Source organism: Vibrio kasasachensis (assembly GCF_050337565.1).
Classification (GTDB): domain Bacteria; phylum Pseudomonadota; class Gammaproteobacteria; order Enterobacterales; family Vibrionaceae; genus Vibrio; species Vibrio kasasachensis.
Genome location: NZ_JAKJTB010000015.1, coordinates 57,672 through 115,342 on the forward strand (window position 1 = coordinate 57,672; position 57,671 = coordinate 115,342).

A 57,671-nucleotide genomic window follows, 5' to 3' on the forward strand; every position below is an offset into this window, starting at 1 on the left:
GCATAAGATATCCGAGCCGCAAGTCTTACCGTTAGACCATGCAGCCGCGCACAGAAAACGTGTCATGTTGGTCGATGACGACCCTATATTCCGTCGAATTACTGGCGCCTACCTAGAAGTGCAAGGCTATGAAGTTTTTGAAGCTGAAAATGGGCTCGAAGGACTGAAGTTCTTAAGGGAGTACGAACCCGATCTCGTTCTGTGTGATTTATCTATGCCTGTTTTAAATGGTGTGGAATTTGTAGAAGAAGTCAGCATTGCTTATCCTTCCATTCCGATGATCGTGGTCTCTGCGACTGAGAGTATTGCCGATGTGGCCAAAGTGGTTAAATGCGGGATAAAAGATTTTCTCACCAAGCCGATTTCAAACCCGAATAATTTACGTGACGCTATTGAAAGTACACTCGAGGATTCAGATAACCATTTGAGTGATCAGAGAGATTTCTCTAGTCAATGGTTCCGAGTTGATGGTGCTGAAATGCCAGAAGAGCAAGAATTACACTGGCATTTAGAGTACTTAGAGCAAAATCCAATAGCAGCAAAAGATTTTCTATTGGCTTTACTACCAGCGAAAGATACGACGCAAGGAGACTGGAAATGTAGCTATCGGTTGCTGCAGTCAACGGATGTTATGCCTTTAGTTTTTGATTACGCGTGGTTGATGAGTGGGCAATTTGTTTTTTATTTGATTGATTCAGACACTGCCCATGGTTCCGCGACTACTTTATTAGTACGCGCACTATTTCATGACTACTTACGTGGGCTTAAGTCACAAAGTGCGGACTTAAAAGACATCGCAGATATATTAGAAAAGGGGATTAATTGTGCGGAGTGCGCCGCTCCCATTGATGCTGTTTTCGGTATCGCAAATGTGGCTGAAGGTACGGTTAGTTTACTGCCTGCAGGATTAGAGGCGAGATTTTCGGGTAAAGATGGCTCGAGACAAGTGACCCCAAGTCGACGTTTAGGGGAGAGCTGTGCGAGCAATCATCAGATAGCCGATCTGATGATCCACAATCGATGTTCGGTTAGCTCTAGCCGATTAGGTACAAGCAGCTTTTCGTTGGATATCATTGATATTACGCGCAATTAATTTAAGTAAGCCTAGCTCGACTAAGATAAGCAGCTCATAGAAGCTGCTTTTTCAGCTAATAACCCTATTTCCTCTCCGTGTTTGTCGCTCCAGCATTAAGGTATAGTGCCAAGCTCAACAAAAACAAAACATATCGATAACATTATCGTGTCGATTTGAAAGTTTTTCTTTTCCTTACAGATTTGAGATTGAGCAATGGCAGACAAAGATTTTAAAGAACCTTATAATGTATTCTACTTTATTGGGTTTATCGCAGTACTATTAATCCCAACACTCCCAGCCACGTTGACTTGGATCCGTGTATTTAACGGCTACGCTGGATTCTAATTGATTTGGAGCTAAGCCATCGCAATTCGACGTTTTTTCTTAAACATGATAGGTGGCTTGAGTTTGTGTTTAGGTGTCATTGGCATCTTTCTTCCTGTACTTCCTACCACTCCATTTGTCCTACTTGCTAGTGCTTGCTTTATGCGCAGCAGTCCTCGTTTCCATCATTGGTTAAGTGCGCATCGTATATTTGGACCGATCATTTTCAACTGGCATCAACATCGAGCAGTATCGAAAAAAGTTAAGTGGCGTGGCGCAATGGTGATGGTGGCGAGTTTTACCTTATCTATCTATATTGTCCCGCATGATTGGCTAAAGATCATGCTACTAGTCATGTTGCTAGTGCTACTAAGCTGGTTTATTCGTTTGCCTGTGATAGAGCACCTTGCTGACCAAGAAGAAAATCACTAATATTGGCGAGAAGTGTGCCCACAATATAAAGTGGGCGTTTGTTTTTTCATCCTTGGCTTTTTGAGCCTAGTTAGATGGAAACAATTAGTATCCGCAAGTCGTGAGCTAAAATGATTACGACAGCGTAGCCAATCATTAAGAATGAATTATGACTACTGAAACAATCTCATTGATCAAAACTAGCATCAAAACTATCGCTGATTACCCAAAGCCGGGAATCCTATTTCGTGATGTGACTAGCCTTTTAGAAGACGCACCAGCATATCAAGCAACTATCCAACTATTAGTGGATAAGTATAAAGGAATGGGTTTTACTAAAGTTGTTGGTACCGAAGCTCGTGGTTTTCTATTTGGTGCACCACTGGCACTTGAGCTAGGTGTTGGCTTTGTACCAGTTCGCAAGCCTGGCAAATTGCCACGTGAAACTGTCGCTCAAAGCTACGATCTAGAGTACGGGACTGACATACTAGAAATCCATGTTGATGCTATCAACGAAGGCGATAAAGTATTAGTTGTTGATGACCTATTAGCAACTGGCGGCACGATTGAAGCAACAACAAAACTAATTCGCCAACTTGGTGGTGACGTTGAGCACGCAGCATTTGTAATCAATCTACCAGAAATTGGTGGTGACAAGCGCCTAGAAAAATTAGGCCTGAATGTTTACAGCATCTGCGAGTTTGATGGTCACTAATCGGAAGAGTTCATGAGTTATCTTGCCTTAGCGCGAAAATGGCGACCAACTAAATTTAACGAAGTGGTTGGTCAGGCCCATGTTTTAACTGCTCTAGAGAATGCTTTAGCGCAAAATCGCTTACACCATGCTTACTTGTTTAGTGGCACTCGTGGGGTAGGTAAAACCACCATTGGGCGCTTGTTTGCTAAAGGTTTGAACTGTGAGACCGGCATAACTGCGACACCATGTGGTGAGTGTGATACTTGCCGTGAAATCGACGAAGGTCGATTTGTAGATTTGCTCGAAATTGACGCGGCTTCGCGTACTAAAGTAGAAGATACTCGTGAACTACTGGATAACGTGCAGTACAAGCCTGCACGCGGCCGTTTTAAGGTTTACTTAATAGATGAAGTTCATATGCTATCTCGCCATAGTTTCAACGCATTGTTGAAAACCTTGGAAGAGCCGCCTGAGTATGTGAAGTTTTTACTTGCGACAACTGATCCACAAAAATTGCCAGTGACGATTTTGTCGCGTTGTCTTCAGTTCCATCTCAAACCCATTAGTGTTGATGATATTCATCAACAGTTAGAGTATGTCCTCAACCACGAACAAGTGAGTTATGAGCAGCGTGCTCTTGGCATGATGTCTCATGCTGCAGATGGCAGTATGCGTGATGCGCTGAGTTTGACTGATCAGGCGATAGCACTTGGTAACGGGCAAGTTCAAACCGGTCTAGTTAGCCATATGCTGGGTACACTTGATACCGATCAAGCGCTGCATTTGTTAGAGGCGATAGCTTCTAAGCAGCCGCAGACGGCTATGGATGCTATTTTACGCCTGGCACAAAATGGTGTTGAGTGGGATGGATTACTAAATCAATTAGCCGCCCAACTGCATCGGATAGCGATGTACCAAGCGTTACCATCAACGCTGGATAAAGCGGAGCCGGATGCAGAGAAAGTAGAACTGCTAAGCCGTTCGCTGTCGCCGGAAGATGTGCAGTTATACTACCAAATTGCCCTTAAAGGTCGCCAAGACTTACCGTTTGCTCCCTCTGAGCGAGTTGGCTTAGAAATGGTTGTATTGCGTATGATGGCATTTCGCCCTGCGCCAGCAACGAGCAATGTGATTTCAACTGTGGCTCAACCGCAAGTTACTGCTGTGAATCCAGTTCAGAATACGCAGCCAAAAGTAGAAAGCCAGCCGGTATCGTCTTATCAACCACAACAAGTTGCTCCGCAGCCGAGCGCGACATCGCATGCAGCGCCAACGAGCAGTGCTTCTAATTCACAACCGAGCATGCCAAGTGTGCAGCAATTAGCGCCACGCCCAATGGCTCCGGAATATGACTTAGCACCGCCACCGGAAGATTATTATGAGGATTACGATGTAGCGCCGATGCCAGCGCAGCATCCTGCTTCTGGTCAAGAAAGCCAGCCTCAGACACAAAGCCAGGCGGCATCGCCGTCAGAACCACGACCATCGATCGGTGGACTACGCCATCAGCTGCGCTCTCAGCGCTCGGGGCAAGCACCAGTCGGTAGTGGTTCGCCAAAAAAGGCTAATGCGACATCTGCAAATAAGAAAGAATCTGTGCTCGATCGTGTTGCTCAAAAACACGTTGGAGCCGCGCAGGTGTCGCCACTTAAGCATGGTTTGCCTCCCGTTCCGGTTGAGCGTGAGAAGGATGAAGCGTATCGCTGGAAACCAATCCTTCCGCAAACCAAGCAAGAGAAAAAAGAACTAACGCCAACTCTAATTAAACAAGCGTTAGAGCACGAAAAGACACCTGAAATGGTAGAGAAGCTCGCGGGTGAGTCGATAGTTCAAAACTCATGGGCAGCTTTGATAGACCAGTTGAATACGGCTAAGCTGGTAGAGCAATTAGCACTAAATTCATTCTATGAGAAGAATGCTTCTACGATTTCGTTGACACTAAGACCTCAACAAGCGCATTTGAATACAGATCGCGCGCAAGCTGAACTGTTGGCTGCGTTAAATGCTTGCCTAGGTGAAGAATGCCATTTAACCGTTGAGATTGGCGATAAGGGGCAAACCCCTCTTGAGCTGCGCGAAGCACTCTATCAAGGTAAATTACAACAAGCATTTGACAGTTTAGAACAAGATCCTCACGTACAATTCATAGAGCGACGCTTTGCAGCTGAGCTTGATAAAGAGAGTGTGAGACCAGTTTAGGGTTGAAAGCATCGCTTTTGACCCCAATCTAACATTACAACCACAAGCAATTAGCTGAACCTTATTATATTGGGGTTCTGTTAAGCACAACCAGAGAGATAAACATGTTTGGTAAAGGCGGTATGGGCAACATGATGAAGCAAGCCCAGCAAATGCAAGAACGTATGCAGAAGCTTCAAGAAGAAATCGCAAATATGGAAGTTATCGGCGAGTCTGGTGCTGGTCTCGTTAAAGTGACGATCACTGGCAGCCATAGCGTGCGTCGTGTAGAAATCGACGAAAGTCTGATGGAAGATGACAAAGAGATGCTTGAAGATCTTATTGCAGCGGCATTTAACGATGCGGCTCGTCGCGTAGAAGAAACGCAAAAAGAAAAAATGGCCCAAGTGACTGGCGGTATGCAGTTACCACCAGGCATGAAAATGCCATTCTAATCAACAAGGTTAGTTAATGCGCACCAGTCATATGCTGGAGCAATTGATGGAGGCTTTACGTTGTCTACCTGGGGTTGGACCCAAGTCGGCGCAACGTATGGCCTTTCACTTGTTACAGCGAGATAGAAAAGGCGGATTGCAACTTGCCGATGCATTAAGCCAAGCAATGACCGAAATCGGTCATTGTAGTGAATGTCGAACTTTTACGGAAGAAGATATTTGCCACATTTGTACCAACCCTAAGCGCCAGCAAAACGGCTTAATATGTGTTGTTGAAAGCCCAGCAGATATTGCTGCGGTTGAAGCGACTGGTCAGTTTTCCGGGCGTTACTTTGTATTGATGGGGCATCTTTCTCCGTTAGATGGGATCGGTCCAAGTGATATTGGTTTAGATGTGCTTGATTATCGTCTGCGCCGTGATGATGTGACAGAAGTGATTCTTGCCACTAATCCAACAGTAGAAGGTGAGGCTACTGCCCATTACATCGCTGAACTTTGCCGTGCACATCAGGTTGACGCGAGCCGTATTGCTCATGGTGTACCTGTCGGTGGTGAGCTAGAGTTGGTCGATGGTACGACTTTATCCCACTCTTTACTCGGGCGTCACAAAATCTAGTTTATTGTTAATAAAGCCGCTTTCTAGCGGCTTTATTTTTAGTTATGCCTGCTTATCACTACCAGCTACAACTTTGTACAGCAAAGCACCAATCACGGCACCTACAATGGGGGCAAGCCAAAATAACCAAAGTTGACTTACGGCCCAATCGCCAACATAAATAGCCACGCCAGTACTCCGCGCTGGGTTTACCGAGGTATTGGTGACCGGGATAGAAATAAGGTGGATTAGCGTTAAGCAAAGCCCAATGGCTAATGGTGCGAACCCTTTTGGTGCCCGTGAATCCGTGGCTCCCATAATCACCATTAGAAACATCATTGTCATGACGACTTCACACACTAAGGCGGCAGTCAGTGAGTATTGGCCTGGGGAGTGCTCACCGTAACCATTGGATGCAAATCCGGAAGCCACAACATCAAAGCCTGCTTGTCCTGTAGCGATAATGTATAAAATACCGCCAGCAATAATCCCCCCAATAACCTGAGCAACAATATAAGGGAGCACATCTTTAATATCAAAACGTCCGCCAACCCAAAGCCCAATGGTGATCGCTGGGTTTAAGTGGCAACCGGAAATATGCCCAATGGCATAAGCCATAGTCACAACGGTTAAACCAAACGCGAGTGCGACGCCGAGTAATCCAATACCTACATTGGGAAAACCAGCGGCGAGTACAGCACTACCACATCCGCCTAATACTAACCAAAATGTGCCAAAAGTTTCTGCTAATAACCTATTCATATCGACGATATCCTCTTTAAGAGTACCTGCTGAACATAGTCAATAATCCTGGTTTTTGCTTATTTTTACATGAATGAGGATTAAAACTGGACAGTTTTGATGGCGGAGGAGTAGATAAAACATCAACTAAATTTTAGTTTTTCTCTGCAAAATAAGTGCTAAATCACTAAGAAATAGTTGAGTAAATGGGTTTTTATACGCAATTTGTACCAATTATGTGATCTGTGCTGATTGTATTAATCATATTTTGTTGAGAGTATTACGCGGTAATAAGTTGTTGCTCAAACAATTTAAATTGAAATATAAAATATATATGAGGAATATCATGAAAAAAGTGATCAGTGCAGAACAAGCTCCTGTAGCAATCGGTCCATACTCTCACGGTGCATCTTTTGGTGACTTTATCTTCACTTCTGGTCAATTACCGGTAGATGGCGCAACAGGCAAAGTAGTTGAAGGTGGTATCACTGAGCAGAGCGTTCAGTCACTAACTAACCTTAAGCTTGTTCTTGAAGCTGGCGGCGGTAGCATTGACTCAGTGCTAAAAACTACTTGCTACCTAGCAAACATTTCTGACTTCGCTGAATTCAACAAAGTTTACGCGGATTTCTTTAAAACAGATTGCCCAGCGCGCAGCTGTTTTGCAGTAAAAGATCTACCTCTTGGTGTTCTTATCGAAGTTGAAGCAATTGCTCACAAACTGTAGTTAAGTCAGTTTTTGCTTTTAGATTAAGTAACTGAACAACTAGAAGGGTAATTGTGCAGCAATTGAATGATTCCCCTATACATAGATACGCCTATGTATTGCTGGATAAGTTTTCAAGGAAGGAGAGTGTCCAGCTTTGTTGCAACTTCTAGTGAAAAAGTTAGATGAATCAATTACCTTGGTTAAATAATCAAGGTATATTAAGCAAAGAGACAAAACTATGGTGAGCTTGGGCTTGATTGTATGTTCAATACAGCAATTTGCTGATGACTTTTTTCAGGCCCTACCTAACATCGTAACAAGCTAAGGTAAGTAGGTTGGAAATAAAGAAACTGACTAAAAGTGATCTTGATATCCTTTACTCAATGAAGAATGTGGTTGATGGTATTGCTCGCATGTATGGCGAATATACCGAAGTCGTGCTCCACAGCCTTGATGCTGAGTCTCCTGCAATTATTAAAATCGCGAACGGTCATGTTACTGAACGAGGTGAAGGTGCTCCAATCACCAACTTAGCTTTGATGAAACTAAAAGAGGGTAAGGATGTTTCTGACTCGTATTTGACTAAAACCTCATGCGGCAAGACCTTACACTCTATTACAACCATCGTAAGAAACCCAAAAAATAAACCAATCGGTTTGTTGTGTATTAACGTTGATATGGATGCACCTATACAGTCATTCTTAAAAACGTTATTACCGCCACGCACTGATAACGAACCAGAAGTCGCGTCACCTGAAACGTTTGCTAGAAATATTGATGAGACGATAGAAAGTACCATTGATACGGTGCAAACCGAAGTATGGCAAAACGAGATGATTCCGCCTTCTAAACGTAATCGAGAAGTGGTTACACGTCTATATGGATTGGGCATATTTAAGATAAAAGATGCGGTTTTGATGGTTGCAAATCAGTTAGGTATTTCGAGAGATACGATATACCTATATTTACGAGAATTGGGTAACAATTGATGCATCATTTGATGGCATCAAATTAAACCAACTTTTTTGAAGTTGGTAAAATAAGCACAAAAGGTCGCTCTTAGGAGCGACTTTTTGTGTTTCTGGGGGGCGAGCGTTTTATGGTGAATAGGCTAAGTGCTAAAGCCAATGACAAAGCCTCGTAACTGTACTCGTTGCCATCGAAATGAATTGCGATAGTAGATCTAATCCGTTACGTGTTCTAAATCGTGCAGTATTTCCAACGCTCGCTCTGGTCCATTGTGACAAATCGTCTCATCGCTATTGAAGACTGAGCACACGTTAGGACGGTCTGGCTGTCCAAATATCTTGCACAGATTGTATTCGTTTAACTGAATACAGCGGATACCTGCTGGCTTTCCGTTTGGCATTCCAGGGATAGGGGAGCTAATCGATGGGGCAATACAACACGCGCCACAACCTCTGTTTAGTTTGCTAGAGATGCAAGGGGACCAATCGGAGGTTTCGATATTGGAAACTTCGATACTAATCGCGGTCATGATTTTTCCCTCAAAGGTAGTTGAGTGCGCAGGCAACAAATTTAGACAATGACATTTAAGAGGGGCGATTCTAGAGGATTGTTTCTTTTGTTACTAGTATTGAAGTTACTTGGGTATAAAAACAAAGCCCCATGTAAGGGGCTCAGAAGTTAAGTTGTTCTATGGTTGTTTTTGAGTCAGCTGCGAATAAATCGATTGTATAAGAAGAGGAGAACAAATGCCCCCAAAGTCGCAGTTACAATACTTCCGATGTTGACACCGTCAGCATTGCCAAAGCCAAGCAAGCCACCTAAAAAGCCACCGACAAATGCGCCAGCAATACCCAGTACCATTGTAGCGATCCATCCGCCGCCGTCTTCACCAGGCATTAACCATTTCGCAAGTGCTCCGGCTATCAAGCCAAGAATAATCCACGAAATTACGCCCATGTATACTCCTTAGTTGAAGTGTCAATGACGTATTAAGAATAGAACATTCAGAGAAAAGCGCTTATTTCAGTATGAGACTTGCACTTCTTAGTTGAGAGCGGTATAAATCGCTCCCTGTTTTGAATCGAAGTATGAGTCTATGAGCGAACAATTTTGGCAAACGAAATCCCTAGAACAAATGAGCGACCAAGAATGGGAAGCGCTTTGTGATGGTTGTGGCAAGTGTTGCCTGCATAAACTCATGGATGAAGATAGCGATGAAATCTACTACACCAATGTTGCCTGTAGTTGGTTAAATACCAAAACATGTTCATGTAAAGATTACGCAAATCGTTTTACCTCGGATGAGGATTGCACCAAGCTAACTCGCGAAGATATTGAAGACTTCGAGTGGCTGCCGCATACCTGTGCATATCGTTTACTAGCGAGAAATGAACCGTTACCTGAATGGCACCCATTGATCACGGGCTCAAAATCAGCCATGCACAAAGCCGGCGAAAGCGTACGCAATAAAGTGGTGTACGAAATTGAAGTGGTGGATTGGCAAAATCATATTCAAAACTTACCAGACTGGGCGAAAAAGGCTTAAAAATTCTCCTCGTAATGTACAGGAGAAAAAGTTATTGGGTATAAATCATCAATGACTCAATTCGATGCTAGAAAGGCTTACTAGGTAAGCCTTTTGTGTTTCTGTTACCCCTGCCAATAATGAATCACTACTTCAAGCTGAGTCGCTTGAGTAAGCGATGTAAATTGGCAGGGTAAACCCCAAGCTTTTTAGCGGTAACAGAAAGCTTTTGATCGTTCTCAAAGTAAGCTTGCTGAACAAATTCTAACTTGAACTTCTCCGTGGCTTCTTTTAGCGTCAAATCATCAAAACCAATCAGCTCAGGGCTATCTTTATACTTCGGCGCGGTCATATCCGTGATTAGGCTATTGTTAAATTGGAAATGATGTTTGCGTAGTACTAAGTGTGGTTGGTTCGTTTCGGCTTTAGCAATCACAGCGGCGCGATTAATAGCGTGCTCTAACTCACGCACATTACCATCCCACGCATATTGCAACAGTTGAGTATGAATGCCACTGTCTAACTGTATGCTCGATACGTTGAGCTTGTGTTGGCAAAGTTCAGCAAAGAATCCAGCCAACAGAATAACGTCTCGACCGCGCTCTCTTAAAGGTGGGACAAAAATCGGGAAGACACTGAGCCGATGATAAAGGTCGGCGCGGAATTGTCCGGTTTTTACTTCTTGGTGTAATTCTCGGTTAGTAGCGGCAATAATCCTTACATCGACCTTGATCTGTCGATCATCCCCCACGCGTTGAATGTCACCATACTGCAGAGCACGCAACAGTTTTGCTTGTAGAGCAAGTGACAACTCTCCGACCTCGTCAAGAAATAGAGTGCCTTTATCAGCCAGTTCAAATTTGCCTTTTCGGTTACTTATCGCACCAGTAAATGCTCCCTTGATATGCCCAAATAACTCACTTTCTGCAACCGACTCAGGAAGCGCAGCACAGTTTAAATAAACAAATGGGGTGTCATGGCGTTTAGATTGGCTGTAGATAGAGTGGGCGACTAACTCTTTACCGACCCCAGTTTCTCCCATCACTAATACCGACAGGTCAGTTTGAGCGACGGCTTCAATATGAGACTTTAATTCAAGCATGCTTGTCGACTCGCCGATGATGCCATGTTTGTCTGAACTAAATCTTTTGCTTTTAGTTGAAGTTGGGCTGAATTCAGATCCTTTTTCCAATTTCTCAACCAGCAAAGCGGTATGCAAGCTATTAGAAGCCAACGCACTGATCAGCCTTAGGTTATTGTCATCGAATTGTTCAAACTGCTTAGGGTCAAAGGCATCAATGGTCACCGCACCAATTAAGCGCTCATTGTGTAGCAGAGGAAGACCAATACAAGCGTGCACTTCTAAGTTGTCACTATGATTAGGAATTAAACCATCGTAAGGATCGGGCAGATCACTGTCGGTTGGGAATCGCACAATATCGCCTGCGCGAGCGATGGCTTCAAATCTAGGGTGTTGCTCTACGGCAAAACGCCTTCCGAGCACATCTTGGCTTAAGCCATTGATTGCGAGCGGAATGAAATTCTGTTCTTTATAAAGCAGTAATGCTGAAGCATCACATTGAAGCATGTTGCGTACTGTTGCCAGTAGTCGCTCAAACCTATCTTGCTCTGAAATGCCAGATGTAATGTCCAGCGCAACTTGTAGCCACTCGTTACGGTAGTGTTCCATCCTTTGTCCTTCACTAATCATCGTTCATTATCAAAATGATAATTTATTATCTCAATAACACAAATGTTTTATTATCGTTACGATAATTAATAAAGGGTGATTTTTCTTATCTATTTGAATATTAAGTAATTATATTTCTGGCACGTTCTTAGCAATATAGGAAAAAGAATCTTTAGTCACACAGACATCAAATTGCAAAGAATAGTAGGTAGTACGATGACAATTCATGTAAAAAACAACATTCACTGGGTAGGACAACGCGACTGGGAAGTTCAAGACTTCCATGGCACTGAATATAAAATTACTAAAGGTACCAGTTACAACAGCTATCTCATCCGCGAAGAGAAAACTGTGTTGATCGACACGGTAGATCATCGTTTTAGCCATCAGTTTATTCAAAATCTAGAGATGGAAATCGATCTCAATTCGATTGATTACATTGTTATTAATCACGCCGAAGAAGATCACTCAGGCGCTTTATCTGATTTAATGGCTCGTATTCCCAATACGCCAATTTATTGCACGGAAGCGGCAATTGATTCTATTGTTGGGCACCACCATCATCCTGAATGGAACTTTAAAACCGTTAAAACTGGGGACTCGTTAGATATTGGTAACGGCAAGCAACTCGTGTTTGTTGAAGCGCCTATGCTGCATTGGCCTGACAGCATGATGACCTACCTAACTGGGGATGCGGTTCTGTTTAGTAACGATGCGTTTGGTCAGCACTACTGTGATGAACGCTTGTTCAATGATGAGGTAGACCAAACTGAGTTGATGGACCAATGTCTACGTTATTACTCAAATATCCTAACCCCATTTAGTAGTCTAGTTACGGCGAAAATTCATGAAGTACTGAGCTTTAATCTTCCTGTTGATATGATCGCGACTTCACACGGTATTGTTTGGCGAGATAACCCAGCACAAATTATTGAAAAATATTTAGAGTGGGCGGATAGCTACCAAGAAGACCGCATTACGATTTTCTATGATTCAATGTCTAATAATACTCGCATGATGGCTGACGCGATTGCTCAGGGTATTCATGACGTTGATCCTGGCGTGGCGGTGAAAGTCTTTAATGTTTCTCGTCATGATAAAAATGAGATTTTGGCGAATGTCTTTCGTTCGAAAGGTGTATTAGTTGGCTCATCAACTATGAATAACGTCATGATGCCAAAAGTGGCCGGCATGCTAGAAGAGATCACTGGTTTACGTTTTAAAGAGAAAAAAGCGGGTGCATTTGGTAGTTATGGCTGGAACGGTGGTGCGGTGGACCGTATTCATTCACGCTTAACCGATGCGGGCTTTCAAATGGTTGAAGGGCTGAAAGCGAAATGGAAACCGGATGGTAAAGCACTAAGAGTTTGTCGTGAACATGGTCAACGTGTCGCTAAACTTTGGGCGCTTGGCGAGCTAAATGTAGAGCCTATGAAGGGGTTAATTACCCAGCCAAAATCAGAGCCCAAAGCTATAGATATTGAAGTAACAAAGAGTGTGGGGTCGGAGCATGGACCTGATTGCCAATGCATGATTTGTACTGTTTGCAACTGGGTTTACGACCCTCAAGTAGGCGAGCCAAATCAAGGCGTAGAAGTAGGTACGCCTTGGTCCGAAGTACCGGACTACTTCTTATGCCCTGAGTGTAATTTAGGTAAGGATGTTTTTGTTCCTCACAATAAACAGGATGTGGCGTAATGTCTGATCCGATTGTTATCGTAGGCAGTGGATTTGCTGCCTATCAACTGGTCAAAGCGATCCGTCGCCTAGATAGTGATACAAATATCTGTGTGATTACCGCAGATGATGGGCATGACTATAACAAGCCTGATTTAAGCCATGTATTTTCCAAAGCTCAAAATAAAAATGATCTGATTGTGGCAACCGGTGATGAGTTTGCTCAACAGCAGAAATTCACACTGCTGAGTCGTTCGAAGGTAGAAAGCATCGATGCACAGGCTCGCTGCGTGGTGGTGAATGGTGAGCCCATTCATTATGCCAAGCTAGTATTGGCTACTGGTGCTAGCGCGTTCATTCCACCGATTAAGGGCAACGGTGTTGAATGTATGCGTACACTTAACAGCTTGGAAGAATTTGCGAATCATCATGATTCACTTAATGATGCGCAGCGAGTGATGGTGTTAGGTGGTGGCTTGATCGGGGTTGAAATTGCTTTAGATTTGGCTAATGCGGGTAAAAGTGTTGCATTGATTGAGCCCGCTTCGACTTTGATGGCAAATCAATTGCCTGATTTGATTGGATTTAAGCTACAGCAGCATTTACTTATTAAGGGTATTGATATTCAGACAGGCGTGATAGTCGAGCAAATAAACCAGCTCAACAATAAACATCATGTTGAGTTGAGTAATGGTCAACTACTTGAAGTGGATGAAGTTGTCGTGTGTGCTGGCTTGAGAGCCAATACTGACTTAGCTCAGTCTGCGGGGGTATTGGTCAACAAAGGTATTGTGGTAGACCAAACCCTGCAAACATCAGTGGCGGATATTTATGCGTTAGGCGATTGCGCTGAGTTGATGGGCGAAGTGCGCTCTTATCTTCAACCCATCTTGTTGAGCGCTAATGCGTTGGCAAAAACCCTATTAGGTACAACAACCAAGGTGGTATTACCGACCATGATGGTGAAAGTTAAAACGCCTAGCTACCCAATCCAATTGGCGGGTGTAACCTCAGGTCACGCCATTGCGCATTGGCAGATAGAGACACAACCACAGGGTATGGTGGCAAAAGCCTACGATAGTGGAAACAAACCGATTGGTTTTGTCGCAACCGATCAAATGGCTAGCCAGGCATTTACCTTGTTGAGAGAGCTTGCGACGGCTTAATTCAGTTTGGTAAAGACCTGATTATACTCACGTGATAAAAAAGCTTACTTCGGTAAGCTTTTTTATCTGGTCGATTTTAAATATTAATCCGCAGTTTTCACGATTGGCGTACTGTTCACATTCCACATCAGCACTACACTTACCTTTAACGGTTTTCTGATGCAGCAAGCGATATTTGCTGCTAGGCTCGCATTGTTAGCTTTGTAAGTGAGGTTTGTATGTCGTTCATATTCAGCAAGAATTTCTATCTTGCTCTTGTCATTAGCTTATTTTGTTTCGCCGTAGCCGCTCAAGCGGAAAATGTCGCTCCACAATCCTCTAAAGCTGAATTGGCGATCGAATTAATCAATCAAGATATTGTCGATCTTTCTCAGAGCTTGGTTTCCGCAACCGGCGATGATCGCGATGCGATTCAGTTGCAACTTTTTCAAAAAAACGAAGATTTACGTAGTCAGTTGGCTGTTGCTGTTAATCATGAAAGTTTAAGTAAATCGGTATTGCTTAAACAGATACAGCAGCAAATCAAGTACTCTCAAGGTGCGAGGAAGTATCTTGATGACAAAATAAAGCAGCTTAATGAGCAAATTAATGAGGCAAAAACCGAAGATAAGTTATCCTTGCTCAATCAATACAGAGAGCTGCAACATTATCTCGATACCACTTATCAAGCGAGCTGGCAAAACCTCAATTGGTTAAAAGAGCTTGATAAGACAGATCCGAAGCTTGAAGAATCTTTACGTGATGCCACCAATACCCGTTTGCGATTGCTCTCAGCGTCGGTAGAGTACTTTAGCCAACAGGGTGAATTTGCCGCCACTCAACTTGCGAGTAGCCCTGAATCGGAAAAAGCGAGCATACAACTCAACCAACTGATTATTAAACAGCGTTTAGATAGCGCCACCCAGAGCATGCGGGATTTGATCACCATTGGTGATCACCTTGGTTTGGAAACCTCTGAATATAAACGCTTGGCATTTGAAGTGACAGGCAACATCACCCATGACTTACTCAATACGCAGGTTATCTTAGCCATTATCACTAATTGGTCGACGAACGCGTTTGACTGGCTGGTGGATAACGCGCCGCAGCACCTTTTTGAGCTGATGATCTTTGTGATTATTCTACTCATAGCCAAAGGGTTAGCGAGTATTGCGCGTAAGATAGTGACGAAAACTGTCTCGTCGAAAAATCTTAAGATGTCTCAGTTGATGCAGGATTTCTTTGTCTCAATGTCGGGCAAAGCGGTTTGGGTTGTCGGTATCATGGTGGGTTTGTCGCAGATAGGTTTGAATCTTGCGCCAATCCTAACCGGTTTCGGTATTGCTGGTGTCATCATCGGTTTTGCCTTGCAAGATACATTATCTAATTTTGCTGCAGGTATGATGCTACTGATTTATCGCCCGTTTGATGTGGGGGATTTTGTTTATGCCGGTGGAGTTGATGGCAAGGTGAGTCATATGAGCTTAGTTAACACCACGATTCGTACCTTTGATAACCAGATCATTATTGTGCCAAACAGTAAGATTTGGGGAGACGTGATTAAGAACGTGACTCATGAGCGTATTCGTCGTGTTGATATGGTGTTTGGTATTGGCTATAACGATGATCTATTACATGCTGAGTCGGTATTATTAGACATAATTACGTCACATTCAGCGGTACTGCGGGCGCCTGAACCGATGATCAAAGTGCATACATTGAATACGTCTTCTATCGACTTTATTGTTCGTCCTTGGGTAAAAACTGAAGACTATTGGGATGTGTATTGGGATGTGACCAAAGAAGTAAAGCTGCGCTTTGATCGAGAGGGTATTTCGATTCCTTTCCCACAGCAAGACGTACATTTGCATATGGTGGATAAGAAGGAAGCATAAAGTCTGCAAATCGTGTGACAAAAAAAGCGCCCTGCTCAGGTATCAGAGGCGCTTTGGTCTTTCTATGGTGGTGAATTACTTCACTTGCGTCATTAGATAATCACCCAATTCGGAGTGATGCATGATTTTTGAAACGGGTAAGATTTCTTCTGCTGGTCCCCATGCAAAAACGTTAACTGGCGTATGGGTGTGAGTACCTGTACCCCAGACGGTATTTTGTAGGGTTGCTTGTTCACGAGCGAGAAGGTTACCGCGATCGTTGTATGGGAAGAATGCATCGAAGTCGTTGATAGCCGGAACTTCTTTTTCGTCCAAATATTTATGCTTAGCTAGACGATAAGGGTTTGGTTTGCTTTTCAGCACGTTGCTAGCTTGTTCGGCAGTAATAGGAAATGCACTGTTTGCATTGACGATTTCCGCAAGTTTTTGTGGCGTTTGCTCAGCTTTATCCAGTTTCTGGAACTCACTGATCATACCGTAGTAGCTCTTTTTCTGATTGTAGAGTCCATCAAGAATCGCGAACTGACCAAAATTAAAGTTCGGCGCATATGCGCGATCTTTAAACGCTTCGCCTGAACGCTTCTGTGGTTTTGGCAGTTCAGAAGAAGAGTAACTAAAACCAAATGATCCAGTTTCATGGTCCGCAGTGACGATGATCAGCGTGTCATCACGACCTTTTGCCCATTCATAAACAGAGTTGACTGTTTGGTCGAATTTGATCATTTCGTGCAACATGGTTCCCGCATCATTGCTATGCGCAGCCCAATCAATTTGACCGCCTTCAACCATTAAGAAGAAACCATCTTTATCTTTGGAAAGGATCTCTAATGCTTTCACTGTCATCTCTTCAAGGGAAGGTTGAGAGCGCTCTGGATTTTTTTTATTAGCGCTATAGGCGATTCCGTCATCCATACCCGAATAGGCAAACAATCCAAGTAGCTTGTCACCTTGGGCGCTTTCTAGCATTTGACGGTTGAAGGCAAGACCATAGCCCGCATCCTTCGCTTCCAGTACTAAATTGCGCTCATCTTTACGTTTCGACTTTAAGTACACGTCGCCTTGGGTAAGAGTCTGTAAAGCGTTATAGGTATCGCCTTTGTCATTGGTCGATTTCGGGATCCAGTGACGAAGCCCGCCCGATAGCATCACGTCAACATTATTCGCCAACATGTCGGAAGCGATGTCGTTTTCCAATGAGCGATGCGGTTGGTGGGCAGCAAAAGCTGCAGGGGTGGCGTGAGTTAAACGAGTGTCAGAAACCAAACCTGTGGCTTTACCAAGCTTCTTGGCTTTTTCAAGTACGGTTTCTACATGGTTACCTTGAGCATCAATACCAATCACTTCTGATGCGGTGTATTGACCGGTTGCTAGCATGGTTGCTGAGCAGGCAGAATCAACCACAATCGCATCTTCAGGATGAGTAAGCGATGAGCCGATCACGCCTTCATCAGCAAGCTTAAATAGCGCGGTGGTGCGTCCTTGGTAAATAGAGTTAGGAGCTTGGTTTGCGTAGGTTTCTAATAGACCGACTTGTTGAGGTCCCATACCATCGCCAATCATTAAGATCACGTTTTTTATTTCAGCAGACGCGGCACTGAAAGTGAAAGAACTAGCTGCGGCAGCAACCGCAACAGAGGTAAGTAAGCGCTTCATTGTATTGTCCTTTATTTGAAAAGCGGGCTTAGTACATCAGCTCACCATGACAGATAAGTTACAGTAACAAATAATTCACAATTCATTGATTTTAATTATCATTTATATGCGGTGAATGATAAAAAGCCCACAAGAGTGGGCTTTGACTTAGGGATGGAGAAGAAGGTTTCAATCTATTTATGTGCTTGGAATAATGCTATTGAAATCAATCCTAGCTTGTTGAGAAAGATCAGAGGCTTGTTGTTTGTATTCTTGAGCCTTGGTTAAATTATCCAACGCTTTTTGCAGCGCATCTTGAAGTTCTTGTGGTAAATGATGATCAGAATAGTTTTCATCAAGACTGTGCTCAAGCGCGAATGCGCGAATACGCTTACGAACTTGCATTAGTTCGCTCATTGAAAGACGCTCAGCTTCAGCTGCTTCTTGTGCGGTATCGCGAGCTTTTTCAAAGCGAGCAAGTGCCATGCCTTCTGATGACCAAGGATCGACATCTGGTAATTCTTCAATGTTAATGGTTGGTTCCACGTAGGCATCTTGATGGCGTAAGTCGAGTGAGGTCGCGCGTACCGCTGAAATCATCAGCATCACAGCAATAACCAATAATGGTAGACCACCAACGATAGCTGCGGTTTGTAAAGTGCTCAAACCGCCCATAAACATCAACACAGTTGGCAAGAATGACAGTGTGAACGCCCAGAACATACGGTTCCAACGCATTGGCTCTTCAGTTACATTGTTTTGTACTACTGAAGCTAATATGTATGAGATCGAGTCGAAGGTTGTTGCCGTAAAAATAATACAAAGAATGGTAAATACAGCGATAACCAAAGTGCCCATTGGTAATGTTTCAAGCATTGAGAAAATGGCTTTGGTTGCGCCGTCACTATTTAAAATTCCCACCACATCGAGCTCACCAGAAAGCTGCAAGGAAAGACCGTAGTTACCAAGGATCATAAAGAATAGGAAACAGCCCAATGATCCAAAGAAAATCGAACCGGCCACCATTTGTTTGATAGTACGCCCACGAGAAATACGCGCAACAAATAAACCCATACTAGGCGCAAATACTAACCACCAAGCCCAGTAAAAAATCGTCCAATCTTGAGGGAAGTGGGTGTTTTCAAATGAGCCGTATCCGCCAAATGGTTCCGCCCAAGTCGCCATTACAAAGAAGTTCGATAGCATGCGTCCGATGGAATCCAGACCGGTTTCAAGCATGAATATGGTTGGGCCGGCGATCAATACAAATGCCAGTAGGCCCATTGCGCCCCAGAAGTTAATGTTACTGAGGATCTTGATGCCTTTCTCAAGACCAGCATAAGAGGAGTAGGCAAATATGGCAGTACAGACTAACAGTACAAGTACTTGGCTCATGGTATTTTTGGGCATACCAAACAAGTAATGTAAGCCTTCACCAATCAGTGGTGCAGCCAAACCTAAGCTGGTTGCTGCGCCGCCAAGTAGACCAAAAATAAATAACACATCAATAATTTTACCTACGGTTCCTTTACTGCGCTCTTCACCTAATACCGGCATCAGCGCACTGGAAACCTTTAATACTGGTTGTTTACGAACATAGAAGAAATAAGCAATCGGCAGCGCTGGAATAAGATAGATTGACCAAGCTATCGGACCCCAGTGGAAAAGACCGTAAGTTGCTGCCCAGCGGACCGCCTCTTCACTACCTGGTTCTAGCTGAAATGGTGGTGATTGGTAGTAATATGCCCATTCAATGCAGCCCCAGTAAAGAATACTTGCGCCGATACCGCCACAAAATAGCATGGCAGCCCAAGACATTGTCGAGAACTCTGGCTTCTCATCTGCTTCACCTAGCTTGATTTGCCCCATGTCACTGAAGATGACGTAAATCATAAAGAATAAAGCGCTAATGCCGAGTGCGAGATAAAGGAAACCGAGTTTGTCGGTCATAAAGGTTTTTGCTATGGCAATCCACTCAGCCCCTTCAACAGGGAAAAGTATTAAAGGAATTACGATAGAAAGGAGTAGCGCGATAGCGCCAAAAAAGGTGGGTTTATCTATTAGTGAGAAAGATTTTTTCACGGTGCATTTCATCCATAAAGACCATTATATTGTCATTATGTGTGCTGATGCATCAGTGTGACAAACAGCAGATTTTACCGTGAGGATTAAAGTTTTTTCGAGATGATAATTTGCCTGACCACAAGGATCAGACAAGCATTAATAATAGACCGCCAACCGTTGCCGCTGCGGAAACAAATTGCCCTGCAGAGTACGAGTCGTCTTCTTCTTCTTTAATCGTATCAGGGTGATCCATTCCAAGAGCACCGTGGGCAAAAGATTCCACTTTGTCACTGACTGTTTTACCTTGTGCACTTTCTTTTTCGATTTCTTGCAGTGCGGCAAGGAGCGCTTTGCCTTCCTCAGAAAGTGTAACTGTATTTTGCTCTACCTTAAGAGGAGCAGGGCTTGTTGCCGCTTCTGCAGGTTTGGCTTGAGGTTTGACCTGCTGGGTTGGCGTCAGTTTCGCTGGCTCCATTCCTACTGGTGTCATAAAAGTCTCCTCTAATATTCCTCAGTCATTGTATCGACCGGAGAGTAAAAAACTTGTGTGAAATATTCGCTCAATTAATGAATGTTTTAAGAGCAAAAATTGAGCCAACTTCGAGCTTAGATGAAATTTAGTTCAAATTGATATTATGTTCGTGGAATAACGGGCGCAAATAAGGACTTCATTCACACTCAATAGCGCTGGTTTGATGGATAAGAGATTGGTAGGCTTTGATTCGATTCTCTTGGGTAACGTATTGAATTGGCGGAGGTAGAACATGTAACTGATAATCACTGCCGCTAGAGTTTAATTCCGATTTTGGTGTCACGACGATGACATTAAGGTTCGATGCTCGGCGCAATATTGATGCTTTAATTCCCAAGCCATCTTGTACATGAAACTTACCGGCTATGTGTATTACCTGATGTTCAGGATGACTTGTGAGATAGCTAACGATACTTTCAGCCATGGTCTCATCCCAAGTCACTTGTGCGACAAATTGCTTTTCAGTTTGCTCAGCTTCTCCATGATGCATTGAAGCCATAAAACGTGTTTTGTAGGGAGAATTTTGTGTATAGATGTCTTTCGCTACCCAAGCGCGTTGCAATGGCGGTAATGTCTCTAAATAGGAGCTACCTTGGCGTGCAATGCAGCGTATGATTTTCCGTGGTGCATTGGCGGCGATAACATCAATGTGATTGCTTTTTGAATACTCGATCAGAGGTCGATAATCACTTTGGTAATTTTGCCACGCATTTCCTTGATCTATTAGTGGTTGTTCGCCAATTTCCGCAGCTAAGTATTGATCAACGACAGCCTGTTTATCGCGGGAAAACTGCTCCATGGATAGCGCAACAGTAGGGTTGTTTATATAGGTTTGCCGCAGGAAGTCGCTTTGAAATCGGTGGATACCTGTGTGGGTGTGCCACTCGCCAATAAGGATAACATCGGCTGAGGCGGTCAATTGGGTAAATTGCGCCAGTGAGATGGGCTTTGCTCTAGGAGTATAAAGCTGGTAATCGTAAAAACTGGTAGGCGTATTCTCTGTATCAGTTGATACGGAGGAGGCGCAGCCCAATAAAGGCAGCCCGATAACAAGAGTCAGTAGTCGATTTTTGAACATAAAAAAGCCCTATTTCTTTTCTAAAGAGTAAATAAGGCTCCCGTAAGTTTCAATTTTTCATTGGTTTTGATTACAACTTTCGATAGATACGGATCATAAAGTCTGCTTCGCAATCGAAATGGTCTGCTGTTTTAAGCGTGTCACGTAGCTCATCGCTTGCTTTCCATGCAAAAGGTGTCATTTGTAGCAGATCAAAACCATCATTCGGCGCCAATGCCATCATATAGTTAAGCTTTTTCTCATGCTCTAAAGTGAAACCCTCTAACTCTTCGGCATCTTCACTGTGGAGTCGTACATCTTGATAGATGTGTTCACGCAGTTGATATAAGTGACGACCAGCAGGCGTTACGGTAACGACAATTCCGCCGGTTTTTAAACAACGTGCGAGTTCTTCGGCTTTACATGGTGCGTAGATACGTAAAATGGCATCTAAACTTTGATCTGAAAATGGTAAGCGGTGGCTAGAGGCAACACTAAATTGACAGTTCAAGTAGCGTTTTGCTGCATAGCGAATTGCGATTTTGGAAATGTCTAACCCAAACACTTGCGCGCTAGGTAACTGTTGAGATAGATGAGTTGCGACTTCATCGGTGTAATAACCTTCGCCACAGCCAATATCAAGCAATTGATGACTCGTACCTAGCAGGTATTCGGTGCATATTTTCGCGACGGTTTGTTTCATCGGTAGATAGTAATCTTTCTCAAGGAAGCGACGACGAGCCTGCATCATCTCTTTATTGTCACCTGGATCTTTAGATCGCTTGTGTTGCACCGGCATCAAGTTAACGTAACCTTCTTTTGCAAGGTCGAAACTGTGGTTATTACTACAACGATAAGTGCGTTCAGTAAAAGAAAGCGATGAATGACAAAGAGGGCATTGATAAGACATAACAAGCTCAGCAGATGAATTTAGGCGGCAGAGTCTAACAAGAAACCGAAGGCTACAAAAGAGCCAGCATATTTAGCTGGCTCTTTGGTATTACTATTGGGCTGCAATCACGGTGACGAGTTCATAGTTCTCGCTGGGTTGCAATGTGATTCCTTGTTCAATAGTCGGCGCGTGAATCGTCGACTCTACGCAAAACATAGTTTGGTAGCCATCGTCTTGCATATCACCCATACTTTGCGCACCTTCGGACCACGGGTTCCACAATACAGCTGCATTGTGACCTTGGTTTTCCACAGTTAAGGTGCGATTAAGCACTTTATCTTCGATTTTAATTAGCGCTTCAGGTTGAGTGTACACGCGGTCAATCGTATCTGTTAATACCAGTGTATCGCCGCCTTGGCATACTTTGTCATCTTGAAGGCTATCGAGATATTGTGTCCCCATACCCGTGGTTTCAGTTTGCAGAATATCAGCCACGTTTAAGTATGTGTGTAGTGCGCCAGAGAAAGTCCATGCTTCATCATCAATGTTGATAACTTTCAGAGTAACTTTCAGTTCATCACCAACTTCAACTAATAAGCTTACGTCAAACATGTGTGGCCACAATTGGTGAGTATCTTTACTTGGAAGTAGGGCGAGTTCGACAATCACACCGTGTTCGTTTTCACGATGTTCAACCAGTTCCCATTGTGATGTACGGGCAAAACCATGTGCAGGAGCAGCAATACGACCGAACCATGGCCAACAGACTGGAATGCCACCACGTAGCGCTTTTTTACCATCAAAAATGGCTTGTTCACTCATCCAAATCAGATCTTGTTGTCCGGTTGGTTGATAGGAAACAAGGTGTCCGCCATGCAATGCTATACCCGCAGTTGCTTTGTCATGGATAATGCGAACAATTTTAACTTGGTCTTTTTGCACGATAGTAACGTTGTCGGATAAAACGGCTATCGCTGGAAGAGAGACTAAATTCATTAATCAAGTCCTTATGTAATAAATGATGTTAAAACGACGGAATTGCAGATACTAAAAAGGCGACTCAAGAGCCGCCTTTTTTCACGATTTTTCTCAAAGAAAAGTCTCGCTAAACGCTATCTAAGTAATGATTACTTAGAGATGTGTGCGATTAGGTCTAGAACTTTGTTTGAGTAGCCGATTTCGTTATCGTACCAAGATACAACTTTAACAAAGTTGTCAGTTAGTGCGATACCAGCTTTAGCATCGAATACTGAAGTTTGAACTTCGCCGATGAAATCTTGAGATACTACTGCATCTTCAGTGTAACCAAGAACGCCTTTTAGAGGACCTTCTGATGCTGCTTTCATTGCTGCACAGATAACTTCGTAAGAAGCGCCTTTTTCTAGGTTAACCGTTAGGTCAACTACAGAAACGTTTGCAGTTGGTACGCGGAAAGCCATACCAGTTAGTTTGCCGTTTAGCTCAGGAAGAACAACGCCTACTGCTTTAGCTGCACCAGTTGATGATGGGATGATGTTCTGAGAAGCACCACGACCACCGCGCCAGTCTTTAGCTGAAGGACCATCTACAGTTTTTTGAGTTGCTGTAGTAGCGTGAACTGTCGTCATAAGGCCTGAAACGATACCGAAGTTGTCGTTTAGTACTTTAGCGATAGGAGCTAGACAGTTAGTAGTACAAGAAGCGTTAGAAACGATGTCTTGACCTGCGTAAGTTGCGTCGTTAACGCCCATTACGAACATTGGAGTTGCGTCTTTCGAAGGACCAGTTAGAACAACTTTCTTCGCGCCAGCAGTGATGTGCTTACGTGCAGTTGCGTCGTCTAGGAATAGGCCTGTAGCTTCTGCTACTACGTCAACGCCGATTGCATCCCACTTAAGATCTTCAGGGTTGCGCTCTGCAGTTACACGTACAGTTTTACCGTTAACGATTAGGTTACCGCCTTCAACTTCAACAGTACCGTTGAAACGGCCGTGAGTTGAATCGTACTTTAGCATGTAAGCCATGTATTCTACGTCGATAAGGTCATTAATACCTACAACTTCGATGTCATTGCGCTCTTGCGCTGCACGGAATACGAATCGACCGATACGGCCAAAACCGTTAATACCAACTTTGATAGTCATTATAGCTGCTCCACAACTTAATTTCTGATTAAAGATAACTGGTAGTAAAATTACATAATCCAGTAACAATCTGCAAGTGATAATCGGACTTAACTTGTTTAATGTCAAAAAAAAGCGACGCTTTTCTTCACAATTAGTCTCAAATGACTATCTTTTGCACTGAATTTGAAATCTTATTCCCAACTATGTCGTAAAATAAGGGAAGGACAAAACTGAGCAAGTCAGTTTTTGTCACTCTATCATGGTGAGAAAGTATGTGCTACAAAGTCTATCGAACGCAAGTATTTAACGAAATTTAAGAAAATAATAACAAAAAAATACGTAGGGGGAAGAGAATGGAAATTGAACCAAAAAAACTAGTAAAACCTGATGATTACTGGCGTGAGTGCTTGTCGGAAGAGGCGTTTAGGGTATGCCGGACGCAAGGAACAGAGGCGCCATTTAGTGGTAAGTTGTTACATAATCGAGAGTCCGGAGTTTATCACTGTACGTGTTGCGAAGCACCCTTATTTCAATCAGAAAACAAATACGATTCTGGTTGTGGATGGCCAAGCTTTGATGCTCCTTTAAATAGCAAAGCGATCCGATTTATTGAGGATCTGAGTCACGGAATGACACGTACGGAGATCCGTTGTGCGGTTTGTGATAGCCATTTAGGTCACGTTTTTAACGATGGACCAGCAACAACAGGTGAAAGATTTTGTGTTAATTCGGTGTCGTTAATTTTCAACAATTTACAAAAAAGCGGTGATTGAATCACCGCAATTTGTTTTATCCTTTCAATTATTCTTGTACTTACCGACAGAATTAAGCAAATAATGCTAATTTTACCGTGTTATGGCATCTATACCCAAGCACCTTGAGGTTACTTGGGTAATAAGCGTCATTACATTCGAGGAATCATGGTTGTTTTGTATTCACCGTCTTCAATTGCGTCGTGAACATTCTCTGCAACATCATCGAGCTGGTGGTATTTGTCTTCAGTGAAACCGTAAAGAAGGATATTATTTTTCTTTGATGCGGTTTTAACACCAAATTCTTCAGCTACTTTTGTCCAGATGTAAGCGAGTTCTTTACGATTGATCTGCAAGTTGATACTTGCGAGGGATTTGATCGCGTCGATATTAGTGACTTTCCCATCGCTTAGTTCCAATGATCGATTCAGTAGTTTAAGTGTTTTACTGGCGTCGCGGCTAGTATAAAACGTGGCAAGGGCATATTGCATTTCAGCTGTCTCAAGAGCGGCACTGCCTTCAAGCTGCAAGAAATGACGGCGTGCAGTCTCATCACCCTCTTGGCTCCATAAAAAATACAGTGCCTTAGGCGTAGTTGATTGCTCTAATTCTGCAACGATACGTTCTCGTTCTTCTTTTACATGTACCACAGTTGTAAAACGTTTCGACTTTCGCTCAGATTGAGTTAGCGGCTGAATTTGAGCTGCCAGAGTTAAGCATTTTTCATACTCAGCGAGGATGTGGTATTCCTTGATTTTATTTTCGTCTGATGGATTCTTAACAATATCGTATCTATGCCAAATTAGGTCGGTGCGAGGCAGACGGCATTGTCCATCATCTATATTTAGTGACTCGCATTGTAAAACCGGGTTGGCTTCACAAAGCTGATCTGTGTTTTTTCTACTTTCGAAACACCCTAACAGGGGAAAACTAAGACCAATGATGGCCACCAACTTGAGTTTATTCATAATTCTCGATGCTTGTGATCAATTACACTTATTCGGAGGTCATTCCTTGACTCAAAATGCAAGCCAGTTATTTTCTCTGTTATAAATGATTATAAGGATAAGTCATGGATGCCGAGCAACTTGTTAATGCCATTACCCCAGAAGCCTACGAACGCCTACTGTATGCAGTAGAGACGGGTAAGTGGCCTGAGGGCACTATTTTAAGCCAAGAACAACGTGATTCTTGTATGCAAGCCGTTATGCTTTATCAGTCCAAGTACAATACGGAAGCTCAGCACATGACAGTTGCTCAAGGTGGTGAAGTAAGCTTTAAATCCAAAGCGGAGTTAAAGAAACAATTTCAATCAGCGCAGTCTGATATTTTGCGCGTTAATCCCAACCATAACGAGTAACGTCTATACCCCCTGATAATAAAAAGGTAGATGCCTTAACATCTACCTTTTTTATCTAATTATCCGCAACACTTCTTAAATTTTTTACCACTGCCACAAATACATGGGTCGTTCCGTCCAATTTTGAGACTTTTAACCGGTTGTGACAGTCTCTCATCCTGTTGTTTTTCTAGCGGGAACTCACCATCAATGTAGTACCAAAGCCCATCTTCTCTAACAAAACGCGAGCGCTCTTCTAAACAGTAAGGCTTTTCATCTTGATTAAAGAATGCTTTGAAAGTCACATACCCTTCATTCTCGTCAGCACTGCTCTCAAGTACTTCAAGTTCGGTCCATTCACTATCTACAGATTCCGCTATAGCATCACGTTGATCTGAGGCATTGCAGCTTGAATGGTAAGTTTCAACCACAAAATCCACTAGCCCCAGAACGTGCGCACTGTATCGTGCTCGCATTAGTTTCTCTGGAGTGTTTGCCTTTGAGTGGGTTTGATGAATCGGCTGGCAGCATGCTTCATATGGAGTTGCGTTCCCGCATGGACATTGGCTCATGAAATTATGTTCGTTGGGCTTGAATAAGGAAGGTTAAGTGTATTTAGCCTAACGTCATCAGTAAAGCCTTTAGTCGTGTACATCCATTAGTTCCGCTGTCCATTGTATGGATAAGTCATAGCAAGCGAAGATTTCCATTTCGGTTATGTTTAATTTTTGACCAATGGCATTAATGCTATCCCAACGCGCTCGTTCGATGGCTTTGGATAGCACTAATAAGCCACCTAGCTGTCCTCGTTTTTCAAGTAAAGCGAGTTGAATCGCTTTATCGATGGGCATCTCTTTTACCAACATCTCTAATGGTCTATCAAGTAAGCAGTCTAAGAGTGAAAACATACCAGTCAAAAAGGCGTGCCCTTGTTGAGGTTGAACTTGCAGTTTTTGCGCAAGTAATTCACAAAATTTGGCCCTTTGAATCGACAATGTATAAAGGTAATTGGGTTTGCGCTCGTCCGTGGAAGCGAGGGCAACAAGAGAGATAAACTTTCGTAAGCGATCTTCACCGAGATAAACCAGAGCTTGCCTAAAAGAGAGAATTTTATTGGTGACAATAGTCGAAGAGTTCACGTAGCTCAGTAGTTTATAAGATAGAGTGACATCCCTTGAAATTAGCTCTTCCAAAACGTCGAAATCAATGCTGTGCTTAGATACTTCGGTAAGCAGTTGAATGACGGTGAGCATTGAAGGTTCGAGAGATTTCTTTTGTATCAACTCTGGTTTACTAAAAAAGTAACCTTGAAAGTAGTCGAACCCAGCCTGTTTTGCTTGCTCAAATTCTTCGTTGGTCTCTACTTTTTCGGCTAAATAGCGAATGTTGCTGTTTGGGGTTCGTAAGATGAACTCTTGAGCTTCGAGAATAGAGATGGCGCGAATATCGAATTTTATAATCGTAATGTAAGGTAGAAAAGCAAGCCATTCCTTGCTTGGAACGAAGTCGTCAAGCGCTAGTGTGTAGCCGCGTTGGGCGAGGCTTTTTACCGCATTCAGCAGTTCTGGAGTAGGTGCGCAATCTTCAAGAATTTCAATGACTAAGTTTTGAGGCGGAAAAAGGCTAGGGAGGTCGTTTATTAAGCTTTGATAAGGGAAGTTAATAAACCCAAGCAGATCACCTATGGTGTCTTGCCGAGTTGCAAGTAAGTGATCAGATAACAAGCGGCTCGTCGCTAGGTTGGCATCGATATCAGGAAAACTGTTCTTGGGACCGTCGCGAAATAATAATTCATAACCGATGGTTTTTTTATCCACGTCCATGATTGGTTGCCGTGCGAAATAGGAATACTTCAAAATTTTTACATCAACTCCTTTTAACGTTGGGTTAATGATAAAGCGACATTAAGTATTTGCTATGAGTCAGTTCAAACTAACACGGTTCCGAGTTAAACGGACGGGCTTGTAAACTGTAATTTTTTGCGTCAAAGCACAAAATTGAGCCTTGCTCATACCAATCGCCAAGTACGATTCGAGTCATTGGTTCGCTATTAACAGAAAACGTATGCATATCAGGGCGATGGGTATGCCCATGAATCATTAAATCCACCTGGTGATCTCGCATCACTTTTTCTACTTCGCTTTGTGTCACGTCCATAATCATTAGTGATTTGGACTTTTTAGTATCACGAGCGTCTGTTTGAACTTTGCGTACGATCGGCGTTTTTACCGACATTGGTAGTCGGTTGAATACCCATTGTAACCAAGGTTGATTGACTTTGGCTCTAAATGCGAGGTACTGGGTATCTTCAGTACACAGAGTGTCGCCATGCAGAACTACGGCTTTTCGTCCATACAGGTCTATTACTGTCTCGTCACCAAGCAGTTCAATACCGGTTTGTTTCGCGAAGCGTTTACCGACTAAGAAGTCTCGATTGCCCTTGGTAAAGAAGCAAGGAACCCCACTGTCAGTTAGGCGTTTAAATTCAGTGCGAATCTGAGTTGCGAATTCACTCTTGTCGTCGTCACCTATCCAAAAATCAAACAAGTCACCCAGTACATACAGCGCATCGGCATTGATTGCCTCGTTACGCATGAAGTGTTCAAAGCAGCGGTTAATCTCAGGTGTGTTTGGTGATAAATGCAGGTCAGAAATAAATAGTGTGGTCATAATACTCGCTGAATAAAAAAGGGCGCAGAGCACCCTTTATTGAAGATTATTCTTCGATAGTAGTGCTAGTGATAATAACATCGTCTAGCGGTACGTCTTGATGCATGCCGTAAGAACCAGTGCTAACCACTTTGATTTGGTCAACAATGTCCATGCCTTCTACAACTTCTGCAAATACACAGTAACCCCAACCATCTAAGCTTTCTGAGCGAAAATCTAGGAATGTGTTGTTGTTTACGTTGATAAAGAACTGAGAGCTAGCTGAATGCGGTTCCATAGTACGCGCCATCGCAAGCGTACCTACTTTGTTGCTTAGACCGTTGCTTGCTTCATTTTTAATTGGTGCACGGCTCGCTTTTTCACGCAGACCTGACTCCATGCCACCGCCTTGAACCATGAAACCATCGATAACACGGTGGAATAATGTGTTGTCGTAAAAACCATCACGGCAGTACTGTAGGAAGTTTGCACATGTCTCTGGCGCTTGTTCTGTATGTAGCTGAACTTTAATGTCACCAAAATTAGTGTGAAGGGTGATCATGATTGTGTCCTTAACCTATGTTTCTGATTTGAGGGTAAGATTCTAACTTAACTTTTCAGACATTAATACGCGAAAAGCAGGGAATCAGACTTGAGTATAGGTGCTAATGATGTCTTTTTGAGCGATTGAGGGATTACTTAAACAGCAACGAGTTGGTATACTGGAGCACTATTTTATTTCACTCAAATGAAGCATAGAGATCATGTTAAAAATATATAACACACTCACAAGACAGAAAGAGGAATTCAAACCAATCAATGCCGGTAAAGTTGGCATGTATGTCTGTGGGGTAACCATATATGATCTCTGTCATATTGGTCACGGTCGCACCTTCGTTTCATTTGACGTTGTGTCTCGTTACTTGCGCTACTTGGGTTATGACTTAACGTTTGTGCGTAACATCACCGATATTGACGACAAGATCATTCAGCGTGCGAACGAAAATGGCGAAAGTTGTGATTCGCTGACAGAGCGTCTAATCGGCGAAATGCACGCAGACTTCGAAGCGTTGAATATGAAGGCCCCAGATGTTGAGCCGCGAGCCACTGAATTTATTGTAGAAATCATCGAATTGGTTGAAAAACTGATTGAGCGTGGTTTTGCTTACGTGGCTGACAACGGCGATGTCATGTTTGAAGTGGGCAGCTTTGATGAATACGGCAAGCTTTCTAAGCAAGACTTAGATCAATTGCAAGCGGGTGCGCGTGTCGATATCGAAACCGCCAAACGCAGCCCATTAGATTTCGTTCTTTGGAAAATGTCTAAACCTGGTGAGCCTACGTGGGAATCCCCATGGGGAGCTGGTCGTCCTGGCTGGCATATTGAGTGTTCAGCGATGAACTCATCCATTTTAGGTAACCATTTCGATATTCACGGTGGTGGCTCTGATCTTCAGTTCCCTCATCACGAGAATGAAATCGCGCAATCATGCTGTGCTCATGACACACAGTATGTAAATACTTGGATGCACAGTGGTATGGTAATGGTCGACAGAGAGAAGATGTCTAAGTCTCTTGGTAACTTCTTTACTATCCGCGATGTACTTGGTCATTACGATGCGGAAACCGTTCGTTACTTCCTAATGTCTGGACACTACCGCAGCCAGTTAAACTATAGCGAAGAGAACCTGAAGCAAGCTCGTGCTTCACTTGAACGCCTATACACGTCGTTACGTGGTCTAGATTTAACTGTGGCACCAGCTGGTGAGGCTTATGCTGCTCGCTTTGCTGAAGCGATGAACGACGATTTTAATACACCTGAAGCATATTCAGTGCTGTTTGATATGGCTCGTGAGATCAATCGCCTTAAAACAGAGGATTTAGAGCAAGCAAATGCTCTAGGGGCTTTAATGCGTGAACTCGCTGACGTGATTGGTATTCTTCATCAAGATCCTGAAGCCTTTTTGAAAGGAGATTCGGGTAGTGATGAGGAAGTAGCAGAGATTGAAGCTCTTATTAAGCTACGTAATGATTCTCGCGCTGCAAAAGATTGGGCAAATGCTGATATGGCTCGTGACAAGTTGAATGAGTTAGGTATCGAACTGGAAGATGGCGCGGAAGGCACCACTTGGCGTCGTAAGTAAGGATACTAATACAATCAACTGATTATTCATTCTTTCTGGTTAAAATCGCTGATAACGGCGTTACAGACTTTGAAGTTAGCACCACTAACTCGCTGTGGTCTGTGCCTTGTTCTAAGCGATTTTTCCTGAGAAATTTGATGAACACTCAGTCAATGGTATTAGTATAGACGTCCTTCTTGAAGTTGTAGCGTTGTTAACTGCAACATCAAGAAGTGAACATATAAAGCAATTTTTAAGGGCTGAGTTATCAGCCCTTTTTACTACCGAATATTAATTTTTTACGGGACTATTTCTTTGGCTCAGATGTACTTCTATTACTCGGCAATGAACGCGGGTAAATCTACGACACTTCTTCAATCTTCTTTTAATTATCAAGAACGCGGCATGAATCCGCTAATCTTCACTGCAGCGCTAGATAACCGCTACGGTGTAGGCAAGGTGAGCTCACGGATAGGGTTGCAGTCAGACGCGCATTTGTTCCAACCAGAAACAGAGTTATATCAAACCATCGCTGAATTGAATGCGCAAGAAAAGCGCCATTGCATTTTGATTGATGAGTGCCAATTTTTATCGAAACAGCAGGTTTACCAGTTAACTGAAGTGGTGGACAAACTGCATATTCCGGTACTTTGTTATGGTCTGCGTACGGATTTCTTAGGTGAACTGTTTGAAGGTAGTAAATATCTACTATCCTGGGCTGACAAGCTCGTAGAGCTGAAAACTATCTGCCATTGTGGTCGCAAGGCGAATATGGTTATCCGTACTGATGAGCATGGCAATGCAATCAAAGAGGGTGATCAAGTTGCGATTGGTGGTAACGATAGTTATGTATCAGCTTGCCGTCAGCACTACAAAGAAGCGCTAGGTAAATAACACCTTAAGTCGCTAGAAGTAATACAACAAAAAACGGAGCCGCTAGGCTCCGTTTTTTGTTGTATTCGGTAATCAGAGATTAACGAGCACGGAAGACGATGCGGCCTTTAGAAAGGTCGTATGGAGTCATCTCTACAGTTACTTTGTCACCAGTAAGAATACGGATGTAGTTCTTACGCATTTTACCAGAGATGTGAGCAGTAACTACGTGACCGTTTTCAAGTTCAACACGGAACATTGTGTTTGGAAGAGTATCAAGGACTGTGCCTTGTAACTCAATAACGTCTTCTTTAGCCATCTAATCCTCTTTATAAATGGGCGCTTTTATCAGGTGTTCTCAGCTGACAAAAATCAATTTAGCGAAGTTGGGGCGTATTCTACCCTCGCCACGTTTGATTTACTAGCCTTTGATGAGGATGAAAGCGGACTTTGTAGTTCATAGCAGGGCACTCATCTATCTGATAGCCGAGATATATCCACTGTTTTCCTTGCTCTCGGCAGTATTCAATTTGTATTAGTACCCCAAGCGTACCAAGAGATAACGAGTAATCGGGGTCATAGAAAGTATAGAACGCACTGGCACTGTTTGACATCATGTCAGTCACTGCAATCGCAATTAGTTTTTCATTGTCATACAGGTGGAGATATTGAGTATTGAGCCAGTTACAGTGTGAAAATTGTTCAAAACTTTGCCGATTTGGAGGGTACATTGTGCCTAAGTGGTGGCGAGCTTCGATATAGCGCGCATATAAATCGTACCAATTATCATCCATATTCTCTTTCAAGTGCCAAGTAATGCCCGATGCTTTGCTTAGGAGACGTTTTTGACTGCGTGAAGGTTTGAATTGATGAGCAAAAATCCGAATAGGCTCGCAAGCGTTACATTGCTGGCAAAGTGGTTTGTAGATGGTATCACCACTACGGCGAAAGCCATTAGCGAGGAGTACTTCGTAATTTGATGAGCTGTGTAGAGTCGGATCCAAAGCCACCGCTACACGCTCTTGACGATCGGGTAGGTAACTGCAAGGGTGATTATCGGTCAGTCCAATTCTAATATGTTGTAAATCAGAGCTCATTCGTGCTTCTCTACAGGTGACGATAGCCATTGGGGCTGAAAACACTGTTTACTAACAGCTTCTTGTCTTAAGGATAGCAGGCTTTTGATAAACTCTGCACGTGGCAACTCAAACGCCCCTAAAGATTGGGTGTGCTCATTAAGTACTTGGCAATCAATAAGCTGCCCACCAAATTGACGAAAATGATGGCAGAAATACCACAAGGCAATTTTGGATGCATTGGTTTTGAGGCTAAACATCGATTCACCACAAAACAACTGACCAACGGAAATACCATATAATCCACCAATAAGCTGGTTTGCTTGCCATACTTCTACAGAGTGGCAATATCCTTGGGCTGCTAATTTCTTGTAAGCGTCGCGCATTTCTTGGCTTAACCACATTTCCTCAGCGCTTCTCATTGCAGCACATTGGTCTATCACTTGTTCAGTAGCGTGGTTGATAGTCAGTTGATATTGATGCTTGCGCTGGAACTTTTTGACACTTCTTGCCGGTTTGAATGTCTTAGGATCAAATAGGGCTCGTGGTGATGGGCTCCACCATAAAATAGGCTCTTCTGGTCCATACCAAGGGAAGATGCCGTTATGGTAAGCTGTCATTAGACGGGCCACTGACAGGTCTCCACCGAACGCAAGTAACCCATTAGGGTCGTCCAGTGCTTCAAAAGGGGAAGGGAAGCTCAATGTTTCACAATCTAATTCTGTCAGATATATAGCCATCAGAGGAGTCAAAGTATGATGAAGAAGTGGGTATGGATATTATTGATTTTTCCGCTATTTGCCAATGCAGCGTATCAACGTAATGTTGCTCGCGCTGTAAATGAAGTGGTATTTGGTCAGGTAGACTCAGTGCGTTACATGACGCAACAAGATGTTATTAAAGCAGAAAGTAATGGATGGGAAACCTTATTGGGCGCCGTTGTTGGTGGCGTTATTGGTAACCAATTTGGTGGTGGAACTGGTAAAGAAGTCGCGACTGCTGTCGGTGCCGTTGCGGGGGCTGGCGTTGCGCGAAATCGAGCAAATCAAAGCTATCGTGTTGAATACAAATTAGTTGAGTTATTGATTCAGACTGAAGATAAACGTTTGATAAACGTCATTCAAGATGTTGACAGTAATATGATTTTTCAACGCGGCGATCAGGTGAGAATTCTCTATTTTAATGATGGTGTCAGAGTTGATCGAGAATACTAAAAGGCTCAATTATAAATGGATGAAATTTGCATTTAGCTTAAAACCAGATTATCTCTGGTTTTAAGCTAGGTTTTTCGATAATCTGAAACTACGAAGAATTTTTCATCATCTAGTAAGGATACTGGGTGAGCAAGGAATAGTAGTTTTTGATGGAAAGCCTTACGTTACAACCAATCAATAAAGTCGATGGTGAGGTAAACTTACCGGGTTCAAAAAGTGTCTCAAACCGTGCTTTGCTTCTTGCGGCATTGGCAAAAGGGACAACTCGTCTAACTAACCTTCTTGATAGTGACGATATTCGTCACATGCTCAATGCTTTAAGCCAATTAGGCGTGAGCTATACCCTTTCTGATGATAAAACCGTTTGTGAAGTCACAGGGCTTGGTGGTGCATTTTCATCATCGCAAGCACTAGAGCTGTTTTTAGGTAATGCAGGAACGGCAATGCGTCCACTTGCGGCGGCACTGTGTCTTGGGGAAGGTGAGTTTGTTCTGACTGGTGAGCCTCGAATGAAGGAGCGCCCAATCGGACATCTTGTTGATGCTCTTCGTCAAGCGGGTGCGCAAATTGAGTATCTTGAAAACGAGAACTACCCACCACTGAAGATTACTGGTAGTGGTCTTAATGGTGGCTCGGTAGAGATTGATGGCTCAATTTCTAGTCAGTTTTTGACCGCCTTTTTGATGTCTGCTCCGTTAGCCAAAGATGATGTGACGATCAAAATCGTTGGGGATTTAGTTTCAAAGCCATACATCGATATTACCTTACATATCATGGCTCAATTTGGTGTTGAGGTGGAAAACCGCAACTACCAAGAGTTTGTGATTAAGTCTGGTCAAAATTATATTGCGCCAGGTGATTTCCTTGTCGAGGGGGATGCATCATCCGCGTCTTACTTCCTTGCGGCCGCCGCGATAAAAGGTGGTTCAATCAAGGTGACGGGTATTGGTAAAAACAGTATCCAAGGTGACATTCAATTTGCAGATGCGCTTGAAAAAATGGGTGCAGAGATTGAATGGGGTGATGATTACGTGATTTCACGCGTTGGTCAGTTAAAAGCGGTGGATTTGGATTTTAATCATATTCCAGATGCAGCCATGACCATTGCGACAACAGCATTGTTTGCGCAAGGTACTACTGTGATTCGTAATGTTTACAACTGGCGCGTTAAAGAGACTGATCGCTTAGCAGCAATGGCGACTGAATTACGTAAAGTGGGGGCTGAAGTTGAAGAAGGAGAAGATTATATTGTCGTTACGCCTCCTGCTCAATTGAAGCATGCCGCGATTGATACCTACGATGATCACCGTATGGCAATGTGCTTTTCTTTGGTTGCATTAAGTGATACGCCAGTGACGATAAATGATCCGAAATGCACTTCAAAAACATTCCCGGATTATTTCGAAAAGCTCGCAAATCTGAGCTGTTAGTCAATTCGATAAATAACAAATCGTTATACCCGTCATACTTGAAGTTGCAGCGGTGTTGGCTGTGTTCGTGCGCCCCAATCACATAGTACACCTATGCTCAGGGGGCTTTCTTACTTGCCGCCTACCTGCATCTTCAAGTTTCTTGGGTATAGATTGTAAAAAGAGCCAGAATATCTGGCTCTTTTTTTTAGCAATTAGTTCTCTAGGGTGAACTCTTTAGATAGGTGGTGAGCGAGGTATTTAAACATGTTAAATACCGCTGTAGTGCTAGCGGTTGGCAGACCACTGTCATCTAAGAAATAGTTACCTTTGAAGACTAACACACCTTCTTTTTCTTCAACGCTATCGGCGCGCATGCCATCGAGATAGTCGTCATGTTCTTGAATGACTTGGTTGGCGATTAATAGTAGGTCAAATTGAGAAATTATTGTTTTTCCGCTCATTATGTGTACCTTACGCTGTAATTATTGGGCGAGATTGGTTGCGATTTTATAGCTTAGGGACCCAGAATACCAATGACCTAAAGCAAATAATTGTATGGTTATTTTGATCTAAAACTTGGACTATTTTGGCTACTGTTCTGTAATAAAGAGAGAAATTGTTTTGTGACGGGCTACATAAATCTGTTTAATCCATTGGCGGAGATAAGATTCCCCCGTTTAGTATGTGGCACTTCAAACATGTGAACGCCCATTTTATTTTGGGTATATCACTATCGCCTGATACAGTCTAAGCACTGTAGTGAAACGATCTGACTAGTTTGGCCCGTAAGATCGATGATTTGTCGAGCAGTCAAAGTTGAATTTCAAAAAAGAGATTGATCTTCTAGCAATCTCGCTCAATAGTAAAAAAAGAAGCAATGTTTACGTATGTTGTGCGTTAAATTCGTACCAGTCATTAAAGGACACTAGAGTCAGTTATGGGCAAGTCACTCGTTATTGTGGAGTCGCCAGCTAAGGCGAAGACCATCAATAAATATCTCGGCAAAGACTTCATCGTAAAGTCTAGTGTGGGTCACGTACGTGATCTACCGACAGCAGGTCAAAGTACCGGTCAGAAAGCGGCAGCAATATCGACAAAAGGCTTAAGTGCCGAAGATAAAGCGATCGTTAAACAAGAAAAAGATCGCAACTCGCTGATCAAAAAGATGGGTATTGACCCATACAATGGCTGGGAAGCAAATTACCAAGTGCTTCCGGGTAAAGAAAAAGTAGTTGCCGAACTACAAAAACTAGCGAAAGACGCAGATTGCGTTTATCTCGCAACCGATTTGGATCGCGAGGGAGAAGCTATCGCATGGCACCTTCGTGAGATCATCGGCGGCGATGAACAGCGATACAAACGTGTAGTCTTTAACGAAATTACTAAAAACGCGATTCAGCAAGCATTCGAAACTCCTGGTGAGTTGAGTATGGATGGCGTTAATGCACAGCAAGCACGCCGCTTCATGGACCGTGTAGTGGGCTTTATGGTTTCGCCACTGCTATGGAAAAAAGTGGCGCGCGGATTGTCAGCGGGTCGAGTTCAATCTGTTGCGGTGAAACTGCTGGTTGAGCGTGAGCGTGCTATCAAAGCTTTCATCCCAGAAGAGTTCTGGGATATCCATGCTGACACCAAAACTCAAGACAAAACAGACTTCCGTCTGCAAGTGTCTCAGAAAGATGGTTCGGCATTTAAGCCTGTCACTGAAGCGCAAACTTTAGCGGCAGTATCGGTACTTGAAACCGCCTCTTACGAAGTGTGTAAACGTGAAGACCGTCCGACATCAAGTAAACCGTCGGCACCATTTATCACATCGACACTGCAACAAGCGGCAAGTACTCGTTTGGGCTACGGCGTTAAAAAAACCATGATGCTAGCTCAGCGACTATATGAAGCGGGTTACATCACTTACATGCGTACTGACTCGACGAACCTAAGTTCAGAAGCAGTAGAGACGTTACGTGAGTATATCGGTAGCGAGTTCGGTGAGGCATACTTACCAGCGAAAGCGACGGTTTACGGCAGCAAGCAGGGTGCACAAGAAGCGCACGAAGCGATTCGTCCTTCTGATGTTGCTGTGAAAGCAGATGACCTACAAGGTATGGAAGCTGACGCGCACAAAGTGTACGCATTGATTTGGAACCAATTTGTTTCATGTCAAATGACGCCTGCGCAATACGACTCAACCACAGTGAGCGTGAAAGCTGCAGAATACACATTGAAAGCGAAAGGTCGCATTCTTAAGTTTGATGGTTGGACACGCGTTCAACGTCCTCTTGGTAAGAATGAAGATCAAATCCTGCCTGCAGTACAGGTTGGCGATAAGCTTGATATGATCGCACTTGATCCTAAGCAACATTTTACTAAGCCACCTGCTCGTTATACTGAAGCAGCATTGGTTAAAGAACTTGAGAAACGCGGCATCGGTCGTCCATCGACTTACGCATCAATTATCTCAACCATCCAAGATCGCGGTTACGTAAAAGTCGAACAGCGCCGTTTTTATGCAGAGAAAATGGGCGAGATCGTTACAGACCGATTAGATGGTAGCTTCCTTGAGTTAATGAACTACGAGTTCACCTCTCGAATGGAAGAGAAGCTTGACCAAGTTGCCGAAGGCGAAGCGGATTGGAAGTCAGTCTTAGACAACTTCTTCAAAGATTTCTCAGGTGATCTTGTACAAGCTGAGCAGGAAGAAGAGCAGGGCGGCATGAAGCCAAACCATATCGTATATACTGATATCGAGTGCCCGACATGTTCCCGCCCTATGGGTGTTCGCACGGCTTCGACTGGTGTATTCCTTGGTTGTTCTGGTTATGCATTGCCACCAAAAGAACGTTGTAAGACGACGATCAACCTTGGTGACGAAGAGGGCATAATCAATGTTCTTGAGGAAGACGTAGAAACGGCGGCGTTACGTGCGAAGAAACGTTGTCCTATCTGCGAAACCGCGATGGATGCTTACCTAATTGATGATAAGCGCAAGCTACACGTGTGTGGTAACAACCCGAACTGTGAAGGTTACGTGGTTGAGTTCGGTGAGTACAAAGTGAAAGGCTATGAAGGTCCGCTTGTTGAATGTGACAAGTGTGGTTCTGACATGGTGCTGAAGAACGGTCGCTTTGGTAAATATATGGATTGTACTAGCGAGACATGTAAAAACACTCGCAAGATCTTAAAAAGTGGTGAAGTAGCGCCGCCAAAAGAAGATCCTGTACACCTTCCAGAGCTACCGTGTGAAAACTCAGACGCTTATTTTGTGTTGAGAGATGGTGCATCGGGTTTGTTCTTAGCGGCAAGCACGTTCCCTAAATCACGCGAAACACGCGCTCCGTTAGTGGAAGAGCTAAAACGTTTTAAAGATCGTATTTCAGCGAAGTTCCACTATCTAGCGGATGCGCCTGAGAAAGATCCAGATGGTCTTCCTATGGTAGTGCGCTTTAGCCGTAAATCGAAAGAGAATTATGTTCGCTCTGAGATTGATGGTAAACCATCAGGTTACACCGCTCTTTATGTTGAAGGTAAATGGGAAATTACCGACAAGCGTAAAAAAAAGTAACTCCGACCATATAGAAAAAAGCAGCGATTATCGCTGCTTTTTTTATGCCAGCCGTTTATCTGCAAATCGATAGCTCCAGTCTAGTTTCGGTTAATACGACCAAGTAACAAAAATGAAACCTAACGTTGTTAGGGTAAGAGCCATTGTTGGTTGATGAAGTCAAAGCTCTGTTTTGTGACTGTTATTAATTTGTTCTACTACTGAGTTGTAATGTGAGCTAGGTCAGGTGATTGTTAAGCAACCTGTTAGTATTCGACAGTATGGGATATTTAAAATTGTATTCTTTATTAGATACGATAATTTATAACCAACGGCTTGCACATAATAATGGAATGGATCCAAATAATATCGCCAACCGTTCAGGCTATGCCTATCTAGGGATGACAGTGTCAGCAATTGACACTGATTAATAAAAAACAATATGGAGAATGACCAATGGCTGGTGTTTTAGGTATGATCCTTGCTGGTGGAGAAGGTTCGAGATTGCTTCCACTCACAGAGTCTCGCAGTAAACCTTCGGTTCCGTTCGGGGGGAGCTATCGCCTTATTGATTTCGCGCTTAATAATTTCGTTAATGCTGATCTGATGCGCATATATGTGCTGACTCAATTTAAATCACAATCCCTTTTCCATCACCTGAAAAAAGGTTGGAATATTAATGGGATCACGGATAGGTTTATTGATCCTATCCCCGCTCAGATGCGTACAGGTAAACGTTGGTATGAGGGGACTGCTGACGCTATTTATCAAAACCTACGTTTTATGGAACTTTCTGAGCCTGATCAAGTTTGTATCTTCGGTTCCGATCATATATACAAAATGGATATCAAGCAGATGCTCGATTTCCATAAAGAGAAAGAAGCATCCTTGACTGTTTCTGCTTTGCGTATGCCGCTATCTCAAGCATCCCAATTTGGAGTTATTGAGGTAGATATTGATGGTCGTATGATTGGTTTTGAAGAGAAGCCAGTTAATCCGAAAGCGATTCCGGGCGATCCTGAGCACGCATTGGTATCTATGGGGAACTATGTGTTTGAAGCTCCGGTATTGTTTGCGGAATTGATCGAAGATGCCGATAACCCAGGTTCTGATCATGACTTTGGTAAAGATATCATTCCTAAAATGTTTCCTCGTGGAGATGTCTTTGTCTATGACTTTAGCCGTAACAAGATCACTGGCGAAAAAGAAGAGGTTTACTGGCGTGATGTAGGGACGATTAGTGCTTATTGGGAAGCGCATATGGATCTTCTCAAAAAAGATGCTCCGTTCTCACTTTATAACCGTAAGTGGCCGTTACATACATTCTATCCTCCACTACCACCTGCGACGTTTACGGATTCAGATAATGGTCGCGTACAAATCATAGATAGTTTGGTGTGTAATGGTAGCTTGGTTTGTGGCTCTCGAATTGAAAAATCAGTACTTGGTTTTCGCAGTAACATAGGTTCGGCATGTGATATCAGTGAAAGTATCCTGCTTGGTGATGTGAAAATTGGTGAGGGGTGTGTATTGCGCCGTGTGATCGTCGATAAAAATGTTGATATTGCACCGGGGACTCAGATTGGCGTTAATTTAAAAGAAGACCGTAAGCATTTCCATGTCTCTGACGAAGGTATTGTCGTCATCTCGAAAGGAGCGCGTGTTGGTTACTAATCCTTTATCAATTTTGTTTGTAGCCTCCGAAGTTGAAGGGCTGATAAAGAGTGGCGGCTTAGCGGATGTCGCTAAAGCATTGCCTCAAGCTCTACATGCGTTAGAACAAGATGTCAGGGTAACCTTACCAGGTTATCGTAAAATAGAGGCGCTACAGAACGCACCAATAGCTTTGCAAACTCAGTTAGAACATTGGCCTCACACTCCTTACAAAGTGCGCCAGCTTTCGATAGGGGACGTTACAGTGTATGCCATTGAATGCGATCAGTATTTCGCACGAGGTGATATGTATTCTGAGTACAATCAAGCCTATCCAGATAATGGCGAACGCTTCTCGTTCTTTAGCGCGGCATGCCTCGACATGCTGCCTAAATTGGAATTTAAGCCAGACATTATCCATGCCAATGATTGGCATACTGGGTTTGTGCCATACCTGCTTAAGCATCGCTATGCGGAACACCCATTTTTTGACCATACCAAAAGCGTAATATCGATTCACAATGCTGTATTTAAGGGCGTGTTCAGTTTCGATGAGTTGCCAACGTTGCCTGAAATGCAAGGGCGCTATGCACCTGATGCGGCAGTCAGTGCTACCCATGTAACGATGCTTAAAGCGGGTGTAATGACGGCAGACAAAATTAACGCTGTTAGCCCTACATATGCAGAAGAGCTCAAAACTGAGCTGGGTAGCCACGGTATGGCGAAGGAGTTTCGCGCTCGGGAACATGACTTAGTCGGTATACTGAATGGTTGCGATTATGGTGATTGGAATCCGGCTATCGATGATTTTCTTCCAACAACATACTATGCAGAAATGCAAAGTATGTTGGCGGGCAAGGGCGTGTGCAAACAAGCGCTTCAACAGCGCGTAGGCTTACCGACGAACGATCTTGCGGTGTATGGCATGGTTTGTCGCCTAACGAGCCAGAAGGGCGTACATTATTTGCTGCCAATTCTAGAGCGCTTTCTTAAATTGGATGCACAACTGGTTATTGTTGGCACGGGTGACCCAATTTTAGCCACTCAATTGGCGGAAATAGCGGCCTGCCATAGCGACAAGTTCGCATTTGTTGAAGCGTATAGCAATGAGCTTGCACACTTGGTTGAGGCGGGGGCTGATTTCTTCTTAATGCCGTCTGAATTTGAACCTTGTGGTCTAAATCAAATATATAGTATGGCTTATGGCACCTTGCCTATTGTGCGAGCGGTCGGTGGATTGAAAGACAGTGTGGTTGATTATGATGTTGCCCCTGAAATCGCCACTGGGTTCAGTTTTCTAAATCCAGAACCAATCGAGCTTCTTAGCGTGATGCAGCGATCTTTATTGTTCTATGTACAGCAAAGAGAAGAGATGGCACGAGTACAACTGTACGCAATGCAGCAACAATTTTGCTGGAAACGAGCTGCGGAAGAGTACTTAGCTTTGTATCGAAGTGCACTCAGTTAAAAGAGAGGTTCATAAAAAGGCATCAACTGATGTCTTTTTTTTACACTTTTCTCATCTCAAATACTTATAAATGATGTAATCTCAGTTGAGGTGAAGCAACTTTGTGGTAGGCTTCTTTTTCTTAAGTAGTATTAATTTTAATAGCATAAAAGAGTAATGCCTTGCTGTTTCATAAAACCTATCTTCATCCGACTAGTACAGAATGGGTTGTTTTCGTTCATGGTGCTGGTGGCAGTTCATCGATCTGGTTCAAGCAGATAAAAGCTTATAAAACGCACTTCAATTTATTGTTGATTGACTTACGTGGGCATGGCAAATCGAACCAGTTACTTAAAGAGATTATGGCGAGTCGCTATACCTTTAAAGCCGTTACCCTCGATATTTTGCAAGTTTTAGATCATCTTAAAATTCAATCTGCTCACTTTGTCGGTATGTCATTAGGGACTATCATTGTGCGTAATGTGGCTGAGTTGGCTGCGGAGCGTGTTAAGTCAATGGTGTTAGGTGGCGCGGTAACGCGTTTGAATACCCGTTCGCAGTTGTTGGTAACGGTTGGTAACGCCTGTAAGCATATATTGCCCTACATGTGGTTATACAGCTTGTTTGCCTATATTGTCATGCCGCAGAGCACGCAAAAACAGTCCCGGCATCTATTTATTCGGGAAGCAAAGAAGTTATGCCAACAAGAGTTTAAGCGTTGGTTCAGGCTTGCGTCTGAAGTGAACCCCTTGATGCGTTACTTCAAAGATAAAGAGTTACCGATCCCAACACTGTATTTAATGGGCGATCGTGACTATATGTTTATCCAGCCAGTTAAAGAAATGGTGCAAGTGCATAGACAAAGTCAATTACTCGAAATCGCTAATTGTGGTCATGTGTGTAACATAGAGCGCCCAGATGAGTTCAACCAGCATTCTATTCGTTTTATTCAGCAACAGATAAGCTAGATCCACACTGCCAACATAAAGCGAACTGACCTTCGTTTATTTCATTGCACACTGGGCATCGCCAAGATTGCTCGGTGTGTGGTTGTTCAAACTGCTCAATCAAGTGCATCGCTTGTTGTTTTTTGCCTTCCTCCAATAGCCATACGTGTGGTGCGCTCGCTTCACCAAATGGCACCTCTCCTTGTAAGCCAAAAATGCCTTCACCGCGCACCTCACACTTGATGTCGTATGAACGTAAAAGCTCACAGACGATGTGAGCTTGAGGAGGATTGTTCGCGCTGTATATCTTCAAGACGCTTCTCCATTTTGTGCATCATTTTGAGATTGCGGTGAACGCTTGAATTTTGTCATCAACCATTTAGCGACAATTGGGAATAATCCAAGTAGTGCAAATGAAATGAGTACAGAAGGTGAAACGATACCGGATAGGCTGTCAATTTGTGCCAATTGTGTACCTGCATTGAGGTAAACCGCCGTACCAGGCAGCATGCCAATTTGGCTGACAAGATAAAACCGCGCTGTTGATATTGGCGTTAGCCCCATTAATAGATTGATTAAGAAGAATGGGAATACAGGAATAAGGCGTAACGAAAATAGATAGAATGCGCCATCTTTTGCAACGCCTTGGTTTATCGAGTTCAACTTATCACCAAATTTGCTTTGTACCCAATCACGAAGTAGGAAACGGCTGCTTAGGAAAGCAATTGTTGCACCTAATGTACTAGCAAATGAAACGAGCAGTAGGCTGCTCCAAAAACCAAATAGAGCAGCGCCAAGTAAGGTGACAACCGCCGCGCCAGGAATAGAAAATGCGGCGATTGCAACATAGGCAAAAAAGTAGCTCAGGGCTGCGAGTACGAAGTTCTGTTCGATAAATGCACTCAGTGCAGCTTGTTGGGCTTTGGCATTAGTCAGCGTAAGTTGATCACCAAATTGCGTGATCAGCAGGGCAATTAACGCGACGAGAAATACTCCGATAACAAGCTTCTTATTCATTTTTTTCTCCTGAACTTGATGTTCATTTACTATCTTGTTGAATAAGAACCGTAAAGCCAACGAAAACTTTCAAAAAAAAACCAGCGATTATCGCTGGCTTAGAGTTTAGTTATGCAACCTTGAAAGTAATTCATCCCGACGAGATTGCGGAACCACTGACCAGTGTGTTCCTTTTATTGCACCTTCAAGCGACCACAATAGCTCAAGGCTTATTTCACTAACGTGTGACTCTCGAATAGCCTTGTAAGCTTCAAGAGAGCCAGTTTGTTCGAGTTGCTTAACGTTGTCGATACCGACTTTCTTAAGCATTCGTTCTGTCGCCAGTCGTAAATTGGGTAAATCCTTGATGCGAGTTGGTTTGGCTTCAGCTTGAGTAGACTTTTCGCTTTGTGCTTTAACAAGCGCTTCACGAGCAACTTGCAGTGTTTGGTCACAATCGTCCTGCCATTCTTCACTTAAAGCAAAGTATTTGGTCACAACAGGGAACCCACGCTTGTGATACACGTACGGCTCTAGACCTTGTTGTTTAAACTGCTTAGTGAGTGTGTTGTCGGCACGAATATGAAGTTTGTCGTGTACAACTAGCGCAAACATTGTTTCGTCTGCGAAGATCCCAAACCCACCAAACATAGAGCGAGATTTAATACGACCTAGTGGCTGAAATAGCCTCATTGAGTCTTTAAGTATTGGTTTATCCATTCAGTACTTTCTCGGTGTATGTGTATAATAATACGCCACCAAATCAGGTCCGAGAGAATAGCAGCTAATGCAGAAATCAGGAGAGTAATCCGTTAACGAGTGCATTTCTACCATCGGTAACCCCGCTGCCATACATAATGTTTAGGCCGGTGGCTTTGCGTCCCATCTTTTCAGAATGGTTTGCCCTGTGCGTGACTTAATTTGCTTTGCTAAAGATTAAGATACTTCGACATAGAAGTATTACAACACTATGAGATATTTGTGATCCTAATGCAAGAATTAAGTTGAATGTGAAAAGCAATAGCTGATGTGATGACCATCAGCTATTGTTATAGGAATCATTAGCTTAGTTTATTTTAGCTACTGTAGAGCGTTCAACGATTTCTGGATGCATTTCAAATATTCGTTTGTCGTGTTCTTTATCTTTAATTCGCTCAAGTAAGATTTCAAACGCATTTTTACCGACACGACGTTTTGGTTGGTGAACTGTAGTTAATGGCGGAGAGAAGTACTCAGCCAGTTCAATGTTATCGTAACCAATGACAGACATATCTTCAGGAACACGGATGCCATTTTGCTGTAGGCGGCTCATTAAACCAAGTGCCATCGTATCATTGAAGCAGAAAATTGCGGTAGGGCGCTTATCCATAGCAACGATTTTGTCCGCAGCTAGCACAGCTGTGTCACATTCGAAGTTGCCTTCTAGAATCCAATCTTCGTCCACGGGTAAGTTAGCTTCTGCCATAGCACGCTTGAAGCCTTGAATACGTTCCTGACATGCAGCTTTCTCAAAGTGACCACTTAAACAGGCAATATCGGTGTGACCATGTTTAATTAGGTACTTCGTTGCGAGGTAACCACCTTCTTCTGAGTTGTCGATGATTTTGTCGGCTTGCGAACTTTCAGGACCCCAATCCATGACCACTTTTGGAATATCTTTGTGACGATTAAGCATCTCACTCAATTCTTCAGTGAAATCTGAACACATAACTAAAATACCATCGACACGCTTTTCAGCCAACATACGGACATAGTCACGTTGTTTCTCGTAGATACCACCGGTATTGCACAGAATTAAGGTATAACCTTGGCGATAACAGTAGCTTTCTACACCATCAATCACTTCAGAAAAGAATAAGTTTGTAGATTGAGTAACCAGCATACCAATGGTGCGCGTGCTGTTACATTTCAAACTACGAGCTACGGCACTAGGAGCGTAGTTTAGCTCTTGTACTGCTTCCATTACACGTTCTTGAGTTGTTTCTGCAACAAAGCGAGTTTTGTTAATTACGTGCGAGACTGTTGTTGTTGAAACGCCCGCGAGACGCGCAACATCTTTTATAGTGGCCATAAGGTGTGATCCTATTTATAGTTGCCACCTAGCTATTCACATTCTTGAATAAATTGGCAGGAAGTATTAGAAATACAAAAACCGCTTTTTTACAGCGGTTTGCACTTGATTCATATTTTTTATCGTTTTCGGTTACGATTTTAGACCGCATCGTCGCCAGTAGCAAACGAAAACCTTTTCCCATCAAACGGAAGTCGGATTTTAGTCGGCTTCACCAACAAGATAGTCGCAATCAAGGTTTAGGAATGCAACCAGAAGCGATACAACCGCAGAGTAGAAGCCAAACGAGTCTAAACTTTGGCTCTTTGCTGAGAATTTTGGTACCCAGTTAAGAATATGTTGACGAATAAAGGATTCTTGTTCGATGAGCGCATCATTTAAATGACGCTCCTGCTCAAGTTCATTTGAGCGAATAATCATATTACCTAAGAGGTCGAGTTCGATGGCAATATGGTCAGCAGGTTCATTCATCTCTTTATTGATCGCAACACCGTGTTGAATGAGCAGTGCTTCCATCTCTATCGCGGGTTCATCATGTAATAGACCGCTCTTACCCACATACATAGAGGCATAAGGTAATGCTGATTCCTTGTCTGACTTTAAAAATAAGTCACAAAAATCAGCGGCAAGTTCAAGTTGTCCATCCTCGCGATCGATCTGACGATTTAGCGCGTCAACAAGTCGATCAATTGCGGGTTTTAGTGTTGGGTTTTCACCAAGACCAGCTAGGAAGCTGCGAATTTCAGGGCTTTGATATTGAACTAGTTCTGCCTCTGTAAGCTCTTTGGCAAACAAACTAGAAAACCACCAGTAAATTTCTGCACGCTTTTCATTAAAAGCTTTTAGTTCTTGCATCTGATAATGCTCCAAGTTTTCGTACTGTTAGTATTTTAGCGAAGAAAAATGAATAGCGATAACGCATGTTGTGACTAAATGGGTCAAAAAATGGCAAAATGTTAACAACTAAGCTAGGTTTGTTTTGAATCAATAAAAAATCATCTTTCTTGAGTTTAATATAACAAAGACTAGAAATGTTACGACTTATGAATAGAATACAGTTGAAATTAATTCCTAATGTAAATTAAGTGGTTTAGATGAGCTATCACGTATTAGTTGTAGAAGATGATGCGGTCACTCGCAGTAAGCTAGTTGGCTACTTTCAAAATGAAGGTTACACCGTCAGCGAAGCCGAAAGCGGAGAGCAAGTGCGCAGCATGCTACAAAATCATTCGATCGACTTGGTTATGTTAGACATCAATCTTCCTGGTGAAGATGGTTTGATGTTAACACGAGAACTACGAAGTCAATCGGACATTGGAATTATCCTGGTAACAGGACGCACGGATAGCATTGATAAAATTGTTGGTCTAGAAATGGGCGCAGACGATTATGTGACAAAACCGTTCGAACTTCGCGAACTACTAGTGCGCGTGAAAAACTTGCTGTGGCGTATTTCTGCAGCCCGCAACGCAGGCACTATCGCTGACCAAAAAAATGACACCAATGTTGTCCGTTTTGGTGAGTGGATGTTTGACATTCAACGTCGAGCACTGAGTCGTAATAACGAGCCAGTTAAATTAACCAAAGCAGAATATGAGTTGTTGGTAGCACTATCTTCGTACCCGAATCAAGTTCTTAGTCGCGAACGTATTTTGAACATGATTAGCCATCGAGTAGATGCGCCAAATGACCGTACTATTGATGTTTTGATTCGTCGCATGCGTGCTAAAATGGAGTTTGATCCGAAGAACCCGCAAATTTTTGTGACGGTTCACGGTGAAGGGTATATGTTTGCTGGTGACTAATACATCACTCTGTATTAATAAAAAAACCGAAGCTTAAGCTTCGGTTTTTTTATGTCTCTAATCGAGGACTACACTTTACTTTGTGAAGCTTCGATACTCTTCTCTTCGTAATCTGAAGCCCAGTTGCGTAAGCTTTGCCAAATTCGTCCAAGCGTCTCATGCCAGTAGCGCTCAGTTTGTTCCAGATAAATCGCTTTTGGCGTGTATTTACTCCAGAACTGATTGATTTGGTCCTGTGCTAGATAGTTAGTTGGAGCCGGGTAAGGCTCTAATCCTGCCGAGTGAAACTCGTTCAGAGCACGTTTCATATGGCTAGCTGAAGTCACCAATACGACTTCTTTACGTTTTACGAACGCGGCCGCTTGGCGCGCTTCTTCCCATGTGTCTTTGGCGGTTTCCAATAAGATGATGTCCGATTTTGATACGCCAAGTGCTAACGCTACTTTTGCCATCATACGCGCATTGCTTACATCAGTACCGCCGGCATAGCCGGATAAAATGAGCTTTGAACCTGGGTAGATACGCATAATACGAATTCCCTCAGACAAGCGCATCAATGCGGTGCGACTTAACTCCGAAGTCGGTGGGATCTGATCATCCACCACATGCCCACTGCCTAATACCATAACGTAGTCGATGGATTTATCGACGGGCAAAAAAGCGGTGTATTGGCGTTCTAGTGGCATTAATAGACGGGAGGAAAGTGGTTGGAAAGAGATAAGGAAGATGCCAATAAAGGAAAAGAGCACCACAAAACAGCCGGTCTTCTGTTTCCTAGTAAACATAATTAACATTAAGCCCAAAAAGCCTATGATCAGCAGCGCTGGTAAAGGCATGAGCAAAGAAGAGAAGACTTTTTTCAGCTCAAACATACTTAAATAGTCCGAAAAAACACCAGTTGATTATAAATTAAGAGAATCCCTCTTTATATCTGCCTTTCTTGTGACAGAATAGCAGCACGATTAGACATGATAACTCAAGCCGCCGTGACTGAAGACCGTAATTTCGACGATATTGCCCACAAATTTGCAAAAAACATTTATGGTTCTGACAAAGGTGAGATTCGCCAAGTAATTGTTTGGCAAGATCTTGAACAAGCTCTCGCCATGCTACAGAGTGACCAACGTTGCCTAGAAGTACTTGATGCTGGCGGTGGTCTTGCACAAGTGTCGCAAAAAATAGCCAAGCTCGGACATCAAGTTGCGTTATGTGACCTATCTTCTGAAATGCTGCAGTTGGCAAAACAGGATATTGAAACTAATGGTCTGCTTGACAACTATCGCTTGATTCACTCTCCCGTGCAGGAGATTGCCAATCATATGGAAACTGCTGTGGATTTGGTTATGTTCCATGCAGTGATGGAGTGGTTAGTTGATCCTAAGGCGGCATTGGAAACAGTGTTAGATCAAGTAAAACCGGGTGGTATTGCCTCGGTGATGTTTTATAACCAGCATGGGTTAGTTTATAAAAATGTCGTATGTGGCAACCTTCCTCATGTGTTGAAGGGCATGCCTCACCGCAAACGTTTTAAGCTACAACCGCAAAAAGGTTTAGTCCCCGAAGACGTGTATAAGTGGATTGAAAACGCAGGCTATGAGATCTGCGGTAAATCTGGCATTCGCTGTTTCAGTGATTACATTGGTAATCAATTGTATATGGGCGACTATCAGTTTGAAGATGTATTGGCACTTGAAGAAAAATTTTGTCGTCAAGAGCCTTACCTCTCATTAGGTCGATACATTCATGTATGGGCAAAAAAGAAAGATAAATAGGAATAACAATGAGTGAGATGACTCTCAACGTTGCTGAGCAACCTATCGACGAATTGGTTGGTTGGGTAAAGCAGCACGATTTCTCATTGAATCTAACCAGCGAAAGACTAGCTTTTCTTATCGCAATTGCGGTATTAAGCAATGAAAGATTTGATGAAGAATTGGGTGAAGGTGAGCTCCATGATGCGTTTACCATCGTCACTCGATTATTTGAAGATACCGGCGAAGCGTCGGCATTTCGTGCCAACAACGCGATAAACGAGATGGTGAAACAGCGTCTAATTAGCCGCTTTGCCAGTGAAGTGACAGATGGTGCAAGTATTTACCGTTTGTCACCTTTAGCGATTGGCATTACAGATTATTACGTCCGTCACCGTGAATTTTCTAAGCTTAAACTATCGATTCAACTATCGATGGTCGCAGATGAGATGGCGAAAGCTATTGAAGCGGCGCAAAAGGGTGGCACACCAGGACACTGGAAAAAGAATGTATATGGGGTACTAAAATACTCAGTTGGTGAGATCTTCGATCAGATCGATCTCAACCAGCGCGTAATGGATGAACAGCAACAGACGGTAAAAACCCAAATTGCAGAACTGTTAAACAAAGATTGGCGTGAAGCAATTAATAACTGTGAAGCACTTCTTTCAGAAACATCCACGACGTTGCGCGAGCTGCAAGATACTTTGCAAGCGGCAGGTGACGAGCTGCAAACCCAAATTCTTGATATTCAAGAGTTGGTGTACGGTGATGATGAACTTGAGTTCATTGAAGAAACTTTGTTTGGGCTCCAGATGAAGCTAGACCGAATCACTCGTTGGGGTCAACAAGCGATTGACCTTTGGATTGGTTATGACAGGCATGTGCACAAGTTCATCCGTACCGCGATCGATATGGATAAGAACCGTGCCTTTAGCACGCGTCTGCGTCAATCAATGAAAGACTACTTCGATATGCCTTGGCATCTCACGTACGCTGATGCAGAGCGTTTGAATGACCTGCGTGATGAAGCACTTGTGCTGCGTGATGATGAGGTAACGGGTCATGTCCCAACAGAAGTGGTGTATGAAGAATTTCAACAAGTCAATGATGAGCTGTCAGAGCGCATTGGAGAAATGCTTAAGGTTCATAAGCAACAAGGTACTCCAATCGATCTCGGTATGGTGTTGCGTGATTATCTAATGCAGCATCCACGGACTCATCATTTTGATTTAGCCCGAATCGTAGTCGATCAAGCAGTGAAATTAGGTTATTCCGAATTGGATTACCACGCAGTGCAGCCAGACTGGCAAGCGATTAATGAATTTGGTGCAAAGGTACAAGCAAATGTCATCGACAGATACTAACGAATATATGTCAGAAAATCTGGCAAAAGCAATCTCTAACCCTTTGTTTCCAGCGCTAGATAGTATGTTGCGAGCAGGGCGTCATGTCTCCAGTGAAGACTTGGATAACCACGCATTACTGGCGGATTTTGAAACAGAACTGGCGTTATTTTACCAGCGTTACAACACAGAATTAGTCAAAGCACCGGAAGGTTTTTTCTATCTTCGTCCACGTTCGACGTCTTTAATTGGTCGTAGCGTGTTGTCTGAATTGGACATGTTAGTAGGTAAAGTGCTGTGTTTTCTTTACCTAAGCCCAGAACGCTTAGCGCATGAAGGTATTTTTACCAATCAAGAGCTTTATGAAGAACTCATCCAGTTAACAGATGAAACCAAGCTAATGAAATTGGTGACCAATCGTGCTATCGGCTCAGATCTTGATAAAGAAAAATTGTTTGAGAAAGTACGTACCTCACTGCGTCGTTTGCGTCGTCTTGGGATGATCATCAATATTGGTGAAACGGGTAAATTCCGCATTAGCGAAGCGGTATTCCGCTTTGGTGCTGACGTGCGCGTCGGTGATGATGTCCGTGAAGCGCAATTGCGCTTGATCCGTGATGGTGAAGCCGTAGTGCACACTAAAGAGCCGAGCCAAGGCAGCTTACTAAATGACGATGAACAGCAAGAACAAGAGCACGACGAAATTGAGGGCGAAGCATGATTGAACGTGGTAAATACCAATCGCTGACCATGATTAACTGGAACGGCTTCTTTGCTCGTACTTTTGATATTGATGGTCTAGTCACAACGCTTTCTGGTGGTAACGGTGCAGGTAAATCGACCACGATGGCGGCATTTATTACCGCCCTTATTCCAGACCAAACCTTATTGCATTTCCGCAATACGACTGAGGCGGGTAGTAGCCAATCGTCTCGTGATAAAGGTCTCTACGGTAAATTGCAGCCAGGTGCCTGTTACGCAGCGTTAGATGTGGTGAATTCACGTAATCAACGCCTGTTATTTGCTGTGAAGCTTCAGCAAGTCGCGGGGCGTGATAAGAAAGTGGATATTAAACCTTTCGTCATTCAAGGTTTACCAAGTGATGTCAAACCAACAGATGTGTTGATTGAGAGCGTATCAGAGTCACAAGCGCGTGTTCGTCAAATCAATGAAGTAAAAGAGAGCGTTGCTCAGTACGAAGGCGTGCAATTTAAAGCATTTCCTTCAATCGTGGATTACCACGCGCAAATGTTTGAATTTGGCGTGATCCCTAAGAAGCTACGTAACTCATCAGATCGCTCTAAATTTTACCGCTTGATCGAAGCATCGCTATACGGTGGTATCTCAAGTGCGATTACTCGTTCACTACGTGATTACTTATTGCCGCAAAATGGTGGCGTTAAAAAAGCGTTCCAAGACATGGAATCAGCGCTGCGTGAAAACCGCATGACGCTGGAAGCTATCAAAACCACGCAAACCGATCGCGATTTATTCAAGCATTTGATTACCGAGTCGACCAACTATGTAGCTGCCGATTATATGCGTCACGCTAATGATCGCCGTAACAAGCTTGAGCAAACAATGAAACTGCGTGGTGAGTTGTTCGGGTCTCGTCAAAGTTTGATAGAGCAGAACTCACTGCTTAATCGTGTTCACGAAGAGCTCGAAATACTCGTTGAGAGTGAGATTGCTCTTGAGCAAGATCATCAATCGGCATCGGACCATTTACAATTGGTGCAAAATGCCCTTCGCCAGCAAGAAAAAATTGAACGCTATCAAGAAGATCTAGAGCAGCTTAGTGAACGCTTAGAAGAACAGTTGATGGTCGTAGAAGAAGCGCAAGAGCGTGTTTTGATGGCTGAGGAACAATCGACAGTTGCAGAAGACGAAGTTGATAGCCTCAAAACCCAACTGGCTGACTACCAACAAGCATTAGATATGCAGCAAACACGTGCTCTGCAATACCAGCAAGCAGTGCAAGCGCTAGATAAAGCGAAACAGCTACTCGAGACAGATTCATTAACAGCTGAATCAGCGCAAGTGTTGGTTGCTGAGTTGAAAACTCGCGAAGCAGACAACACCACAACTTTGCTAGCACTCAAACACAAGTTGGACATGTCCTCAGCCGCTGCGCAGCAATTTGAAACGGCGCTTAATCTGGTGACTAGCATTGTCGGTCCAGTTGATCGCAATCAAGCGGCTGAACAAGCAAAAATTGCAATGGTTCAAGCTCGTGAAGCTAAGCAGCTTAATGAGAGCGAATCTCAGTGGCGAGCACAATATCGTGATTTAGAGCGTAGTTTAGCCGAGCAACGCCAAGCTCGCGAACTGACGCAAGAGTATCAAAAGCAACATAGCGTAGAGTTAAACGACGAGATCAGCTTTGAACAAGAGCGTGAACGCCACAGTGCACAAATTGAGTCACTTGAATTTGCTCAAGAAGAATTGCGTGAACAACGCAGTGAACAACGTCGCTTAGAACAAGATGCAGTTGCCGAGATTAGTAAGCTTGAATCGATTGCCCCGACTTGGATTGCAGCCAATGATTCATTAGAAAACTTAAAAGAGCAAAGCGGTGCTGATTTGTCTGACAGCCAAGCGGTGATGTCACAAATGCAGCAAGTGTTGGAGCAAGAGAAACAGCAATCTATCAGCAAAGATAAGCTGGCAGAGCGCCGTAGTTTTCTTGACAGCGAAATTGAACGATTGGCATCACCTGGTGGTTCAAATGACCCACGCTTGAAAGGTCTGGCTGATACGCTAGGAGGCGTATTGCTGTCAGAGATTTATGACGATGTGACGATCGAGGATGCGCCTTACTTCAGTGCGATGTATGGTCCTGCTCGCCACGCGATTGTGGTATCTGATCTCGCTGGCATCGAAGCAAAATTGATCGAACTAGATGACTGTCCTGAAGATTTGTACATCATTGAAGGTGATATTGATGCGTTTGATGATAGCTCTTTTAATGCAGAAGAGCTTGAAGGCGCGGTATGTGTTCGCCTTAACGATCGCCAAATGCGTTATTCTCGTCTGCCAGAGATCCCACTGTTTGGTCGCGCGGCACGCGAACAACGTTTAGAGCTATTGCGTGATGAGCGTGAAGAAGTGGTTGAGCAGCACGCCAAAGCGGCGTTTGATTCGCAAAAGCTTCAACGTTTGTACCAAGCATTTAATAGCTTTGTTGCTAAGCATATTCAAGTTGCATTTGAGTCAGATCCAGAACAAGCGCTATACAAGGTGCGTGATAAGCGTAACCAATTGGTGCGTGTGTTGGCTGACCTAGAGGGCAAAGAGCAGCAACAGCGTACGCAGCTGATCACGAGTAAACAGGCAATAACCTTGCTTGATAAGCTTGCACCCACTATGCGCTTTATCGAGGATGAAACACTAGAAGCTCGTTTTGTAGAAATTGAAGGCAAATTGACGCAGGTTTCTCAAGCGAAAGTTTTCTTGTCGCAACATGGAAAATCTGTTGATGCACTCGAAAAAATCGCCGGGGCATTAGAGACTGACCCTGAGCAATTCGAAGCATTGTCCGCAGAATACCAAGCGGCAGACCAACAGCTACAGAGATTAAAAACGCAGATTTTTGCGTTATCCGATTTGGTGGAACGTCGCCACTATTTCGCGTATTCAGATTCAGTTGATCTATTGAATAAGAGTAGTGAGTTAAGCGAGCAGTTAAAAACCAAATTGGTTGAAGCTGAACGACTGCGCACACGTAACCGTGATGAGCTTAAACAGTCGCAAGTTCAAATGAACCAATACAATCAAGTGTTGGCATCATTGAAGAGTTCGCATCAAGCGAAATTAGAGACGGTTCAAGAGTTCAAGCAAGAGCTTCAAGAGTTTGGTGTGAATGCAGATGAAGGTGCAGCAGAGCGTGCACAACGTCGTCGAGATGAACTTCAAGAGCGCTTGCATATTTCTCGCGGTCGTAAGAGTGGGTATGAACGCACTATTACCTCGACTGAGCTAGAAATGAAAGCTTTGGTTAAACGCGTGAAGAAGATTCAAAAAGAGTACACCGAACTGCGTACTTTCGTGGTTGCAGCGAAAGCGGGTTGGTGCTCTGTACTGCGTTTAGCGCGAGAAAATGACGTAGAGCGTCGCTTACACAAGCGCGAGCTTGCCTATATGTCTGCATCTGAATTACGTTCAATGTCAGATAAATCCCTCGGGGCACTTCGTTTAGCTGTTGCTGACAACGATGATTTGCGTGATTCACTGCGCTTGTCAGAAGATACCGCGCACCCAGAGCGTAAAGTGTTGTTCTATATCGCGGTGTATCAGCATCTACGAGATCGTATCCGCCAAGATATTATTCGCACTGATGATCCAGTAGAAGCGATCGAAGAGATGGAGGTTGAGCTGGCACGTCTAACGGAAGAGCTTACTCAGCGTGAGAACCGTCTTGCGATCAGTTCGGACTCAGTAGCGAGCATTATTAAGAAGACAATACAGCGTGAGCAAAACCGTATTCGTATGCTAAACCAAGGTTTATCCAATATTGGTTTTGGTCAGGTGAAAGGTGTACGCCTGAATGTGAAGATCCGTGAAAGCCATGAAGTGCTATTGAATGGATTAGCAGGGCAGCAAGGTCAGCACAAAGATTTATTTGAAAGTACGCGCTTCACCTTCTCTGAAGCGATGGCGAAATTATTCCAGCGCGTTAACCCGCATATCGATATGGGTCAACGCTCGCCACAAATTCTAGGTGAAGAGTTGCTGGATTACCGCAACTACCTAGAGCTAAGTGTTGAAGTGAACCGTGGTTCAGACGGTTGGCTGCAAGCGGAGTCTGGTGCGCTATCAACTGGTGAAGCGATTGGTACAGGTCAGTCAATTCTATTGATGGTAATTCAAAGCTGGGAAGAAGAGTCTCGTCGCCTACGTAGTAAAGATATTGTGCCATGTCGCCTCTTGTTCCTTGATGAAGCGGCGCGCCTTGATGGTAAGTCGATTTCAACGCTATTTGAGCTCTGTGATCGTTTGGATATGCAATTACTGATTGCCGCTCCTGAGAATATCAGTCCAGAGAAAGGCACAACGTACAAACTGGTACGTAAAGTGTTTAAAGATCACGAGCATGTGCATGTGGTGGGTTTACGTGGCTTTGCTCAGACTGAGAAAGCGAAGAGTGAAGTGCAGGCATTGGTTGAAGAGTTGTAATCTTTTCAAAATGTCATAAAAGATAAGCCAAGGGCGACCCACGAGGTCGCCCTTTTTACAGTTAAGAATCGGTTGTGAACATAAGATCAATCTTCGAGCAGTTTCTTGGCGCTTAGCCATTGGTTGATCAGTTTTAATATGTCGATTGTGTGGTTGACGCCTTGCTTGTCGATGAAGTAATGGTCTACGCTGGGGTATAGGCGGAAATCAATGTTAGACTTTGATTGTAGAACTTCATCGACGAGAACGGCTGCACTGTGTGGGTCGACATTAGTATCAAGCTCAGATTGTATAAGTAACACTGGTGCGTAAATTTGATGCAATATATTGAGTTGATCTGTCGAAAGTGATTGTTTCCACCATTTGAATCCATGACCACTAACCACGATGTCCATTTGATCACTTTGTTGGATCTGCTCAGCAAATTTTTTGAACCCTCCTAGCGCTTGAGTGCGAGCTTCTACTGGTACTTCAGCTTCAATACTGTGCAAAATATCATTGAGAAAGAATTGACCGCCTGCGTTTAATGCAACGACACCATCCACTAAATGACTTTGCGTTGCGAGCATATTGGCAACTAAAGCACCTTCACTTCCTCCTAATAGAATGATGGATTGATAATGCTTCTGTTCGGCAATAAATGTAATGACTTGTTTGTAGTCAGAGACACGTTGTTGTGGGGAATCGTGAGATAAGTAATGTGGTGGGCAATCATCTCGCTCAGGGTTTCGGTCCCATGATAATTCACTAGTGATGCCGTATTTTTCGACGGTAAGAATGTCTGTTTGTTGAAAGTATGAAGCGAATTTCTCGTTAATCGTGGTGTTTTGATCGACGCTATTGCAATCTGAGCCCTGTAATAAAACCAGTAAGTTAGGTTGCCCACGTTGTTCTAAGTAGTAATGAATGGTTGAGTCATCGTCTCTTTTCATTTCGAACGATTGTTTGGCGTGAATGCTATGGCTTGTTAGAACGATTAAAGCCAGCAGCCAGTGGATTCTATTGAGGTAAAGCACAGCTAACTCCTTTTCATGGCGAAAGGAGCAATAACCCCTTCCGCTTTTACTTTATTCATTTTCCGTTGCAGCGATGTATTCTAAGATGTCGCCGGGTTGGCAATCTAAGTGTTTACAAAT

At 43.4% G+C, this 57,671-nt stretch carries 56 protein-coding genes and 1 riboswitch (2 of these 57 cut by a window edge); of the genes, 28 read left to right on the forward strand and 28 right to left on the reverse strand.

Annotation, left to right across the window (positions count from 1 at the left end):
• The 7 genes from L4C38_RS13000 to recR all read left to right on the forward strand — a co-directional run.
• Positions 1-1,093 carry the 3' portion of a response regulator gene (locus L4C38_RS13000; protein WP_428797985.1) on the forward strand. Its footprint begins 2 nt before the window's first position, so only the last 1,093 of its 1,095 coding nucleotides appear in the window; only part of the start codon is in view: it crosses the left edge, with 1 base visible at position 1; the stop codon is at positions 1,091-1,093.
• Between the two features lie 195 nt (positions 1,094-1,288).
• Complete coding sequence (locus L4C38_RS13005; protein WP_428797986.1) at positions 1,289-1,420, forward strand: hypothetical protein; 132 nt, start codon at positions 1,289-1,291, stop codon at positions 1,418-1,420.
• Positions 1,421-1,438: 18 nt separating this feature from the next.
• The gene (locus tag L4C38_RS13010; RefSeq protein WP_428798092.1) at positions 1,439-1,831 is read left to right on the forward strand and encodes a YbaN family protein; all 393 of its coding nucleotides are present in this window, start codon (positions 1,439-1,441) and stop codon (positions 1,829-1,831) included.
• 148 nt (positions 1,832-1,979) lie between these two features.
• Complete coding sequence (apt, locus tag L4C38_RS13015; protein WP_428797987.1) at positions 1,980-2,525, forward strand: adenine phosphoribosyltransferase; 546 nt, start codon at positions 1,980-1,982, stop codon at positions 2,523-2,525.
• A 12-nt stretch (positions 2,526-2,537) separates the two neighbouring features.
• Complete coding sequence (dnaX, locus tag L4C38_RS13020; protein WP_428797988.1) at positions 2,538-4,706, forward strand: DNA polymerase III subunit gamma/tau; 2,169 nt, start codon at positions 2,538-2,540, stop codon at positions 4,704-4,706.
• A gap of 104 nt (positions 4,707-4,810) precedes the next feature.
• On the forward strand, positions 4,811-5,140 hold the full coding sequence (locus L4C38_RS13025; RefSeq protein WP_428797989.1) for a YbaB/EbfC family nucleoid-associated protein: 330 nt from the start codon (positions 4,811-4,813) through the stop codon (positions 5,138-5,140).
• 16 nt (positions 5,141-5,156) lie between these two features.
• On the forward strand, positions 5,157-5,756 hold the full coding sequence (recR, locus tag L4C38_RS13030; RefSeq protein WP_428797990.1) for a recombination mediator RecR: 600 nt from the start codon (positions 5,157-5,159) through the stop codon (positions 5,754-5,756).
• A gap of 42 nt (positions 5,757-5,798) precedes the next feature.
• On the opposite strand, the gene aqpZ is transcribed toward recR, so the two are convergent.
• A complete protein-coding gene (gene aqpZ, locus L4C38_RS13035; RefSeq protein ID WP_428797991.1) occupies positions 5,799-6,497 on the reverse strand; it encodes an aquaporin Z in 699 nt (232 codons plus the stop codon).
• A 325-nt stretch (positions 6,498-6,822) separates the two neighbouring features.
• Here aqpZ and L4C38_RS13040 point away from each other — a divergent pair, with 325 nt between their 5' ends.
• Both L4C38_RS13040 and L4C38_RS13045 read left to right on the forward strand, forming a co-directional pair.
• Positions 6,823-7,203, forward strand: coding sequence for a RidA family protein (locus L4C38_RS13040; protein ID WP_428797992.1), 381 nt, complete (start codon positions 6,823-6,825; stop codon positions 7,201-7,203).
• A 317-nt stretch (positions 7,204-7,520) separates the two neighbouring features.
• Positions 7,521-8,174, forward strand: a complete 654-nt coding sequence (locus tag L4C38_RS13045) for a helix-turn-helix transcriptional regulator (protein ID WP_428797993.1) — start codon at positions 7,521-7,523, stop codon at positions 8,172-8,174.
• Between the two features lie 194 nt (positions 8,175-8,368).
• On the opposite strand, the gene L4C38_RS13050 is transcribed toward L4C38_RS13045, so the two are convergent.
• Entirely contained in the window at positions 8,369-8,683 is a 315-nt protein-coding gene (locus L4C38_RS13050; RefSeq protein WP_428797994.1) for a YkgJ family cysteine cluster protein, read from the reverse strand.
• A 176-nt stretch (positions 8,684-8,859) separates the two neighbouring features.
• Positions 8,860-9,111, reverse strand: coding sequence for a GlsB/YeaQ/YmgE family stress response membrane protein (locus tag L4C38_RS13055; RefSeq protein WP_428797995.1), 252 nt, complete (start codon positions 9,109-9,111; stop codon positions 8,860-8,862).
• A gap of 139 nt (positions 9,112-9,250) precedes the next feature.
• Between L4C38_RS13055 and L4C38_RS13060 the strand changes: the two genes are divergently transcribed.
• On the forward strand, positions 9,251-9,700 hold the full coding sequence (locus tag L4C38_RS13060; protein ID WP_428797996.1) for a YcgN family cysteine cluster protein: 450 nt from the start codon (positions 9,251-9,253) through the stop codon (positions 9,698-9,700).
• 127 nt (positions 9,701-9,827) lie between these two features.
• Here L4C38_RS13060 and norR read toward each other — a convergent pair whose 3' ends face one another.
• Positions 9,828-11,369, reverse strand: a complete 1,542-nt coding sequence (gene norR, locus L4C38_RS13065) for a nitric oxide reductase transcriptional regulator NorR (protein WP_428797997.1) — start codon at positions 11,367-11,369, stop codon at positions 9,828-9,830.
• Between the two features lie 216 nt (positions 11,370-11,585).
• On the opposite strand from norR, the gene norV reads away from it, so the two are divergent.
• From norV to L4C38_RS13080, 3 genes are all read left to right on the forward strand, one after another.
• Positions 11,586-13,067, forward strand: a complete 1,482-nt coding sequence (norV, locus tag L4C38_RS13070) for an anaerobic nitric oxide reductase flavorubredoxin (protein WP_428797998.1) — start codon at positions 11,586-11,588, stop codon at positions 13,065-13,067.
• On the forward strand, positions 13,067-14,212 hold the full coding sequence (gene norW, locus L4C38_RS13075; RefSeq protein WP_428797999.1) for an NADH:flavorubredoxin reductase NorW: 1,146 nt from the start codon (positions 13,067-13,069) through the stop codon (positions 14,210-14,212). Before norV ends, norW begins: the two co-directional genes overlap by 1 nt.
• 218 nt (positions 14,213-14,430) lie before the next feature.
• The gene (locus tag L4C38_RS13080; protein ID WP_428798000.1) at positions 14,431-16,086 is read left to right on the forward strand and encodes a mechanosensitive ion channel family protein; all 1,656 of its coding nucleotides are present in this window, start codon (positions 14,431-14,433) and stop codon (positions 16,084-16,086) included.
• 75 nt (positions 16,087-16,161) lie between these two features.
• On the opposite strand, the gene L4C38_RS13085 is transcribed toward L4C38_RS13080, so the two are convergent.
• From L4C38_RS13085 to gap, 7 genes are all read right to left on the reverse strand, one after another.
• Entirely contained in the window at positions 16,162-17,739 is a 1,578-nt protein-coding gene (locus L4C38_RS13085) for an alkaline phosphatase (RefSeq protein WP_428798001.1), read from the reverse strand.
• A gap of 177 nt (positions 17,740-17,916) precedes the next feature.
• Complete coding sequence (locus L4C38_RS13090) at positions 17,917-19,800, reverse strand: BCCT family transporter (RefSeq protein ID WP_428798002.1); 1,884 nt, start codon at positions 19,798-19,800, stop codon at positions 17,917-17,919.
• Positions 19,801-19,927: 127 nt separating this feature from the next.
• Positions 19,928-20,272, reverse strand: coding sequence for a hypothetical protein (locus L4C38_RS13095; RefSeq protein WP_428798003.1), 345 nt, complete (start codon positions 20,270-20,272; stop codon positions 19,928-19,930).
• A gap of 178 nt (positions 20,273-20,450) precedes the next feature.
• On the reverse strand, positions 20,451-21,392 hold the full coding sequence (locus tag L4C38_RS13100; protein WP_428798004.1) for a ChaN family lipoprotein: 942 nt from the start codon (positions 21,390-21,392) through the stop codon (positions 20,451-20,453).
• Between the two features lie 70 nt (positions 21,393-21,462).
• Positions 21,463-22,281: a 23S rRNA (guanine(745)-N(1))-methyltransferase gene (rlmA, locus tag L4C38_RS13105; RefSeq protein ID WP_428798005.1), complete on the reverse strand. Its 819-nt coding sequence runs from the start codon at positions 22,279-22,281 to the stop codon at positions 21,463-21,465.
• Between the two features lie 93 nt (positions 22,282-22,374).
• Complete coding sequence (locus L4C38_RS13110; RefSeq protein ID WP_428798006.1) at positions 22,375-23,259, reverse strand: D-hexose-6-phosphate mutarotase; 885 nt, start codon at positions 23,257-23,259, stop codon at positions 22,375-22,377.
• 131 nt (positions 23,260-23,390) lie between these two features.
• Positions 23,391-24,386, reverse strand: a complete 996-nt coding sequence (gene gap / locus L4C38_RS13115; protein ID WP_428798007.1) for a type I glyceraldehyde-3-phosphate dehydrogenase — start codon at positions 24,384-24,386, stop codon at positions 23,391-23,393.
• Between the two features lie 335 nt (positions 24,387-24,721).
• On the opposite strand from gap, the gene msrB reads away from it, so the two are divergent.
• The gene (gene msrB, locus L4C38_RS13120; protein WP_428798008.1) at positions 24,722-25,141 is read left to right on the forward strand and encodes a peptide-methionine (R)-S-oxide reductase MsrB; all 420 of its coding nucleotides are present in this window, start codon (positions 24,722-24,724) and stop codon (positions 25,139-25,141) included.
• Positions 25,142-25,272: 131 nt separating this feature from the next.
• Here the strand turns inward: msrB and L4C38_RS13125 are convergent, their stop codons facing one another.
• Positions 25,273-26,088, reverse strand: coding sequence for a DUF2989 domain-containing protein (locus tag L4C38_RS13125; protein ID WP_428798009.1), 816 nt, complete (start codon positions 26,086-26,088; stop codon positions 25,273-25,275).
• Positions 26,089-26,192: 104 nt separating this feature from the next.
• Here L4C38_RS13125 and L4C38_RS13130 point away from each other — a divergent pair, with 104 nt between their 5' ends.
• A complete protein-coding gene (locus tag L4C38_RS13130; RefSeq protein ID WP_428798010.1) occupies positions 26,193-26,480 on the forward strand; it encodes a YeaC family protein in 288 nt (95 codons plus the stop codon).
• A 59-nt stretch (positions 26,481-26,539) separates the two neighbouring features.
• On the opposite strand, the gene L4C38_RS13135 is transcribed toward L4C38_RS13130, so the two are convergent.
• From L4C38_RS13135 to L4C38_RS13150, 4 genes are all read right to left on the reverse strand, one after another.
• A complete protein-coding gene (locus L4C38_RS13135; protein ID WP_428798011.1) occupies positions 26,540-27,031 on the reverse strand; it encodes a YchJ family protein in 492 nt (163 codons plus the stop codon).
• Between the two features lie 69 nt (positions 27,032-27,100).
• A complete protein-coding gene (locus L4C38_RS13140) occupies positions 27,101-28,315 on the reverse strand; it encodes an EAL and HDOD domain-containing protein (protein WP_428798012.1) in 1,215 nt (404 codons plus the stop codon).
• 76 nt (positions 28,316-28,391) lie between these two features.
• Positions 28,392-29,129 (reverse strand): UDP-2,3-diacylglucosamine diphosphatase, encoded by a 738-nt coding sequence (lpxH, locus tag L4C38_RS13145; protein WP_428798013.1) that lies wholly within the window; start codon positions 29,127-29,129, stop codon positions 28,392-28,394.
• A 46-nt stretch (positions 29,130-29,175) separates the two neighbouring features.
• Entirely contained in the window at positions 29,176-29,670 is a 495-nt protein-coding gene (locus L4C38_RS13150) for a peptidylprolyl isomerase (RefSeq protein ID WP_428798014.1), read from the reverse strand.
• Between the two features lie 202 nt (positions 29,671-29,872).
• Here L4C38_RS13150 and cysS point away from each other — a divergent pair, with 202 nt between their 5' ends.
• Positions 29,873-31,252 (forward strand): cysteine--tRNA ligase, encoded by a 1,380-nt coding sequence (gene cysS / locus L4C38_RS13155; RefSeq protein WP_428798015.1) that lies wholly within the window; start codon positions 29,873-29,875, stop codon positions 31,250-31,252.
• Between the two features lie 294 nt (positions 31,253-31,546).
• Positions 31,547-32,125: a thymidine kinase gene (locus L4C38_RS13160; protein WP_428798016.1), complete on the forward strand. Its 579-nt coding sequence runs from the start codon at positions 31,547-31,549 to the stop codon at positions 32,123-32,125.
• A 79-nt stretch (positions 32,126-32,204) separates the two neighbouring features.
• Here the strand turns inward: L4C38_RS13160 and infA are convergent, their stop codons facing one another.
• The 3 genes from infA to aat all read right to left on the reverse strand — a co-directional run bounded on the left by infA (position 32,205) and on the right by aat (position 33,920).
• The gene (infA, locus tag L4C38_RS13165; RefSeq protein ID WP_005600159.1) at positions 32,205-32,423 is read right to left on the reverse strand and encodes a translation initiation factor IF-1; all 219 of its coding nucleotides are present in this window, start codon (positions 32,421-32,423) and stop codon (positions 32,205-32,207) included.
• A gap of 79 nt (positions 32,424-32,502) precedes the next feature.
• Entirely contained in the window at positions 32,503-33,201 is a 699-nt protein-coding gene (locus L4C38_RS13170; RefSeq protein ID WP_428798017.1) for an arginyltransferase, read from the reverse strand.
• Positions 33,198-33,920, reverse strand: coding sequence for a leucyl/phenylalanyl-tRNA--protein transferase (gene aat / locus L4C38_RS13175; RefSeq protein ID WP_428798018.1), 723 nt, complete (start codon positions 33,918-33,920; stop codon positions 33,198-33,200). Before aat ends, L4C38_RS13170 begins: the two co-directional genes overlap by 4 nt.
• A gap of 18 nt (positions 33,921-33,938) precedes the next feature.
• Here aat and L4C38_RS13180 point away from each other — a divergent pair, with 18 nt between their 5' ends.
• Together L4C38_RS13180 and aroA are read left to right on the forward strand one after the other, a co-directional pair.
• Entirely contained in the window at positions 33,939-34,394 is a 456-nt protein-coding gene (locus L4C38_RS13180) for an outer membrane lipoprotein (protein WP_428798093.1), read from the forward strand.
• A gap of 149 nt (positions 34,395-34,543) precedes the next feature.
• Complete coding sequence (gene aroA / locus L4C38_RS13185; protein WP_428798019.1) at positions 34,544-35,824, forward strand: 3-phosphoshikimate 1-carboxyvinyltransferase; 1,281 nt, start codon at positions 34,544-34,546, stop codon at positions 35,822-35,824.
• Positions 35,825-36,018: 194 nt separating this feature from the next.
• On the opposite strand, the gene L4C38_RS13190 is transcribed toward aroA, so the two are convergent.
• Positions 36,019-36,267, reverse strand: a complete 249-nt coding sequence (locus tag L4C38_RS13190) for a YciN family protein (protein ID WP_428798020.1) — start codon at positions 36,265-36,267, stop codon at positions 36,019-36,021.
• A gap of 476 nt (positions 36,268-36,743) precedes the next feature.
• Between L4C38_RS13190 and topA the strand changes: the two genes are divergently transcribed.
• From topA to L4C38_RS13210, 4 genes are all read left to right on the forward strand, one after another.
• Positions 36,744-39,365, forward strand: coding sequence for a type I DNA topoisomerase (gene topA / locus L4C38_RS13195; RefSeq protein WP_428798021.1), 2,622 nt, complete (start codon positions 36,744-36,746; stop codon positions 39,363-39,365).
• Positions 39,366-39,800: 435 nt separating this feature from the next.
• Positions 39,801-41,018 carry a glucose-1-phosphate adenylyltransferase gene (gene glgC / locus L4C38_RS13200; protein ID WP_428798022.1) on the forward strand — a complete coding sequence of 406 codons (1,218 nt, stop codon included), beginning with the start codon at positions 39,801-39,803 and terminating at the stop codon, positions 41,016-41,018.
• On the forward strand, positions 41,008-42,465 hold the full coding sequence (gene glgA / locus L4C38_RS13205; protein WP_428798023.1) for a glycogen synthase GlgA: 1,458 nt from the start codon (positions 41,008-41,010) through the stop codon (positions 42,463-42,465). The genes glgC and glgA overlap by 11 nt, the downstream gene beginning before the upstream one ends.
• A gap of 161 nt (positions 42,466-42,626) precedes the next feature.
• Entirely contained in the window at positions 42,627-43,412 is a 786-nt protein-coding gene (locus L4C38_RS13210; RefSeq protein WP_428798024.1) for an alpha/beta fold hydrolase, read from the forward strand.
• Here L4C38_RS13210 and L4C38_RS13215 read toward each other — a convergent pair.
• The 5 genes from L4C38_RS13215 to torD all read right to left on the reverse strand — a co-directional run bounded on the left by L4C38_RS13215 (position 43,390) and on the right by torD (position 47,313).
• A complete protein-coding gene (locus tag L4C38_RS13215; RefSeq protein ID WP_428798025.1) occupies positions 43,390-43,704 on the reverse strand; it encodes a putative signal transducing protein in 315 nt (104 codons plus the stop codon). The two genes, L4C38_RS13210 and L4C38_RS13215, sit on opposite strands and share 23 nt — an antisense overlap.
• Complete coding sequence (locus tag L4C38_RS13220) at positions 43,701-44,408, reverse strand: TVP38/TMEM64 family protein (RefSeq protein ID WP_428798026.1); 708 nt, start codon at positions 44,406-44,408, stop codon at positions 43,701-43,703. The genes L4C38_RS13215 and L4C38_RS13220 overlap by 4 nt, the downstream gene beginning before the upstream one ends.
• Before the next feature lie 105 nt (positions 44,409-44,513).
• Entirely contained in the window at positions 44,514-45,107 is a 594-nt protein-coding gene (locus tag L4C38_RS13225; protein WP_428798027.1) for a TfoX/Sxy family DNA transformation protein, read from the reverse strand.
• A 112-nt stretch (positions 45,108-45,219) separates the two neighbouring features.
• A riboswitch (cyclic di-GMP riboswitch) is annotated at positions 45,220-45,302 on the reverse strand.
• Positions 45,303-45,453: 151 nt separating this feature from the next.
• Positions 45,454-46,458 (reverse strand): HTH-type transcriptional repressor PurR, encoded by a 1,005-nt coding sequence (gene purR / locus L4C38_RS13230; protein WP_428798028.1) that lies wholly within the window; start codon positions 46,456-46,458, stop codon positions 45,454-45,456.
• Between the two features lie 201 nt (positions 46,459-46,659).
• Positions 46,660-47,313 (reverse strand): molecular chaperone TorD, encoded by a 654-nt coding sequence (gene torD, locus L4C38_RS13235; protein WP_428798029.1) that lies wholly within the window; start codon positions 47,311-47,313, stop codon positions 46,660-46,662.
• Positions 47,314-47,552: 239 nt separating this feature from the next.
• Between torD and torR the strand changes: the two genes are divergently transcribed.
• Entirely contained in the window at positions 47,553-48,263 is a 711-nt protein-coding gene (gene torR, locus L4C38_RS13240; RefSeq protein ID WP_428798030.1) for a two-component system response regulator TorR, read from the forward strand.
• Between the two features lie 68 nt (positions 48,264-48,331).
• Here the strand turns inward: torR and elyC are convergent, their stop codons facing one another.
• Positions 48,332-49,135: an envelope biogenesis factor ElyC gene (elyC, locus tag L4C38_RS13245; RefSeq protein ID WP_428798031.1), complete on the reverse strand. Its 804-nt coding sequence runs from the start codon at positions 49,133-49,135 to the stop codon at positions 48,332-48,334.
• A gap of 114 nt (positions 49,136-49,249) precedes the next feature.
• Here elyC and cmoM point away from each other — a divergent pair, with 114 nt between their 5' ends.
• From cmoM to mukB, 4 genes are read left to right on the forward strand one after another with little or no spacing between them, the layout of a single operon-like run.
• A complete protein-coding gene (gene cmoM, locus L4C38_RS13250; RefSeq protein WP_428798094.1) occupies positions 49,250-50,035 on the forward strand; it encodes a tRNA uridine 5-oxyacetic acid(34) methyltransferase CmoM in 786 nt (261 codons plus the stop codon).
• Positions 50,036-50,043: 8 nt separating this feature from the next.
• On the forward strand, positions 50,044-51,381 hold the full coding sequence (gene mukF / locus L4C38_RS13255) for a chromosome partition protein MukF (RefSeq protein WP_428798032.1): 1,338 nt from the start codon (positions 50,044-50,046) through the stop codon (positions 51,379-51,381).
• A complete protein-coding gene (mukE, locus tag L4C38_RS13260; RefSeq protein ID WP_428798033.1) occupies positions 51,362-52,081 on the forward strand; it encodes a chromosome partition protein MukE in 720 nt (239 codons plus the stop codon). Before mukF ends, mukE begins: the two co-directional genes overlap by 20 nt.
• A complete protein-coding gene (gene mukB, locus L4C38_RS13265; RefSeq protein WP_428798034.1) occupies positions 52,078-56,535 on the forward strand; it encodes a chromosome partition protein MukB in 4,458 nt (1,485 codons plus the stop codon). Before mukE ends, mukB begins: the two co-directional genes overlap by 4 nt.
• 86 nt (positions 56,536-56,621) lie before the next feature.
• Here the strand turns inward: mukB and L4C38_RS13270 are convergent, their stop codons facing one another.
• Positions 56,622-57,551: a prolyl oligopeptidase family serine peptidase gene (locus L4C38_RS13270; protein WP_428798035.1), complete on the reverse strand. Its 930-nt coding sequence runs from the start codon at positions 57,549-57,551 to the stop codon at positions 56,622-56,624.
• 51 nt (positions 57,552-57,602) lie between these two features.
• A protein-coding gene (locus tag L4C38_RS13275) for a helix-turn-helix domain-containing protein (RefSeq protein WP_428798036.1) crosses the window boundary here: on the reverse strand, positions 57,603-57,671 show its 3' portion. It continues 150 nt past the right edge of the window; only the last 69 of its 219 coding nucleotides appear in the window; its start codon lies beyond the right edge, outside the window; the stop codon is at positions 57,603-57,605.

Bases quoted from the DNA above. Each gene is read 5' to 3' on its own strand.
- L4C38_RS13005 (WP_428797986.1), top strand. From the start codon at position 1,289: ATGGCAGACAAAGATTTTAAAGAACCTTATAATGTATTCTACTTTATT.
- apt (WP_428797987.1), top strand. From the start codon at position 1,980: ATGACTACTGAAACAATCTCATTGATCAAAACTAGCATCAAAACTATC.
- dnaX (WP_428797988.1), top strand. From the start codon at position 2,538: ATGAGTTATCTTGCCTTAGCGCGAAAATGGCGACCAACTAAATTTAAC.
- L4C38_RS13025 (WP_428797989.1), top strand. From the start codon at position 4,811: ATGTTTGGTAAAGGCGGTATGGGCAACATGATGAAGCAAGCCCAGCAA.
- recR (WP_428797990.1), top strand. From the start codon at position 5,157: ATGCGCACCAGTCATATGCTGGAGCAATTGATGGAGGCTTTACGTTGT.
- aqpZ (WP_428797991.1), bottom strand. From the start codon at position 6,497: ATGAATAGGTTATTAGCAGAAACTTTTGGCACATTTTGGTTAGTATTA.
- L4C38_RS13040 (WP_428797992.1), top strand. From the start codon at position 6,823: ATGAAAAAAGTGATCAGTGCAGAACAAGCTCCTGTAGCAATCGGTCCA.
- L4C38_RS13050 (WP_428797994.1), bottom strand. From the start codon at position 8,683: ATGACCGCGATTAGTATCGAAGTTTCCAATATCGAAACCTCCGATTGG.
- L4C38_RS13055 (WP_428797995.1), bottom strand. From the start codon at position 9,111: ATGGGCGTAATTTCGTGGATTATTCTTGGCTTGATAGCCGGAGCACTT.
- L4C38_RS13060 (WP_428797996.1), top strand. From the start codon at position 9,251: ATGAGCGAACAATTTTGGCAAACGAAATCCCTAGAACAAATGAGCGAC.
- norR (WP_428797997.1), bottom strand. From the start codon at position 11,369: ATGGAACACTACCGTAACGAGTGGCTACAAGTTGCGCTGGACATTACA.
- norV (WP_428797998.1), top strand. From the start codon at position 11,586: ATGACAATTCATGTAAAAAACAACATTCACTGGGTAGGACAACGCGAC.
- norW (WP_428797999.1), top strand. From the start codon at position 13,067: ATGTCTGATCCGATTGTTATCGTAGGCAGTGGATTTGCTGCCTATCAA.
- L4C38_RS13080 (WP_428798000.1), top strand. From the start codon at position 14,431: ATGTCGTTCATATTCAGCAAGAATTTCTATCTTGCTCTTGTCATTAGC.
- L4C38_RS13085 (WP_428798001.1), bottom strand. From the start codon at position 17,739: ATGAAGCGCTTACTTACCTCTGTTGCGGTTGCTGCCGCAGCTAGTTCT.
- L4C38_RS13095 (WP_428798003.1), bottom strand. From the start codon at position 20,272: ATGACACCAGTAGGAATGGAGCCAGCGAAACTGACGCCAACCCAGCAG.
- L4C38_RS13100 (WP_428798004.1), bottom strand. From the start codon at position 21,392: ATGTTCAAAAATCGACTACTGACTCTTGTTATCGGGCTGCCTTTATTG.
- rlmA (WP_428798005.1), bottom strand. From the start codon at position 22,281: ATGTCTTATCAATGCCCTCTTTGTCATTCATCGCTTTCTTTTACTGAA.
- L4C38_RS13110 (WP_428798006.1), bottom strand. From the start codon at position 23,259: ATGAATTTAGTCTCTCTTCCAGCGATAGCCGTTTTATCCGACAACGTT.
- gap (WP_428798007.1), bottom strand. From the start codon at position 24,386: ATGACTATCAAAGTTGGTATTAACGGTTTTGGCCGTATCGGTCGATTC.
- msrB (WP_428798008.1), top strand. From the start codon at position 24,722: ATGGAAATTGAACCAAAAAAACTAGTAAAACCTGATGATTACTGGCGT.
- L4C38_RS13125 (WP_428798009.1), bottom strand. From the start codon at position 26,088: ATGAATAAACTCAAGTTGGTGGCCATCATTGGTCTTAGTTTTCCCCTG.
- L4C38_RS13130 (WP_428798010.1), top strand. From the start codon at position 26,193: ATGGATGCCGAGCAACTTGTTAATGCCATTACCCCAGAAGCCTACGAA.
- L4C38_RS13135 (WP_428798011.1), bottom strand. From the start codon at position 27,031: ATGAGCCAATGTCCATGCGGGAACGCAACTCCATATGAAGCATGCTGC.
- lpxH (WP_428798013.1), bottom strand. From the start codon at position 29,129: ATGACCACACTATTTATTTCTGACCTGCATTTATCACCAAACACACCT.
- L4C38_RS13150 (WP_428798014.1), bottom strand. From the start codon at position 29,670: ATGATCACCCTTCACACTAATTTTGGTGACATTAAAGTTCAGCTACAT.
- cysS (WP_428798015.1), top strand. From the start codon at position 29,873: ATGTTAAAAATATATAACACACTCACAAGACAGAAAGAGGAATTCAAA.
- infA (WP_005600159.1), bottom strand. From the start codon at position 32,423: ATGGCTAAAGAAGACGTTATTGAGTTACAAGGCACAGTCCTTGATACT.
- L4C38_RS13170 (WP_428798017.1), bottom strand. From the start codon at position 33,201: ATGAGCTCTGATTTACAACATATTAGAATTGGACTGACCGATAATCAC.
- aat (WP_428798018.1), bottom strand. From the start codon at position 33,920: ATGGCTATATATCTGACAGAATTAGATTGTGAAACATTGAGCTTCCCT.
- L4C38_RS13180 (WP_428798093.1), top strand. From the start codon at position 33,939: ATGAAGAAGTGGGTATGGATATTATTGATTTTTCCGCTATTTGCCAAT.
- aroA (WP_428798019.1), top strand. From the start codon at position 34,544: ATGGAAAGCCTTACGTTACAACCAATCAATAAAGTCGATGGTGAGGTA.
- L4C38_RS13190 (WP_428798020.1), bottom strand. From the start codon at position 36,267: ATGAGCGGAAAAACAATAATTTCTCAATTTGACCTACTATTAATCGCC.
- topA (WP_428798021.1), top strand. From the start codon at position 36,744: ATGGGCAAGTCACTCGTTATTGTGGAGTCGCCAGCTAAGGCGAAGACC.
- glgC (WP_428798022.1), top strand. From the start codon at position 39,801: ATGGCTGGTGTTTTAGGTATGATCCTTGCTGGTGGAGAAGGTTCGAGA.
- L4C38_RS13220 (WP_428798026.1), bottom strand. From the start codon at position 44,408: ATGAATAAGAAGCTTGTTATCGGAGTATTTCTCGTCGCGTTAATTGCC.
- L4C38_RS13225 (WP_428798027.1), bottom strand. From the start codon at position 45,107: ATGGATAAACCAATACTTAAAGACTCAATGAGGCTATTTCAGCCACTA.
- purR (WP_428798028.1), bottom strand. From the start codon at position 46,458: ATGGCCACTATAAAAGATGTTGCGCGTCTCGCGGGCGTTTCAACAACA.
- torD (WP_428798029.1), bottom strand. From the start codon at position 47,313: ATGCAAGAACTAAAAGCTTTTAATGAAAAGCGTGCAGAAATTTACTGG.
- torR (WP_428798030.1), top strand. From the start codon at position 47,553: ATGAGCTATCACGTATTAGTTGTAGAAGATGATGCGGTCACTCGCAGT.
- elyC (WP_428798031.1), bottom strand. From the start codon at position 49,135: ATGTTTGAGCTGAAAAAAGTCTTCTCTTCTTTGCTCATGCCTTTACCA.
- mukF (WP_428798032.1), top strand. From the start codon at position 50,044: ATGAGTGAGATGACTCTCAACGTTGCTGAGCAACCTATCGACGAATTG.
- mukE (WP_428798033.1), top strand. From the start codon at position 51,362: ATGTCATCGACAGATACTAACGAATATATGTCAGAAAATCTGGCAAAA.
- mukB (WP_428798034.1), top strand. From the start codon at position 52,078: ATGATTGAACGTGGTAAATACCAATCGCTGACCATGATTAACTGGAAC.